This is a genomic window from Streptomyces sp. NPDC001348, assembly GCF_053597535.1.
Map to the genome: position 1 here is coordinate 1 of NZ_JBSFIK010000056.1, position 53,545 is coordinate 53,545.

Sequence of the window (53,545 nt, forward strand, 5' to 3'; positions counted from 1 at the left end):
TAGCTCCTCCCCCACTCTCGGCTTCGCTCGAGCGGGGGGACCCCCATCGAGGGCTCTCCGGCGCCTTGCGATGCACGGCACCAGACCACGCGACCGCACCGGGCGCTCATAGTGCAAGGACCCCTTAGCGAAGCCTGCGCCCGAACCGAGCCCCGGCCACCGGCCGGCGGAGCGGCACAGCCGCTCCGCCGCAGGTCAGGCAGCCTTTCACCGGAGTGTCAGACGTTGAAGCGGAACTCCACCACGTCCCCGTCCTGCATCACATAGTCCTTGCCCTCCATCCGCGCCTTCCCCTTGGCGCGGGCCTCGGCGACGGAGCCGGCTTCGACCAGGTCGCCGAAGGAGATGACCTCGGCCTTGATGAAGCCCTTCTGGAAGTCGGTGTGGATGACGCCGGCGGCCTCGGGGGCGGTGGCGCCCTTCTTGATGGTCCAGGCGCGGGATTCCTTGGGGCCGGCGGTGAGGTAGGTCTGCAGGCCGAGGGTGTTGAAGCCGACGCGGGCGAGGGTGGCGAGGCCGGGCTCGTCCTGGCCGACCGACTGCAGGAGTTCGAGTGCCTCGTCCTCGTCCAGTTCGGCGAGGTCCGCCTCCAGCTTGGCGTTGAGGAAGATCGCCTCGGCGGGGGCGACCAGTGCGCGCTGCTCGTTCTTGAAGTCCTCGTCGACCAGCTCGTCCTCGTCGACGTTGAAGACGTACAGGAACGGCTTGGTGGTGAGCAGGTGCAGGTCGTGCAGGAGCTCGTTGCGCTCGGTGCCCTGGACGATGCCGTGCGCGAAGAGGGTGTCGCCCTTCTCGAGGATCTCCTTGGCCTCCTCGACGGCCTTCACCTTCGGCGCGATGTCCTTCTTGATCCGCGACTCCTTCTGCAGCCGCGGCAGGACCTTCTCGATCGTCTGGAGGTCGGCGAGGATCAGCTCGGTGTTGATCGTCTCGATGTCGTCCTTGGGCGAGACCTTGCCGTCGACGTGGACGACGTTCTCGTCCTTGAAGGCGCGGATGACCTGGCAGATCGCGTCGGACTCGCGGATGTTCGCCAGGAACTTGTTGCCCAGGCCCTCGCCCTCGGAGGCACCGCGCACGATGCCGGCGATGTCGACGAAGTCGACCGTGGCCGGCAGGATCCGCTCCGACTTGAAGATCGAGGCCAGCTCGGCGAGGCGGGGGTCGGGGACACCGACCACGCCGACGTTGGGCTCGATCGTGGCGAACGGGTAGTTGGCCGCCAGCACGTCGTTCTTGGTCAGGGCGTTGAAAAGGGTCGACTTGCCGACATTCGGCAGGCCGACGATTCCGATCGTGAGCGACACGTTGCGACTTCCCGTACGTGAGTGGGCCAGAGGCTGCCAGGGGTGAGGGGCCAGGGGACTGGACCGGCCGATCCACCAGTCTACGGCGTCCCGGCGACCGCCCGACGGCCGAGTCGAACGGCCGGAAAGGCTCGGTCCTACGGCGTGTCAGACGGGCTATTCGGCACATAAACCGACCTAGGTTGGTCCGATGGAGCAACACAGGACGCCACCCGAGCGATACGGACCGCGACGCGGTTCGCCACCGACGGCATTCCCGCCCCAGGCCAGGCGCCGCCCCGCCCAGGAGCGACGGCCAGGGCCCGGGACGGCACGACCGGCGCCGGCGGCGCGGTCGGCGGCCCGTCCGGAACCGGCGGGGCGGCCGCTGCCGAACCCCCGGCTCACCGGGCTCGGCGGGGGGCTGTTCGGGGGCGCGGCCATGTTCCTGCTGGGCTGCCTCGACCAGCTGCTGTTCGGGGCTTCCCTGACGGTGTACGGGGTGCTGTTCCTGCCGGTGTGCGTGGTCACCGCGCTGTGGGTGCGCGGAAGCGACCTGATGACCGCGCCGGTGGTCGCGCCGATCGCCTTCGCCGTGGGGCTGGTGCCGGTGGCGGAGAGCAGCGGGGGCATGGGGGGCCGGGTGATGGGGCTGGTGACTGCGCTGGCCACGCAGGCGGGCTGGTTGTACGGGGGGACGCTCGTCGCCGGGGTGATCGTGCTCGTCCGCAGAGCACGGCTGGTGCGCCGCCGGGCTCTGCGGCGGCGCACCGGCTGAGGGCTCACGGCGACAGCGGGGCGGCCTCCTGCCCGTCCTTCGCCGCCCGCATCGCCGCTCCCACGATCCCCGCGTTGTTCTGCAGCTGAGCGGGCACGATCTCCGCCTCAACGCCCTCGATGAGGGGCAGGAACCTGTCCGCCTTGCGGCTGACACCGCCGCCGATGACGAACAGCTCCGGGGAGAACAGCATCTCGACGTGGGCGAGGTACTTCTGCACCCGGTGCGCCCACTTCTCCCAGGACAGGTCCTCGTCCTCCCGCGCCTTGCTGGAGGCCCGCTTCTCCGCCTCGTGCCCGTGCAGCTCCAGGTGGCCGAGCTCGGTGTTGGGGACGAGGACGCCGTCGACGAAGACGGCGCTGCCGATGCCGGTGCCGAAGGTGAGCAGGACGACCGTGCCGCGGCGGCCACGGCCCGCGCCGAACGCCATCTCGGCGACGCCCGCCGCGTCCGCGTCGTTGACCACGGTCACCGGCAGGCCGCCCAGCCGCTCGCCGAACAACGCGCGCGCGTCCGTGTCGATCCAGCTCTTGTCGACGTTCGCCGCCGTACGCACCGTCGCCCCGCCCGTGACCACTCCCGGGAAGGTAAGGCCGACCGGGCCCGTCCAGCCGAAGTGCTCGACGACCTGTTTGACGCCGTCGGCCACCCCGTCCGGCGTCGCCGGATGCGGGGTGAGCACCTTGTGGCGCTCCTGGGCCAGGTCGCCCCTCTCCAGGTCCACGGGAGCGCCCTTGATCCCGGATCCGCCGATGTCCACACCGAAGATCTGCATGGATCCACGCTACGACGTACGGGGTACGGTCACGGACCGTACCCCGGCCCTACCCCTTGCGCGCCCCGGGCGGACGTGCCGCGGCTCACGCCCCGGACGCCCCGCGGCTCACGCCTCCGGCGTGCCCGAACCGCCCCGCTCCGCCGCCAGGGCGGCCGCCTCCTCGCGCAGGTCGCGGCGAAGTTCCTTGGGCAGGGAGAAGGTGATGGACTCCTCGGCCGCCCTGACGATCTCGACGTCCCCGTAGCCGCGCTCGGCGAGCCACTCGAGGACCTGTTCGACCAGGACCTCGGGGACGGAGGCGCCGGAGGTGACGCCGACCGTGGTCACGCCCTCCAGCCAGGCCTCGTCGATCTCGCTCGCGAAGTCCACGAGGTGGGCGTCGCGGGCGCCGGCGAGCTTGGCGACCTCGACGAGCCGCTTGGAGTTGGAGGAGTTGCGGGAGCCGACCACGATGACCAGCTCGGCCTCGGCGCCCATCTGCTTCACGGCGAGCTGGCGGTTCTGCGTGGCGTAGCAGATGTCGTCGCTCGGCGGGGAGATGAGCTGCGGGAACTTCTCCTTGAGGGCGTCGACCGTCTCCATCGTCTCGTCGACCGAGAGCGTGGTCTGGGAGAGCCAGACGACCTTGGACGGGTCGCGGACCTCGACCTTGGCGACGTCCTCGGGGCCGTCGACCAGCTGGATGTGGTCGGGGGCCTCGCCGGAGGTGCCGATGACCTCCTCGTGGCCCTCGTGTCCGATGAGGAGGATGTCGAAGTCGTCGTTCGCGAACCGGACGGCTTCCTTGTGGACCTTGGTGACCAGGGGGCAGGTGGCGTCGATGGTGGCGAGGCGCCCGCGGGCGGCCTCCTCGTGCACGACCGGGGCGACACCGTGCGCGGAGAACATCACGATGTTGCCGGGGGGCACCTCCTCGGTCCGCTCGACGAAGACGGCGCCCTTCTTCTCCAGGGTCTGCACGACGTACTTGTTGTGGACGATCTCGTGCCGGACGTAGACCGGGGCCCCGTACTGCTCCAGGGCCTTCTCGACGGCGATCACGGCGCGGTCCACACCCGCGCAGTAGCCACGGGGGGCGGCGAGCAGGACACGGCGGCCAGGCGAAGCAGTCATGGCATCCATCGTAAGGCCGCGTCCGGGGGGCGAAGATCGTGCCGCCCTCTGGAGCACCCACGTTGTCGGTACCGGCCGTTACGCTCGGGCGCATGGCTGTGAACACGTCCGCGGACGCCCCGCTCCCCGTCGGCGAGGTCTCGCGGCTCATCGGGAGCTGGATCGACCGGCTCGGGGCGGTGTGGGTCGAGGGGCAGATCACCCAGTTGTCGCGGCGGCCGGGCGCCGGGGTGGTGTTCCTGACGCTGCGCGACCCCTCGTACGACATCTCGGTGAGCGTCACCTGTTACCGGCAGGTGTTCGACGCCGTCGCCGACGTGGTCGGCGAGGGCGCCCGGGTCGTGGTGCTCGCCAAGCCCGAGTGGTACGCCCCGCGCGGGCAGCTGTCGCTGCGGGCCGCCGAGATACGGCCCGTGGGGGTCGGTGAGCTGCTGGCCCGGCTGGAGCAGCTGAAGAAGACCCTGGCCGGCGAGGGGCTGTTCGCGGCGGATCGGAAGAGGCCGCTGCCGTTCCTGCCGCAGCTGATCGGCCTGGTCTGCGGACGCGCGTCCGCGGCGGAGCGGGACGTGCTGGAGAACGCCCGGCACCGCTGGCCCGCGGTCCGCTTCGAGGTGCGCAATGTCGCCGTACAGGGTGTGCACGCCGTCCCGCAGGTCGTGCAGGCGGTGAAGGAGCTCGACGAGCTCGACGCCGTCGACGTGATCATCGTGGCGCGGGGCGGCGGCAGCGTGGAGGATCTGCTGCCGTTCTCCGACGAGCAGCTGGTCCGTGCGGTCGCCGCCTGCCGTACGCCGGTGGTGTCGGCCATCGGGCACGAGCCGGACAACCCGCTGCTGGACCATGTGGCCGACCTGCGGGCGTCGACGCCGACCGATGCCGCCAAGAAGGTCGTACCGGACGTCGGCGAGGAGCTGGAGCGGGTGCGGCAGCTGCGCGACCGGGCACGCCGGTGCGCGACGGCGCTCGTGGAGCGCGAGGAGCGGGGGCTCGCGCACGCCCTCGCGCGGCCCTGCATGGAGGATCCGCACCGGATGGTCGACGAGCGGGCCGACCAGGTGGCGTCCCTCGTCGACCGCGGCCGGCGCACGCTCGGCCATCTCCTGGACCGGGCCGACTCGGAACTTGCGCACACGCACGCGCGCGTGGTGGCACTGTCCCCCGCAGCGACCCTGCGGCGCGGATACGCGGTGCTGCAGAAGGCCGACGGCCATGTGGTGCGGGATCCGGGCGAGGTGACGGCGGACGAGGCGCTGCGCGCACGGGTCGCCGAGGGTGAGTTCTCCGTACGAGTGGACACATAGGGTGGGCGGATGACCAGCAAGGTGGAAGAGTCGCTCGGCTACGAGCAGGCGCGGGACGAGCTGATCGAGGTCGTACGACGGCTCGAGGCGGGCGGTACGACGCTGGAGGAGTCCCTGGCGCTCTGGGAGCGCGGCGAGGAGCTGGCCAAGGTCTGCCGACGGTGGCTGGAGGGGGCCCGGGCCCGGCTGGACGCGGCGCTGGCCGAGGAGGAGGAGCGGGAGAAGGGCGAGTAGGCACAGGCGTGGCCTGTTAAGTGGATCACGCCACCCCGGGATTTGTTGAACTTTGAACTTCTCTGTCGTACGGTCGTGCCGTCAGCCGGTCCGTCACGCCGGATCCGGACGTCATCTGGAGAAAGTTCAACCATGTCCCTCGTGCTTGACCCCGCCGCCCAGGACCTGCTCTTCCGCGAGGCGCGTACCGCGAACACCTTCACCGACGAGCCGGTGACCGACGAGCAGGTGCAGGCGATCTACGACCTGGTCAAGTTCGGCCCGACCGCCTTCAACCAGACCCCGCTGCGCATCACCCTGGTCCGCTCCCCCGAGGCCCGCGAGCGCCTGGTGCAGCACATGATGGAGGGCAACCGGCCCAAGACGGCCACCGCGCCGCTGGTCGCGATCCTGTCCGCGGACAACGAGTTCCACGAGGAGCTGCCGACGCTGTTCCCGGCCTTCCCGCAGGCCAAGGACGCCTTCTTCGGCGAGCGCACGGTGCGTGAGCACTCCGCCGGAATGAACGCCGCCCTGCAGGCCGCGTACTTCATCGTCGGCGTCCGCGCCGCCGGCCTGGCCGCCGGCCCGATGACCGGCTTCGACGCCGAGGGTGTCCGCAAGGAGTTCCTCGACGACGACCACACCCCGCTGATGGTCGTCAACATCGGCAAGCCGGGCGAGAACGCCTCCCACCCGCGCTCGCCGCGCCTGGCCTACGACGAGGTCGTCACCACCGTCTGAGCCCCGCACACACACGACAGGCCCCCGGCACTCGCCGGGGGCCTGTCGTCATGTCGGCGGCTCACGCCATCTTCAGCGCCTCGGCCATCTTCGTCAGCTGCGCGAAGGACGCCGTGCCCGCCACCACCGTCGTGGAACCGGGGGTGTCCTCGAGGACGAGGGCGTCATAGCGTCCGCCGGTGTAGCGCGTCCAGGTGCGCCCGCCGATCCGCTCGGTCGCCTTGGTGGCCCTCGCCCCCTGGCTCGCGGCGTCGATGAAGTCGGCGCGCTTCTGAGTCGACTGCTCCACCGCCACGTATTGACCACCGGGATTCTGGAAACCCAGATGCCAACGGTCGAAATGGTCGCCCTGGAAACGGACGGAGGTCGCCTTCCAGGTGCTGGGCAGACCCTCGGGAGCGGCCACCGGGTAGTCCGCGGCGCGGCGCGCCGTGAGCAGCTCGACCCGGTAGTCGACCCGTTCGAGGTCGGGAGCGTGGTCGTCGTGCGGGACGAAGAGGTAGATGACTCCCGCCGCGAGCCCGACCACGGCCAGGGAGAGGATCATGTCCCGGACCGTCTTCTGCTTGCCTTGCATGCCTGCCACGCCCTCTATCGTCGCAGGTGTCCCGCCCGCTCATCCGTGGGGTCCCCTGCTCATTCTGAGCGTCTGGCGCTAGAGTCGGGGCCAACACCCTCATCCGGCCGTCGTCGTATCAGAAAGGTGCGCTCCGATGACCGAAAACCATCATCTGCCGTCCGAGCTCGATGTTCCCGCCGAGGCTCCCGACCGCAACCTCGCCCTGGAGCTCGTCCGGGTGACCGAGGCCGCGGCGATGGCCGCGGGTCGCTGGGTGGGGCGCGGCGACAAGAACGGCGCCGACGGCGCCGCGGTGCGCGCCATGCGGACCCTCGTCTCCACCGTGTCGATGAACGGTGTCGTCGTCATCGGCGAGGGCGAGAAGGACGAGGCCCCGATGCTCTTCAACGGGGAGCACGTCGGCGACGGCACCGGACCCGAGGTCGACATCGCGGTGGACCCGATCGACGGCACCACGCTCACCGCGAAGGGCATGCCCAACGCGATCGCCGTCCTCGCGGCCGCCGAGCGCGGCGCCATGTTCGACCCGTCCGCCGTGTTCTACATGGACAAGCTGGTCACCGGCCCCGACGCCGCGGACTTCGTCGACATCGACGCGCCCGTCGCCGTGAACATCAAGCGGATCGCCAAGGCCAAGAAGTCCACGCCCGAGGACGTCACCGTCGTCATCCTGGACCGGCCCCGGCACGAGGGCCTGATCAGGGAGGTCCGGGAGGCCGGCGCACGCATCAAGCTCATCTCCGACGGCGATGTGGCCGGCTCCGTCTACGCGCTGCGCGAGGGCACCGGCGTCGACCTGCTGCTCGGTATCGGCGGCACGCCGGAGGGCATCATCTCGGCCTGCGCCGTGAAGTGCCTGGGCGGCACGATCCAGGGCAAGCTGTGGCCCAAGGACGACGAGGAGCGGCAGCGGGCCGTCGACGCCGGGCACGACCTGGACCGGGTCCTCACGACCGACGACCTGGTGTCCGGGGAGAACGTCTTCTTCGTGGCGACCGGTATCACCGACGGTGAACTGCTGCGTGGCGTGCGGTACGGACCGGAGACCGCGCTGACCGAGTCGATCGTGATGCGGTCCCGGTCCGGGACGGTACGCAAGATCGACTCCGAGCACCGGCTGAGCAAGCTGCGGGCCTACAGCGCGATCGACTTCGACAGGGCGAAGTAGGAGCGGACCAGGCCCCGGGGCGGACAGTCCCGGGGCCGTACGCGAACGGGGCGCTCCCGGTGCGGAGGGGCGCCCCGTTCGTGCAGGCGTGAGCGGGCTACCCCGCGGCGGCTATGCGGCTCGCCGCGCGGGCCGCCTTCTTCAGTTCCATGTCGCGGCGGCGGCGCCGGGCGAGGACCACGCGGCGCTCCGCGGCGGTGAGACCGCCCCAGACGCCGTACGGCTCGGGCTGGAGCAGCGCGTGCTCGCGGCACTCGACCATCACCGGGCAGCGCGCGCAGACCCGCTTGGCCGCTTCCTCCCGGGACAGCCGGGCGGCGGTGGGTTCCTTGGAGGGGGCGAAGAACAGGCCTGCCTCGTCGCGCCGGCACACCGCCTCGGTGTGCCAGGGTGCGTCTTGGTCCCTGTCCCGCACTGGCACCCGCTGGGCCGGAACGGCAGCTACCTGCAGGGACGAATGCGGCGGTTGCAGCACGGTCTACTCCTGACGACGGCTTCGCGAGCGAGAGACGATAGAGCAAGCCCTACCCGCTGTGCGCGCGCCTATGCACTGCGTTCCCGGCCCCGGGAGCGCGGCGGCCGGTTCACGACCCTGTGCGCCCGCCGTCGAAGGACCGAATCGTTCCGTTTCCTGCTTTCTTCACGACCGTCAACGGTCCAGGTGTTTGCGCAAACCCTTGTCCACCTTGCGCTGCACGCGGTCGAGGATGTCCGCGACGAGCTTGCCGCGCTTCGGCCGCGCCTCCACGTTGCCCAGCACGGCCCAACCGTCCACGTAGACGACGGGGGCGTCGGACTCGACCGAATCCAGCGTGTCCACCTCGAAGTTGCCGAGCACGCCGCCACCGGTGCCGCGCAGCGACACGTTCTCCGGGACCCGGATCTCGACGTTGCCGAAGACCGACACCGCCTTGATCACGACCTGCTGGTACTCGAAGATCGCCTCGCTGAGGTCGATCTCGACGCTGCCGAAGACGGCGTACGCGTGCAGTCGGCGCCCGGCGCGCCAACGGCCCCGGCGGATGGCGCTGCTGAACACCGCCACCACGTTGGCATCGGCCTCGGCCGGTATCGCACCGGCGGCCGGACGGGGCGGCACCGGCGTGTAGGCCGGGGGCGTCCGGCGGCCGTGGGCCGCCGGCAGGTCCTGTATGAAGACCTCCAGCTCGCCCACCGTCTTGGCGTTCAGCACCCCCTCCACGCGCTCGGCGTGCTCGTCCGCGGTCAGCCGCCCCTCGGCGAGGGCCTCACGCAGGATGTCGGCGATGCGATCACGGTCGGCGTCCGAGGCGCGCAGTTCTGTGACGCGCTGTCCGGCGTCCTGCTGTCGAGCCTGCTTCTGAAGGTCCACGGCAGCAGCGTACCGAAACGCGATAGATCGCGACTAGGGCCTGTCCGGCAATTCCCGCCGTCCGCCCGAAGGGCGGGCCCCGTGGGCGGTTCGGCAACACCCCTCGGGGTGTGGACGACCTCGGCGTGGCGAACTGAGCCCGACCTCACAGGTTCGCCGTCGGAGCCAGGTTCTACGCTGGTGAGCGCCCGCCAACGTCGGCGGGCCGACGTCCGCAGAGTGAGGAATGGGCTGAGATGCCTGAGTTCGCGTACACCGATCTGCTCCCCCAGGGAGAGGACACCACCCCCTACCGGCTGGTGACCTCCGAGGGTGTCTCCACCTTCGAGGCCGACGGGCGGACCTTCCTCAAGGTGGAGCCGGAGGCGCTGCGCAAGCTGGCCGAGGAGGCCATCCACGACATCCAGCACTACCTGCGCCCGGCCCACCTCGCGCAGCTGCGCCGCATCATCGACGACCCCGAGGCGTCCGGCAACGACAAGTTCGTCGCGCTCGACCTGCTGAAGAACGCCAACATCGCGGCGGCGGGCGTACTGCCCATGTGCCAGGACACCGGCACGGCGATCGTCATGGGCAAGCGCGGCCAGAACGTGCTGACCGAGGGCCGCGACGAGGAGGCCCTCAGCCGCGGCGTCTACGACGCCTACACGAAGCTGAACCTGCGCTACTCGCAGATGGCCCCCCTCACGATGTGGGAGGAGAAGAACACCGGATCGAACCTGCCCGCGCAGATCGAGCTGTACGCCACCGACGGCGGCGCGTACAAGTTCCTGTTCATGGCGAAGGGCGGCGGCTCCGCCAACAAGTCCTTCCTGTACCAGGAGACGAAGGCCGTCCTGAACGAGGGCGCCATGATGAAGTTCCTGGAGCAGAAGATCCGTTCGCTGGGTACGGCCGCCTGTCCGCCGTACCACCTGGCGATCGTGGTCGGCGGCACCTCGGCCGAGTACGCGCTGAAGACCGCGAAGTACGCCTCCGCGCACTACCTGGACGAGATCCCGGCCGAGGGCTCCGAGCTCGGGCACGGCTTCCGGGACAAGGACCTGGAGCAGAAGGTCTTCGAGCTGACGCAGAAGATCGGTATCGGCGCGCAGTTCGGCGGCAAGTACTTCTGCCACGACGTGCGTGTGGTGCGGCTGCCGCGGCACGGGGCGTCCTGCCCGGTCGCCATCGCGGTGTCGTGCTCCGCGGACCGGCAGGCGGTCGCGAAGATCACCGCCGAGGGCGTGTTCCTGGAGCAGCTGGAGACGGACCCGGCGCGGTTCCTGCCGGAGACGACGGACGAGCACCTGACCGAATCCGACAGCGGCTCCGCCGCGGGGGCCGGTGACGTCGTCCGGATCGACCTGAACCAGCCGATGGACGACATCCTCGCCGAGCTCACCAAGTACCCGGTGAAGACGCGGCTCTCGCTGACCGGTCCGCTGGTCGTGGCCCGCGACATCGCGCACGCCAAGATCAAGGAGCGGCTGGACGCGGGTGAGGAGATGCCGCAGTACCTGAAGGACCACCCGGTGTACTACGCGGGCCCGGCGAAGACACCGGAGGGCTACGCGTCCGGTTCCTTCGGGCCGACCACGGCCGGCCGCATGGACTCCTACGTCGAGCAGTTCCAGGCGGCGGGGGGCTCCAAGGTGATGCTGGCGAAGGGCAACCGGAGCAAGCAGGTCACCGACGCGTGCGCCGCGCACGGCGGCTTCTACCTCGGCTCCATCGGCGGCCCGGCGGCCCGGCTCGCCCAGGACTGCATCAAGAAGGTGGAGGTCGTCGAGTACGAGGAGCTCGGCATGGAGGCCGTGTGGAAGATCGAGGTCGAGGACTTCCCGGCGTTCGTCGTCGTCGACGACAAGGGCAACGACTTCTTCCAGGACCCGGCGCCCCAGCCGACCTTCACCAGCATCCCCGTCCGGGGGCCGGGCCTCGGCTGACCTGACGACGGCACCTCGGGGAGCCCCTGGCCGACGCCAGGGGCTCCCGTGCGTGAACGGCCCGCCCGGCGGCCCGCACGGGGCCGCTCGGCCGCCCGGAGGAACAGCCACGCGCCCGCCGTCCGGCTGCACCGGGAACATCAGGGCACTCGGGGTTTGCTGTCCCTCAAGGAGGTGCCCCATGACAGACGGCCAGACCGAAGGCCAGCAGTACCGGATCGAACACGACTCCATGGGCGAGGTCCGCGTCCCCGCCGACGCCAAGTGGCGGGCCCAGACCCAGCGCGCGGTCGAGAACTTCCCCGTCTCCGGACAGCGGATCGAAAGGGCGCACATCGAGGCGCTGGCCCGGATCAAGGGGGCCGCGGCGAAGGTGAACGCCGAACTCGGAGTGCTCGACAAGGACCTGGCCGAGGCGATCCAGGAGGCGGCGAAGGAGGTCGCCGAGGGGAAGTGGGACGAGCACTTCCCGGTCGACGTCTTCCAGACCGGGTCGGGGACCTCGTCCAACATGAACACCAACGAGGTCATCGCCACGCTGGCGACGGAGCGGCTGGGCCGGCCCGTGCACCCCAACGACCACGTCAACGCCTCCCAGTCGTCCAACGACGTCTTCCCGTCCTCCATCCACATCGCCGCCACCGCCGCCGTCACCCACGACCTGATCCCGGCCCTGGAGCACCTCGCCGACGCGCTCGGCCGCAAGAGCGAGGAGTTCGCCGACGTCGTGAAGTCCGGGCGCACCCACCTCATGGACGCCACGCCCGTGACCCTCGGTCAGGAGTTCGGCGGGTACGCGGCCCAGCTGCGGTACGGCGTCGAGCGGCTGCACGCCTCCCTGCCGCGTCTGGCCGAGCTGCCGCTGGGCGGTACCGCCGTGGGGACCGGCATCAACACCCCGCAGGGGTTCTCCGCCGCCGTGATCGCGGAGGTCGCCCGGGTCACCGGGCTGCCGCTCACCGAGGCGCGCGACCACTTCGAGGCGCAGGGCGCCCGGGACGGGATCGTGGAGACCAGCGGGCAGCTGAGGACCATCGCGGTGGGGCTGACGAAGATCGCCAACGATCTGCGGTGGATGTCCTCCGGCCCGATGACGGGGCTCTCGGAGATCTCGCTGCCCGACCTCCAGCCCGGTTCCTCCATCATGCCGGGGAAGGTCAATCCGGTCGTTCCGGAGGCGGTGCTGATGGTCGCGGCCCAGGTGATCGGCAACGACGCCACCATCGCCACGGCCGGCGCCGCCGGGAACTTCGAGCTGAACGTCATGCTCCCGGTCATCGCCAAGAACGTGCTGGAGTCGGTCCGGCTGCTGGCGAACGTCACCCGGCTGCTCGCCGACCGGACCGTGGACGGCATCGTCGCCCACCGGGAGCGGGCCCGCGAGTACGCCGAGTCCTCGCCCTCCGTGGTCACCCCGCTCAACAAGTACATCGGGTACGAGGAGGCGGCGAAGGTGGCGAAGAAGGCCCTCGCGGAACGCAAGACGATCCGGCAGGTGATGGAGGAGAGCGAGTACCTGGAACGCGGCGACCTGACCCGGCAACAGCTGGACGAGGCGCTGGATGTCCTGCGCATGACGCACCCGTGACCGGCCGGTAACCATTCGCGCCGCCCGGCCGGAACCCTGACGCGTGACGCGGCGTCGCATGCCTGGGGCACCTAATATCTGTGCATGGCAGACGGTGGAGCGGTGAGACGCGTGGGCCGCGGGGACGCGGGTGGCAACACGGCCGGCAGTACGGCCTTCTGGGCGCCCGGGAGCCAGATCCTGTGGCGGTACCGGGAGAACGCCGGTGACCGCCTCCACATCGTGCGCCCCGTCACCGTCGTCCGGGACGACGAGGAACTGCTCGCCGTGTGGCTGGCGCCGGGCACCGAGTGCGTGCGCCCGGTGCTCGCCGACGGCACGCCCGTACACCTGGAGCCACTGCGGTCGCGCTACACCAAGCCCCGCTCGGTGCAGCGCGACCGGTGGTTCGGGACGGGTGTGCTGAAGCTGGCGCGACCCGGTGAGCCCTGGTCGGTGTGGCTGTTCTGGGAACCCGGCTGGCGGTTCAAGAACTGGTACGTCAATCTCGAGGAACCGCTGGTCCGCTGGGCCGGCGGGGTCGACTCCGAGGACCACTTCCTCGACATCTCGGTGCACCCCGACCGCAGCTGGCACTGGCGGGACGAGGACGAGTTCGCGCAGGCCCAGCGGGACGGTCTGATGGACGCCGGGCTCGCCGAACGGGTGCGGGCGGCGGGGCGCGCCGCGGTGGACGTGATCCGCGCCTGGGGCCCGCCGTTCACGGAAGACTGGCCGCAGTGGCGACCCGATCCGTCCTGGGCGGTACCGTCACTTCCGGAGGACTGGGACCGTACGCCCGCGCACGTGTCCTCATGAGACCCTTGATGCGCCCCCGGTCCACAACCGTAGGATCGTCCTCCACAAGGAGGATCGGACACAACTCCCGGGGCATGTACCGGGCTTGACCTAACGTCACCGAGGGGCGGCAGGACGTGAGCGAGTGGTACGAGGGCAGCACCACCGCGGACCCGAGAAGGTCCGGTGGCACAGCGCCCGCCCCTGACCACGCGGAAATTCCGTTCCTGGGGCACGTATTCCGGGTATCGGGTCTTCTGCGGGACGAACTGCGTGCACGACGCGCGGCCCCGGACGGATGGATTCGACACGCGTGACGGAGCAGCCGACCTCTTACGAACGCCCCCGGGCGGGCGCCGACCCCGCGGAACCCCGCGGGGCGCTCCTGCACACCCCGACGACGCTCGGCCCCACCGCATTACCCGCGCAGGCCCGCGCCGGCGAGACACCCTCCTCGCCCGGCACCACCACGCCTTGCGGTCAGGGGAAGGAGCTCCCAGTCAACGGCCCCGAGCACGCCCAGCCCTCCGCGGCGGAACCGGACGCACACCGCCCGCGGCCCTCGGCCGAGCACATCCCGGTCCAGCCGGTCGCCGAACAGCAGGACGGTGCCGGCGGGCAGGAACGCCGTACCGGGCGGGGACTGCCGCCGGGACGGCCGCTGCCCATGCGGCGGGACGGCGACCGGCTGCGCTTCGTGGGAGCCGCGACCCGGCGGATCGCCCGCGGTCTCGATCTCGACGAGATCGTGATGGGGCTGTGCCGGGCCACCGTGCCGACGTTCTCGGACGCGATCCTCGTCTATCTGCGCGACCCGCTGCCGATCGGTGACGAACGTCCGACCGGGCCCGTACTGCTGCGGCTGCGCCGCACCGACCGGATCCCGGAGGAACGTGACACCGAGGGCGGTTTCCTGCCCGCGCCGGCGCCGGAGAGCGAGCTCCCGGAGTTGTCGTCGGTGACCGCCGAGCTGTGCGAGGTGCGGCCCGGCGGCGCGCTCAACGAGGTGCTGCGGGGGGTGCGTCCGGTGTTCGCCGACTCGCCCGCCGCCCGTGCCGCACTGCCCGAGCTGCTGGGCGAGGGCGGCGAGTCGCTCGTCCCCGACGGCCGGCACGCGATCCTCGCCCCGCTGCGCGGGCGGCGCCGGGTCATCGGTGCCGCGCTCTTCCTGCGCCGCTCGGAGCGGCTGGCGTTCGAGGCCGACGACCTGCTGGTCGCCGCCCAGCTCGCCACGCACAGCGCGCTCGGCATCGACAAGGCGGTGCTCTACGGCCGCGAGGCGTACATCGCCGACGAACTGCAGCGCACCATGCTGCCGGAGACGCTGCCCCGCCCGACCGGTGTCCGGCTGGCCTCGCGCTACCTGCCGGCCGCGGAGACCGCGCGGGTCGGCGGCGACTGGTACGACGCCATCCCGCTGCCGGGCAGCCGGGTCGCCCTCGTCGTCGGCGACGTGATGGGCCACTCCATGACCTCGGCGGCGATCATGGGCCAGCTGCGGACGACCGCGCAGACCCTCGCCGGACTGGATCTGCCCCCGCAGGAGGTGCTGCACCACCTGGACGAGCAGGCGCAGCGCCTGGGCACCGACCGGATGGCGACCTGCCTGTACGCCGTGTACGACCCGGTCTCGCACCGGATCACCATCGCCAACGCCGGCCATCCGCCGCCGGTCCTGCTGCATCTGGGCGGCCGGGCCGAGGTGCTGCGGGTGCCCGCGGGTGCGCCCATCGGCGTCGGCGGCGTCGACTTCGAGGCCGTCGAGCTGGACGCGCCCGCCGGTGCCACGCTGCTGCTCTACACCGACGGGCTGGTGGAGTCCCGCCTGCGTGACGTGTGGAGCGGCATAGAGCAGCTGCGCGAGAAGCTGGCGGCGACCGCCCAGCTGACCGGCCCGGACCATCCGCCGCCGCTCGAGGCCCTGTGCGACGAGGTGCTCGACATGCTCGGCCCGGGCGACCGGGACGACGACATCGCGTTGCTCGCCGCCCGTTTCGACGGGATCGCGCCGAGCGATGTGGCGTACTGGTTCCTGGAGCCGGAGGACGCGGCCCCCGGCCGGGCCCGCCGGCTGGCCCGGCGGGCGCTGGCCCGCTGGGGGCTGGAGGAGCTCAGTGACTCGGTCGAGCTGCTGGTCAGCGAGGTCGTCACCAACGCGGTGCGCTACGCCTCCCGCCCGGTGACGCTCCGGCTGCTGCGCACCGACGTGCTGCGCTGCGAGGTCGGCGACGACGTGCCGCAGTTGCCGCGGCTGCGTCAGGCGCGTGCCACGGACGAGGGCGGACGCGGCCTGTACCTGGTGAACCGGCTGGCCCGGCGCTGGGGTGCGACCCGGTTGAGCACGGGCAAGGTGGTCTGGTTCGAGGTCAACGGAGCGGCGCCGCGGGGCTGATGACGCCGACGCCTCCGCAACGGAACCGACAGCGAAAACAAGTCGCCTGCCGACGGGAGGCAACACCGCCGGGCCGCCGCTTGGCCACATCAACTCCACGACCGGTGTGGCGAGTTGTGTTGCGCATGAGTCGCATGGTGTTGCGGTGCGTCATGGCAAAGTATCGGCCATGGCCGAATCAAACCCTTGCATGGCGTGTCCATGCCTCGCATAAGGTGACCTGGCGCTCAGAGAACCGGAACTGACCACACCGGCCTTCGCGAGCGGGTGATCAGTGAGGGGGGACATCTCTGCACGATGCACACCGCGTTGCCCTGCCCTGATGAACGGGCGGCTTGCGACCGCCCTTGAGGCGACGCAGATCCCAGCGGCAACGGAGCCGCACGCTCCCCTCACCCTCCGCCCGCTCACCCGGTGGACGATTCCCGGGACTTCACGCGCTCCCGCGTCCGGAACGACGGCCGCGAGGCCCCGGACACCCTCCCGCACCACCCCTCCGACACAAAGTCTCCTGCCCGGCCCCGTCAGCGGGCGCGGGCAGGCTCGCCGCGCCTGACTCCCAGGAGCGGGGAACCAACTCAACGAGAAACGGGGAATGTCTCTCTTGAGACCCAGACGAGGAACACTCATACCCCTGGCCGCGGTGGTGACTTCCGCCGCGCTCGCCGGCGCGCTGCTGCAAGCCCTGCCGGCCTCCGCCGCCCCCAGTTCGAACTCCAGTTCAAGCAAGGGCACGCCGGCGCAGCGGGGAGGTGTCAGCGACCCCGGGCGCAAGCTCGGCAAGGGGTGGCGCACCTCCGACGACCGCGCTGTCACCGCCGCGGCCGACAGCGACGGCTTGCACATCCTGGTCGCCGACAGCGCGAAGGCGTACGCCTGGAAGACCGCCGCGGTCCTTTCCGAGCCCGGCATGCCCGCGGACTCCTGGATCGGCAACCAGTGCCTCATGGACCACGACCATGTCGCCGCCGTGTACGCGCCGCGCACGTTCACCAACAAGCCTGATCTGATGCAGGGCGGCGCGTTCGCCGCGATCGTGGACCTCGGCACCGGCAAGGTGACGAAGCTGCCGTTCACCGCGTCGCTGGCGTACTTCGACCCCTCGTGCGATCCGGCCACGCACACCGCCGCGTTCACCGCGTTCCGCGACATGAACGACGCGGCGAGGACCAGGACCCGGGTCGTGACGGTGAACACCGCCGGCAAGACGGTCGTCGACACCGCGGCGAAGGGTGAGCTGACCAGCGCCGTTCCGGTCAAGGACGGCGCGGTCGCCGCCCTCGGCCGCCGTCTGGTCCGCCTCGACCGCTCCGGCAAGGTGAAGAACCTCCTCACCACGGGCGGGGTGGCCTTCGACCTCCACCCGGTGAAGGGCGGAAAGATCGCCTTCGTCGAACGCAACGGCAGCAACAAGGCACGGGCCAGGGTCTGGGGCGGAGACGGCGGGGCGACCACCACGATCGCCACCGGAAAGCTCGGCGACCTCGACCTGAAGCGCGGCGGATCGGCGCGGGTGTTCCTCACCGGTCATCCCGTCGGCAGCCCGCACACCGCGGGCAGCGGGATCACCCGGGTGAACGCCCCGGCCGACACGGACATCTCCAGTCAGGGGCGGCTCGCCGTCGAGCCCGTGCTCACTCCCGGCGTCCGGGCCGGCATCGCGCGGGTCAAGAACGCCGGCAAGGGTTTCACCAGGACCGAGCCGAACGCGCAGGACGATCCGGCACAGGCCCCGGGCACGCTGACGGCGACCACGCCGGTGACGGTCGACTCGATCGCCACCACCACCGGCTCGAAGATCAGCCAGAAGGTCGCCCCCGCCGCGAAGCCCGCCGGGAAGGAGCGCCTGTCGCCCGCGCTCACCGCCGGCAGCGCACCGGGCAAGCACAAGCAGTCGGCGCGGACGGCGGCCATCGTGTCGCACGACCCGACCGATCCCGACCGCTGGTGCTCCGTCTCGCGCAACGACGTCAAGGCACAGGCGCTCCAGCCCACTCCCAACCAGGTCGAGTGGGCCGTGGACATGGCCGTACGCGGTAACCTGCACGCCAGTTACATCCGGCAGGGCGGCTACCGCAACCAGACCGGGATGAGCAGCATCGACCCGCAGGGTCTGTTCCCGCCGCCCACCCTGACCGGCGGCGGCCGTATCCCCGCCAACGTGATGCTCGGCATCATGGCCCAGGAGTCCAACCTGTGGCAGGCCGAGTCCGGTTCCATCCCCGGTCAGATGGGCAGCCCCCTCGCGGCGGTCGACGGCTACTACGGGCACCAGATCGACCCGGGCGCCCCGGAGTCGTACTGGGCCATCAACTGGGACAAGTCCGACTGCGGTTACGGCGTCGGACAGGTCACCGACGGCATGCGCATCGCCGGTCACGAGAAGCCCGGGGAGACGAGCCTGTCGCCGGCCCTGCAGAAGGCCGTCGCCATCGACTACGCGACCAACATCGCCGCCTCGATGAAGATCCTCGCCGACAAGTGGAACGAGGTCCACAAGGCCGGCCAGACGATCACCGTCAACAACGACGATCCCTCCTACGTGGAGAACTGGTTCACCGCGGTCTGGAACTACAACCTCGGCTTCAACCCGCCCTCCGACGCCTCGAAGCACGACGGGCACTGGGGACTCGGCTGGTACAACAACCCGGCCAACCCCATCTACAAGAAGAGCTGGAACCACCCGTTCATGGACACGGACGTGGACGGCACCGAAGCCAACCACGACGCCGCCCACCCGCAGGACTGGCCCTACGAGGAGAAGGTGATGGGCTGGTCCGCCTGGTCCATCGACACCGGATACTCCTACGGCACCGACGGCCGCCAGGACTGGAAGGGCGAGTCCGGCTACTCCTCGGCGGGCTTCCGGCCGGCCTGGTGGAACACCAACGCCGCGCGCAGCCAGGTCTCGCCGCCGCTCAGCACCTTCTGCAACAGCGACAACAACTGCGACCCGGCCACGCCGCCGAACTGCGGTACGGAGACCTGCTACGCGAAGTACTGGTACAACAAGCCCAACGCCACGTGGAAGGCGACCTGCGCCAACCAGTGCGGGCACGAACTGATCAAGTACCAGACGCTGATACCGGAACCGGGGCGTGGCTACCGCCTGAAGAACGGCATGCCCGTCTGTTCCGGTGCGCCGAACGGCGCGCACGTGGTCGCGTCGGTGCCCAACGGCACCGAGACGTGGGGCGACTGCGGACAGGCCACCTCCTCGGGTACTTTCCAGTTCTCCTTCAACGCGGACCCGGCGGGCACCCACTACGAGGCGAAGGCCGACCTGCACCAGATCGGCGGCGGCTACGGCGGCCACTTCTGGTACACCCACACCCGCAACGAGGACCATCTCGGCGGTGACGGGGGCCTGATGGCGATCGACGGCACCTGGACGCTCGGCGAGCAGATGGACCTGGCCCAGGTGTGGGTGCACGTCCCGGACACCGGAGCGCAGGCCAAGAACGCGCACTACGTGGTCCGCGGCGCTCTCGGCGGCCCCTACGACCGGTACGTCGTCCAGAACGACAACAACGGCAAGTGGGTGTCCCTGGGGGCCTACAAGTTCACCTCCACGCCGAGCGTCAGCCTGACGAACTACACGCCCGACGGCTCCGGCGATGACGACATAGCCTTCGGCGCCATCGCCTTCCAGCCCGTCACCGGCACCTACGTCTCGGACTCGATCGAGGCCGACGCGTTCTTCGACGAGGACCAGAACATCGACGTCCGGCCCGAGTCGAGCATGTTCAACACACCGTTGAAGTCGCGGCAGGACCTGTACGACTGGGCGCTCAAGACCTCGCAGAAGATCACCGATCTGCCGACCTGCATCGACGTGGGAGCTCCCACGTGCGTGAAGCCGGAGACCAAGGCCGCGGTCGAGCAGTGGAAGGCCGATGTCAAGGCGGCGGGCACGAGCACCACCGACCACCCCGACGGGCACAGCGTGCCCCAGTGGATGCATTTCGCCAACGCCTACACCAAGCGCCCCACCTCGGACAGCAAACCCTCGTGGTTCGGCACCGACGACGCCGCCTACAAGATGTACAACAAGGCGACCGTGTCGTACATCAAGACCTCGTCGGGGAAGATCATCAACGGCAGTCAGAGCGTCTCCTACGACGACCGCACCGCCGACACGCACATACCGGACTTCGTTCGGAACTTCTTCGCGGCGCTGAAGAAGGACTACGGCACCCAGCCGCCCGACCTGGACTACGTCGCGAAGGACCTCAACGTCCACAACGGCCGACCGGTCACCACCTCGACCAACAGCGACGGCATCCTTCCCGGACGTGCGTACCAGTCGATCGGCGTCAGGCCGGTCGTCACCGACAACAACGACAAGGTCGTCACCGACGACAGCGGCACCTGCGTCGCCGTGATGCACACGGCCGGCGGATCCATCGGCTACCGGCCCGCCCTGGCGGACCAGCATCTCACCGACAGCGTGGCCGACTGGGTCAATCGGGTCTCCGACGACACGGGCTCGTCGGACAACCCCGTTGCCCTCATGTCCCAGGAGATCCGGAACATGTTCTTCAAGCCGGGACTGACCGGTTCGATCTTCAGCCAGGCGCCGCCCATCTGGCAGGAACTGGACTTCAAGTCCTGCGCCGACGGCACCATCAAGAAGGTCAGCGGCGCACCGCTCCTGCGGTCCAGCTACATGCCGAGCCAGTACCTCTACCGCAACGGCAAGGCGATCGACCTGGACGGCGCTTACACCGGCTCGAGTGCACCGATCACCACCGGGGACTTCTACCACTTCAGCGGGCCCGCCTCGCCGCCGAGCACGGACGCCCCCTACTCGAACTGCACCATGACCGGAGGCCACTCCGGGAACCCGTGGGACATCAACGTCTCGGTTCCCTCACCGAACCCCGGGGCGGACCCGGACTCGGCGCACTTCTGCAACGCACCCGACAAGAAACCCGACCCTGAGTACACCCGCTAGATTCGTGGTCGCCCTCGTTCAGGGGGCGACCACGCTCCATGCCCCATAGAAAGGCCCCGCACGATGGCGGCTGGCGCCCTCCTCATCGGCTTCGCCATATTCTTCCTGTCGCCGCTTCTGCCCTGGGCGCTGTTCCCCTTCCAGAGGAAGGCAGGCGCAGCCGCTGCGGCGGTCTGCGCTCTGCTCGCCCTGCTGTGTTGCTTCCTCTGGAACGGAGCTTTCATCGGTTCCGCTGTCCTTGCGCTTTCCTCGTCCGTCGTGCGGATCGTCGTGGAAGCGTCCGGAGCCCTGGAGGAACCGCGGGCCCGCCGCAGGGAACGCAAAGCGAGCGGGTCTTCTCAGCGGGCGTAGGAATGCGCGTGGCAGCCGGTACTGGAGCAACAGCGGGGCCGACACCACCAGAGCAGAAGAGCTGAACCGGACCTGAAGGGCGGGTCCGAGGCAGAGCGAAGGGCGCCCGGTTTCCACCGGGCGCCCTTCCGTGTTCCGCGCGCTACTGGCCGCGCGACGGCCTGAGCGGGTTGACCGGGGCCTCCGGGGCGCCGGACGTCGGCGAGTTCGACGGGCTCGCCGGTGGCGATGACGGCGGAGGCTCGGAGGACGGCGGCGGGCTGCTGCTCGGCGGGGCCGACGGCGTCCCGGACGACGGGGGCGGGGAGGACGCCGGCGCGGAGGACGGCGGCGCGGACGGGCTCCGGGACGGGGGCGGGGAGCTGGTGGGGGCCTTCGTCGGCTCGACCGCCGCGCCCTGGGTGGTGTCCAGTTCGAACTTGGCCTTGTCCGTGACACCGAAGGTGTACGCCGCCCAGATCTCCGCCGGGGGGCCGCCGCCGTTGACGCGGCCGCCGTCGCCCATCGCGCCCTTCAGTGACACATGGTCGTACTTCTTGACCGGCTGACCGTCGCAGCCGGTGCCTCCGGCCTTGAACGCCTCGCCGAACAGGCCGACAGAGGTGACCAGGTCCGGTGTGTAGCCGGTGAACCAGGCGGAGCGGTCACAGTCGGAGGTACCGGTCTTGCCCGCCACCTGCTGGCCGTTGCGCAGCGGGTTGGCCGCCACGGACAACTTGGCCGTACCGTCGTCGACCACGCCGGTCAGTACCGAGGTCACCGTGTCGGCGGCCGTCTGACTGATCACCCGGCTGCCGACCGGGTCGGGCATCTCGATCTCGCTGCCCTTCTTCTCGGCCGACTTGACGATGGAGGGCGTCACCTTCTTGCCATGGTTGTCGAGGGTGGCGTAGATCCCGGCCATCTCCAGGGGGCTGGCGCCCATGGAGCCCAGCGTCTGCGCGTACACCGCCTGCATGCCCTTGGTGTCCATGCCGAGCTTGTTCGCCGTGGACATGACCTCGTCCATGCCCACGTCGACGCCCATCTGCGCGAAGACGGAGTTGACGGACAGGTTCATCGCCTGCTGGACGGTGATCTTGCCGTAGCTGCGGTGGTCCTCGTTGGGCGGGCCGAAGCCGACTTTGGTGCCGTTGTCCACGACCTGGCGGCCACTGGTGCCGTCGTAGACCGTGTCGGCGGTGATCGGTTTGCCGTCCTGCGTCTGCGCGTGCCCCTCCAGCGCGGCGGCCAGGATCACCGGCTTGAACGTGGACGCGGGCTGGTAGTCCCTGCGGGCGGCGTTGTTGTAGAAGTGACTCAGATAGTCCCGGCCACCGTACATCGCGACGATCTTGCCGGTCTTGGGGTCGACGGAGACAGCCCCGGCCTGGACGTCATTGGCGACCTTGTTCTTCTTCGGGTCGAGCTTGCTGATCAGCTGGTCCTTGACGGACTGCTCCAGCGCGGCCTGCTTCTTCCGGTCGATGTTCAGGGTGATGGTCCAGCCCTGCCTCACGACCTTCGCCTCCGCGTCGGACTGGGTGATGCCCTCCTTCTTCATCAGCTGCTGCTCCAGCTGCTTGTTGGCGAGATCGACCAGATAGCCCTTTTCCCCGCCCATCCCGGGGTCTCCCTTGGGGGCCTTCGGGTACGGGAACGTCATCTCCCTGCGCTTGGCGGCGTCCAGCCAGTGTTCCTGGACCATGTTGTTCAGGACGTAATTCCAGCGTGCCTTCACCAGCTTCTTGCCGGTGGGGGTGGCGGCCTGCCAGTCGTACTGGCTCGGCGCCTGGAGCAGTGCCGCGAGGTAGGCGCCCTGCGCGACGCTGAGTTTCTGGGCGTCGACGCGGTAGTAGGCCTGGGCGGCGGCCTGGATGCCGTAGGCGCCGCGGCCGTAGTAGCTGGTGTTGATGTAGCCGGCGAGGATGTCGTCCTTGTGCTCCTCGCGGTCCACCTTCAACGAGATGACCAGTTCCTTGAGCTTGCGCGTGACGGTCTGGTCCTGGTCGAGGTAGTAGTTCTTGACGTACTGCTGGGTGATCGTCGAGCCACCCTGCTTGCCCTTGCCGGACAGGGTGTTGATCAGGCCACGGGCGGTGCCCCGGAGGTCGACGCCGTTGTCGTGGTAGAAGCTCTTGTTCTCCGCGGCCACGAAGGTCAGCTGGACCTTCCTGGGCACCTTCGTCAGGTCCACGGACTCCCGGTTGATCGCGCCGTCACGGGCCAGGATCTTGCCGTCGCTGTACTTGTAGACGTTGCTCTCGCCCTGCGCGAGCTTGTTGGCCGACGCGGGAATGTCGACGGACAGGTAGAGCGCGATGAACCCGGCGATGCCCAGCAGGCACAGTCCGAAGACCGTGCCGAGGATCTTCTTCCAGGTGAACAGCCTGCGTATCCGGCCCTTCGCGGGCTTGGCGCTCGCCGCCCGCCTGCCGCTCGGCGCGGCGTGGGTGTTCGCCGCGGGCTGGGCGTCCGTCGCGGGCTGGGGGGCCGTCGCGGCCTGGGCGTTCGCCGTGGGCTGCGAGCGGCGGCGCTTGGGCGCCGCGCGGCGGCCACCGCGCTGTCGCGCTCGTCTCTCTTCCGCTCGTCCCATGAATCCCTACGCTCGCTTCCGTCTCAGGTCAGCTCTGAAAGCTAACACCGCTCTATATGACAAAGGAGATTCCATCCGCTCTTTTACGGACGTGACAATCAGCACTCCATCCAGCGGCAACCAGCACGCCACCCAAGGGAAGCGACGGTCTACGGGGTCGCAGGGTTGCTCGGAACACCAAATCGTTGGGAAGACCCGGGCCCGTCGCGTAGCAGAACCGTGACAATCGCCCCCTACCTGCACGTCGGCACCGCCCGCCATGGACTGCACACTCCGCGTATACATGCCGCGTATACACCGTGTGTAGAGTGCGGGCATGTCCATCGGTCACACCCTTCTGGGGCTCCTGGAGTCCGGCCCGCGTCACGGCTACGACCTGAAGCGGGCCTTCGACGAGAAGTTCGGTCACGACCGGCCGCTGCACTACGGCCAGGTCTACTCGACGATGTCCCGACTGCTGAAGAACGGCCTCGTCGAGGTCGACGGGATCGAGGCGGGCGACGGGCCCGAGCGCAAGCGCTACGCGATCACGGAGGCCGGCATCACCGACGTGGAGCGGTGGCTGGCGACGCCGGAGCAACCTGAGCCGTACCTCCAGTCGACCCTGTACACCAAGGTCGTACTCGCGCTGCTCACCCACCGCAACGCCGCCGACATCCTCGACACCCAGCGTTCCGAGCACCTGCGCGGCATGCGGATCCTGACCGACCGCAAGCGCCGGGGCGACCTCGCGGACCAACTGATCTGCGACCACGCCCTCTTCCACCTCGAGGCCGACCTGCGCTGGCTGGAGCTGACCGCCGCGCGCCTCGACAAACTCCGTGAGGCGGTAACCCGATGACTCCTCCCCCCGGCTCGCTGCTCGCCGCCGAGAACCTGTGCAAGTCCTACGGTCCGACCGTCGCACTGGACGGCGCCGCGTTCTCCATCCACCCGGGCGAGGTCGTCGCCGTGATGGGTCCCTCGGGATCCGGCAAGTCGACGCTGCTGCACTGCCTCGCCGGGATCGTGCCGCCCGACTCCGGCTCGATTCTCTACGACGGGCGGGAGCTCGCCACGATGAGCGACGCCCAGCGCAGTGCGCTCCGGCGCAGCGAGTTCGGTTTCGTCTTCCAGTTCGGCCAGCTGGTGCCGGAGCTGACCTGCGTGGAGAACGTGGCGCTGCCGCTGCGACTGAACGGCACGCCTCGCAAGCAGGCCGAGCGCACCGCGCTCACCTGGATGGAGCGGCTGGAGGTCGACGACCTCAGGGGCAAGCGTCCCGGCGAGGTCTCCGGCGGGCAGGGGCAGCGGGTCGCGGTGGCACGGGCGCTGGTCACCGATCCCCGGGTGCTGTTCGCCGACGAGCCGACCGGCGCGCTCGACTCGCTCAACGGCGAGCGGGTGATGGAGCTGCTGACGGACGCGGCCCGGTCGGCCAACGCGGCCGTGGTGCTGGTGACGCACGAGGCCCGGGTGGCCGCCTACTCCGACCGCGAGATCGTCGTACGGGACGGCAAGTCGCGGGACATGGAGCGGGCGATATGAGTGTTCGTCAGTGGTCCAGGGATCTGGCCATGGGGGTCCGGTTCGCCGTCTCCGGCGGGCGCGAGGGCTGGGTACGGATGCTGCTGACGGGCATCGGCGTCGGGCTGGGCGTGGCGCTGCTGCTGATGACGACGGCGGTACCGACCGCCCTGGCGGTGCGGCACGACCGTGAGAACGCCAGGCAGGACCACACGTTCGGCCAGAAGACGATCCCCAAGGCGGACGACACCCTCGTCATCGCCGACATCGACTCCCAGTTCCGCGCCGACGAGATCCGCGGGCGCCTGGTGGAGCCCGAAGGGGCGCACGCGCCGCTGCCGCCCGGTGTGGAGAAGTATCCGGCGACCGGCGAGATGGTGGTCTCCCCCGCGCTGAAGTCGCTGCTGGCCTCCGACAGCGGGAAGCTGCTGCGGGAGCGGCTGCCCTACCGGGTCGTCGGCACCATCGCGGAGAGCGGGCTGGTCGGCTCGCACGAGCTCTCCTACTACGCGGGCGCCAAGGGGCTCGCGGCGAAGATCGACCACTCCGAGGTGGCCCGCATCGACCACTACGGCGACTCGCACCAGTCGTCGGAGGGCTCGGACCCGGTGCTGGTCCTGCTGACCCTCGTCGTGTTCGTCGTGCTGCTGATGCCGGTCGCCGTGTTCATCGCCGCGGCCGTACGGTTCGGCGGCGAGCGGCGCGACCGCAGGCTGGCCGCGCTGCGGCTGGTCGGCTCCGACAGCCGGATGACCCGCCGGATCGCGGCGGGCGAGGCCCTCGCGGGTGCGGTGCTCGGTCTGGTCCTCGGCGCCGCCTTCTTCCTGATGGCCCGTCAGGCTGCCGGTTCCGTGGACATCTTCGACATCAGCGTCTTCCCCAGTTACCTCAACCCCTCCCCCCTGCTCGCCGCCCTGGTCGTGGTCGCGGTCCCGGCGGCGGCCGTGGCGGTCACGCTGTTCGCGCTGCGCGGGGTGGTGATCGAGCCGCTGGGCGTGGTCCGTGCGGCACGGCCGGCCCGCCGGCGCCTGTGGTGGCGGCTGCTGCTGCCGCTGGCCGGGCTCGGCATGCTCTATCCGATGATCGGAAAGGGCCACGACAACGGGAACTTCAACAACTACCTGGTCTCCGGTGGCGTCATCCTGCTGCTGGTCGGCGTCACCGCGCTGCTGCCGTGGGTGGTGGAGACGGTCGTCGCCCGACTGGGCTCCGGCGGGGTCGCCTGGCAACTTGCCGTACGGAGACTGCAGTTGAGCAGTGGAACGGCCGCACGCATGGTGAACGGGATCGCCGTCGCGGTGGCCGGGGCGATCGCACTGCAGATGCTGTTCGCCGGCGTGGACAGCGAGTACACCAAGCAGTCGACGAACAACCTGTCACGGGCCCAGATGGAGGCGTTCGTGCCGACCGGGACCCCGCTGACCACGGCCGCCCGGAAGTTCGGCGACACCAAGGGCGTGCGCAAGGCCACCGCCCTGGCCGGCGGCGATCTCGCGACCACGCGCAGGAATCCCGAGAACTCCGTCTCACTGACGGTCGGCGACTGCGACGCGCTGCGCGAGGTGGCCGCGCTGCCGTCCTGCCGGGACGGTGACGTGTTCGTGCTCGAGGGAGGCGAGGACGACGGGAGCACGTCGAAGCTCGCTCGTCCGGGCCGGACGCTGTACTTCGACGCGTCGTACGACGGCGAGCGGGGCAAGGAGATCGCCTGGACCGTGCCCCGGGACATCAAGCGGGCCCGGTCCGTCGTCGACCCCACGAACGTGCGGCGCGGCGGCATCGTGATGACCACCGGCGCGGTACCCGCGGCAGCGGCCGGGACTCTGTACCAGCAGGTCTACCTGTCGCTGGACAGGTCCGTGCCGGACGTGGAGGAGTACGTGCGCAACACCACCGCGCAGCTCTCCCCGCTGGCGGAAGCCATGGTGTGGTCGGCCGGCGAGCGGTCCGCCCGGTTCACGTCCATCCGCACCGGTCTGCTCGTCGGGGCCGTCTGCGTGCTGGCGCTGATCGGAGCGAGCCTGCTGGTGTCCCAGCTGGAGCAGTTGCGCGAGCGCAAGAAGCTGCTCTCCGCCCTGATCGCCTTCGGCACCCGGCGCCGCACGCTGAGCCTCTCCGTGCTGTGGCAGACGGCCGTCCCGGTCGCCCTCGGCCTGCTGCTCGCCTCCGCGGTGGGCCTGACACTGGGCGCGGTACTGCTCCGTATGACGGACGTACCCGTGCGCGTCGACTGGGCGAGCGTCCTGTCGATGACCGGCGCCGGCGCGGCGGTCGTCCTCGCGGTGACCCTGCTCAGCCTGCCGCCGCTGCTGCGGCTGATGCGCCCCGAGGGGCTGCGGACGGAGTGAGGTACGAGGGGACGGGACACGACGGGGCGGGACACGGCGGGGCGTGGCTCTAGCCGCTCTCCCCCAGGACCCGTACGGGCAGCGGCCGCAACGCCTCGCGCAGGGCGGCCGCGAGCTCCTGGTACTCCGCGCCGCGGGCCGCGCCGGCGCGCATGGCGAGGGCTATCCGGCGGCTCGGGGCGGGCTCGGCGAAGTAGCCCGCGAGGAGATGGTTGCTGCGCGTCGCCTCGACCTTGAGGGCGGTGCGCGGGAGCAGGGTGCAGCCGAGTCCGCCGGCGACCAGCTGGACCAGGGTCGACAGGCCCGCCGCCGTGGTGGTGACCGGGGCGTCCTCGCGCCCCGCCTCCCGGCAGATGTCGAGGGCCTGGTCGCGCAGGCAGTGCCCCTCGTCCAGGAGGAGCAGGTTGAGCTCCTTGAGCGCCTCGCGCGGTATGCCCTCCCGGCCGCCGAGCCAGTGGTCGAGGGGGGTGACGAGAACGAAGTCCTCGTCGAACAGCGGCAGTTCGGTGACGCCGGGGACGCCGAGGGGGACGGCGAGGAGCAGCAGGTCGAGCCGGCCGCTGGTCAGACCCCCGATGAGGTTGGCGGTCTGCTCCTCGTGCACCTGGAGGTCGAGGTCCGGGTAGCGGCCGTGGACCAGGTCAATGACGGTGGGCAGCAGATAGGGCGCGACCGTCGGGATGACCCCGAGCCGCAGTACGCCCGTGAACGGCGCCCGTACCGCCTCGGCCTCCTCGAGCAGCGCCCCGACCTCCTCCAGCACCGCCTTCGCCCGTACGGCCAGACGCTCACCGGCGGGTGAGAGCAGCACCTTGCGCGTCGTACGCTCGAGGAGCGTGACCCCGAGGGTCTCCTCGAGGGACGACACCGCACCGGACAGGGCGGGCTGGCTCATGCCGATGGCCGCCGCCGCGTCCCGGAAGTGCAGATGCTCGGCCACGGCGGCGAACGCCCGTAGCTGGGAAAGGCTGGGTCGGCGCCGGTTGCCGCTGCCCATGGTCACTGATAGCCACCTCCGATCAACTCGACCGAGTGTAGCTATTTCCCGAATCAATGCTCCCTGTGCCAACATCGAGATCGTCCAACCCATGGGAAAGCCCCGCAATCCGGGTGTTTTCCTCGCTGCAAGGAGAGCGTGTGCTCACTGTCGGTGACAAGTTCCCCGAGTTCGAACTGACCGCCTGTGTCTCGCTGGAGAAGGGCAAGGAGTTCGAGAAGATCGACCACAAGACCTACGAGGGCAAGTGGAAAGTGATCTTCGCCTGGCCCAAGGACTTCACCTTCGTGTGCCCGACCGAGATCGCCGCGTTCGGCAAGCTGAACGAGGAGTTCGCCGACCGCGACGCCCAGGTCCTCGGCTTCTCCGGCGACTCCGAGTTCGTCCACCACGCCTGGCGCAAGGACCACGACGACCTGCGCGACCTGCCGTTCCCGATGATGGCCGACTCCAAGCACGAGCTGATGCGCGAGCTGGGCATCGAGGACGAGGAGGGCTTCGCCAAGCGCGCGGTCTTCATCGTGGACCAGAACAACGAGATCCAGTTCTCCATGGTGACGGCGGGCTCGGTCGGCCGTAACCCCAAGGAGGTGCTGCGGGTGCTGGACGCGCTGCAGACGGACGAGCTGTGCCCCTGCAACTGGAGCAAGGGCGACGAGACGCTCGACCCGGTCAAGCTGCTGTCCGGGGAGTGATCTGACATGTCGCTCGACTCCCTCAAGTCCCGCATACCGGACTACGCCAAGGACCTGAAGCTCAACCTGGGCTCGGTCATCGGCAACTCCGAGCTGCCGGCCCAGCAGCTGTGGGGCACGGTGCTGGCGACGGCGATCGCCTCCCGTTCCCCGATCGTGCTGCGCGAGCTGGAGCCCGAGGCGAAGGCGAACCTGTCGCCGGAGGCCTACACGGCGGCGAAGTCCGCCGCGGCGGTCATGGCGATGAACAACGTCTTCTACCGCACCCGCCACCTGCTGTCGGACCACGAGTACGGCACCCTGCGTGCGGGCCTGCGGATGAACGTCATCGGCAACCCCGGGGTCGACAAGGTCGACTTCGAGCTCTGGTCGTTCGCGGTCTCCGCCATCAACGGCTGCGGCATGTGCCTCGACTCCCACGAGCAGGTGCTCCGCAAGGCCGGCCTCGACCGCGAGGTCATCCAGGAGGCGTTCAAGATCGCCTCCGTGGTGCAGGCGGTCGGCGTGACGCTGGACGCCGAGGCGGTACTGGCCGAGTCGGCCGAGTAACCCGCCCCAAGCGTGCGACGGCCCCCGCCCCTCGGATGACACTGCCGGCGGATCCGGGGCCGGCCGAGCAAGCGACGACGGGAGCCCTGCCATCCAAGGTCGGGGCTCCCGTCCCGGGTTGCGTCAGTCGGCTGTGTGCGCCAGTGAGATCACGGGTATGCGGCGTCCGGCCCGTTCCTGAAAGCCGTCGAAGTAGGGCGTGCGCTGAAGCTGCCGAGCCCAGAGCCGCTCGCGCTCCGGGCCTTCGACCTCGGTCGCCGTCACGTTGTACGTCTCGGCACTCACCTCGACACGGGCGGCCGGGTTGGCCAGCAGATTGTGGTACCAGCCGGGATGGTTCTGTCTACCGCCGTTGGCGGCGAAGACCACGAGTCGGTCCCCATCTCGTAGGTAGGTCATGGGCATCGTTCGTGGTTGCCCGCTGCGCGCACCGACAGTCGTCAGGAGCAGGAGGGGCACACCCTCGAAGTCGCCCCCGACGACACCGCCGGCGGACCGGAACTCGTCGATGACAAGTTGGTTGCGCTGTAAACGTTCCGACATGAAAACTCGGTCCCTTCTGGGTTCCTCGTTGCTCTCGCCACCCTCCCTCGGCCGTGATCGACGTCCCCTGAGCCGAACCGCCGACCGGCAGCGTGGGCGACTCCCGAAGTCGCGTACACCGGAATCGGCACGAGCATACGACTCACCGTCCCACGTCCGACCGACGTCGCAAGTCGCTTGCACGGCCACAGGGCTGAGCGTGACGTCGGTCTTCATGACCCGTCGTGGTCGCAAGCATCATGTGGTACCCGGAACACCTCGAGTACCCGGAAGCCCGCCACCACGGCGACAAGGGCGAAGTGAACGCGGCCTTCCGCCCGGCCGACACCCCGCCGGACATCTCCTCACCCGGCGCCTCCACCCACTACCTCGCCACCGACGAGTCGACCGGCGGCGAATTCCGCCGGTACAAGGTGGAGCTGGGCGCACGGTCCAGGACTGGTACGAGTTCGCCAGCAGTGTCATCGGGTGGACGGGGGCCGTCGAGCAATCATGTGCCCCGTATGTGACATGAACCACTCATTCCGTCCGAGGTCAGGGACCATGAGTGAACGAGCCTTCGAGCGATGTCCGCTTCGTCCCCTCGAGCGAGGAAGCTCCACACGCGAAGAGTCATAACGGAGTTCGGACCTCCGCTTCGTTTCCGTATTTCTGATCGACACCTGCAAAGACGGTCTGGTTAGCTCCCCCCCGACCGCATCCATGCCGCCGGCCTGCGTTTTCCGGCGGCTGCTCGCATGCATTCCAGGGGGAATCACATGTCCATTCGGGGCCGTATCTCCGCGAGGACCGCGCTTGCCGCGGCCGCAGCCGGCCTGGGCGTCATCGGGGTGACCGCTCCGCAGGTCGCCGCCGCCGACCGGCCGGTGCCCAGCATCTCCGTCAAGGCCGACCAGCACACCAAGGCGATAGCGGCGGCGCAGCCCGCCGCTGCCGCAGCGGGCGCGACCGTCTGCGGCACCGGGTACAACCTCTACCAGGCGGAACAGCTGCCCGACGCGTCCCGCAAGGGAACCCTCTTCGTCTACGTCAAGGGCAGCAACCCCGCGAGCAACGACGCCCCCACGTGCGCCATCCTCGACAACAACACGTCGAGCGCGAAGTGGATGAAGCTCAAGATGTGCTCGAACTACATCGCCGAGGGCTGCGACAGCGACTCGGGCACCTTCTCCGAGTACGCGGGCCCCGTCTACCGCAACCACGGCGGCTGCGGCGAGACCACGGCGCTGATGAAGTCCTCCGCCGGCTCGAGCACCTACATCATCAACGCCGTTCGGGACACCACGAACTGCAACTAGCGGCCACCGCACGAAACGTGAGCCGGGGCTCCACGCGTCGCACGCGTGAAGCCCCGGCTTTGTCGATCGAAGCACCGCTACCCGGCGGTGTGATCGTCCTCCACGGCTGACGGCTCGCTCGGTGGCTCAGCCGCTTCCGCCGAGTACGCGCGCAGATACGACACCACCGTGTTCGTCACCGCCACGAGGGGTACGGCCACCACCGCGCCGCCGATGCCGGCCACCATGCCGCCTGTCGCGACCGTGAGGACGACGGCCAGCGGGTGGACGCGGACCGCGCGGCCGAGGATGAACGGCTGCAGGACGTGGCCCTCGATCTGCTGGACCGCGAGAACGACCGCGAGGGTCATGACGGCCGCGAAGACGCCCTGGGTGACCAGCGCCACCATCACCGCGAGCGCTCCGGAGGCGACGGCGCCGACGAGCGGGATGAACGAGAACAGGAAGATGAAGACGGCCAGTGGGACGGCCATCGGCACGTCGAGGAAGTAGATGCCGATGCCGATGAAGACCGCGTCGATGAGGGCGACCAGGACCGTGCCGCGCACATAGGCGGTCAGGGTGCGCCAGGCGCGCGGGCCGGCGCCGGCCACACCCGGGCGGGCCGCGGCGGGCACCAGCTTCAGGAACCACTCCCAGATGCGCTTGCCGTCGTAGAGGAGGAACAGGGTCGAGAAGAACACCAGCAGGATGCTGGTGAGGCCCTCGATGATGACCTGAACGCCCTCCAGGCCCGCGGACGTTATCTGGTCGGCGTTGGCGCCGATCGCCTCGCGGAGGTTCTTCGCGATCTGGTTGATCTGCTTGTCGGTGACGTGGAACGGGCTCTTCAGCAGCCAGTCACGCAGGTCGTCGATACCGGACTGGATCTGGGTGGAGAGCGTGTCGATGTTCTCGATGACCTGCCAGGTCACGAACCAGCCCATGAGCCCGATGACGACGAACCCGCTGATGGCGGTGAGCGCGGTGGCCGGGCCGCGTGGCACCCCGCGGCGGGTGAGCCGGGCGACCGTCGGCTGCAGCAGCGCGGTCACCAGCAGGGCGATGACGAAGGCGAACACCACCAGCTGGATCGCGCTGATGACCCGCATCAGGACCCAGAGGGTGCCGGCGAGGACCAGCAGCCGCCACCCGGCTTCGGCCGCCACCCGCACCCCCCAGGGCACCGCCTCGGCGGGGTCGGGGCGCGGGCCGGCCGGGGGCGCGGCCCTGCGGGCGGCCGGCGCGGGGGTCGCGTCGGCGACGGGCCTGGAGACGGCGGGTTCCGGCGGGGTGTGCGAGGGATCGGGAGCGTTCTCGCGTTCCACCTCGGCGCGGCGCTCGTTGAGGCGCCCGCTCATCTCGGTGAGACCGACGCCGAGCTTGCCGAGCCACACTGGCACTCGTGACATGAACCGTCCTCTTCCCCCGTGTCCCCGGATACGCCTCACCACTCCCCTCTGGAGTCGTCGCGTCCGACCGTACAGGGCGGCAGCCCCTCACCCTAGGACGGGGAGGGGCTGCGCGAGGTCGAGATGTGGTGCCGGAAGCACCGTAACCGGTGTGGGCCGATCAGTAGTTGCCGTTGGCCTGCCAGTACGACCATGCGTCACACGGGCTGCCGTAACGCACGTTCATGTAGTTGAGGCCCCACTTGATCTGCGTGGCCGGGTTGGTCTGCCAGTCGGCGCCGACGGAGGACATCTTCGAGCCGGGCAGGGCCTGGACGAGACCGTAGGCGCCCGAGGAGGGGTTGACCGCCTTGTAGTTCCAGGTGGACTCGTGGTCCACGATGTTGCTGAAGCACTGGAACTGCCCGGCCGGCACGATCTGCCGCGCCATCGCCTGGACCTGCGCGACGGTGTAGGAGCTCTGCACCGGGAAGCTGGACGCGTCGCGGACGTCGTCGCGGCTGGCCGCGGACTTCGTCTCGGCGCGCTCCTTGGCCGCCTTGGCTTCCTTGGCCGCCTGCTCGGCGGCCGCCTTCTTCTGGATCGCCGTGTGGGCGGCCGCCTTGCGGGCGGCTTCCTCGGCGTCCTTCTTGGCGCTCGCGTCCGCCGCGATGGCCGCGGTGTCCGCCTGCTGCGTCAGGGACGCGGTCTGAACCTGGGCCTGCTGACCCGCGGGGAGGTCGGCGAGAAGCGTGGTGTCGGCGGCCGTCGGCTCGGCGTCGTTGTTCTGCGCGACGCTGCCCGAGGCAACTCCGACGACGCTTCCGACGGCGGTGACCGCGGTGGCGGAGGCCACTGCGAATCCCCGGACCGAAATCCGGCTCACACGGTTTCCTTCCAGCATCGTCCGCTTCGGTGACCCTGGCGGACGCAATCGTGCCCCCTGACACTGGCCTCCCAACTGCGGGGTCACGGGAGGCGCGGGCCCGGTGAGCGACTCCCGCTGGGGGAGCGCCGTGTGATGCTCGGGCGGCATACGACATCGCTATGGAGTTGGTGTGGTTCCGTGTTGCCGTACCGCTGGGGGTACAGGTGTGTCGTATGCGGGGCCTGACAGGAATGAGACTCTGCCGTAACCGGACGCCGGGTGGCAATTCCGAGTTGCGTGTGAAAGCTCACATCCGGTTTGGTCCAGCGGATTTCCAGAAACGGCCACACACGACGGCGCCGCCCGGCTAGGCTCTCGGCCTTTTGCCGGACGGCGCCAACTGACGTGTCAGTCACCCATGTTGGGCACTCGGTCAGATATGGCCCTCTTCGAGCATTTCGGTCACAAGTGCGGCGATCTGGGACCTCTCGGACCGGGTGAGCGTGACATGCGCGAAGAGCGGATGCCCCTTCAGCTTCTCCACGACGGCGACCACGCCGTCGTAACGGCCGACCCGCAAATTGTCCCTTTGCGCTACGTCATGGGTCAGAACGACCCGTGAATTGGCGCCGATTCGGGACAGAACGGTCAGCAGGACATTCCGTTCGAGCGACTGCGCCTCGTCCACGATCACGAACGCGTCGTGCAGCGAACGCCCGCGGATGTGGGTGAGCGGCAGGACCTCCAGCATCCCGCGCGCGGTGACCTCCTCGATGACCTCGCGGCTGGTGACCGCCGAGAGGGTGTCGAAGACCGCCTGGGCCCAGGGGCTCATCTTCTCGGCCTCGGAGCCGGGCAGATAGCCGAGCTCCTGCCCGCCGACCGCGTACAGCGGGCGGAAGACCATCACCTTCTGGTGCTGGCGGCGCTCCAGGACCGCCTCCAGGCCCGCGCACAGCGCCAGCGCCGACTTGCCGGTGCCGGCCCGGCCGCCCATCGAGACGATGCCGACGTCGGGGTCGAGGAGCAGGTCGAGCGCGATCCGCTGCTCGGCGCTGCGGCCCTTGATGCCGAACGCCTCACGGTCTCCGCGCACCAGCCGGACGTTGCCGTCGGCGGTGACCCGGCCGAGCGCCTTGCCGCGCTCCGACTGGATCGTCAGGCCGGTGTGCACCGGGAGTTCGGAGACCTCCGGCACGTACACGTGGCCTTCCTCGAAGAGGATGTCCACCTGCTCGCCGGGCAGTGTCAGTTCGGACATACCGGTCCAGCCGGAGGAGTCCGTGATGGCGAGTTCGGCCCGGTACTCCTCCGCGAGGAGCCCCACGGACGACGCCTTGATCCTCAGGGGCAGGTCCTTCGACACGACGGTGACGTCGTATCCCTCGGCCTGCAGGTTGCGGGCGACCGCGAGGATGCGGGAGTCGTTGTCCCCCAGGCGGTAGCCGGTCGGCAGCACGCTGGGGTCCGAGTGGTTGAGCTCGACACGGACGGTCCCGCCGAGTTCCCCGATCGGGATGGGGGCGTCGAGGCGACCGTGCTTCACCCGGTAGTCGTCGAGCAGGCGCAGGGCCTGCCGGGCGAAGTAGCCGAGTTCGGGATGGTGCCGCTTGGCCTCCAGCTCCGTCACCACGACGATCGGGAGCACGACCTCGTGCTCCTCGAAGCGGGTGAGGGCGTTCGGGTCGGCCAGCAGGACGCTGGTGTCGAGAACATAGGTGCGCCGGTCTGGCTTGTGGCGCTTTGTGCTGGTCACCACGGAAGGACGTACCCCCTCGGATGAGGTCGGGGAGCGACGAGAAGGAGCTGGACCGGTTGGCGGCCTTCGCGCACGGCGGGCCGAGAACCGGCCCTCCGCAGCTGCTTCCGCGCACAGACCGCACGGTCGGGCTGGTGCAAAGGGCCTCCCGGGCGGACGGCCCCGAGCCGTCCGCTGAGATGCGACGCCCGTGGTTCGGGTGTCGACCTGCTTGGCTTATGCCCTCGAACAAGCGGCGCCATGCAAGAGCATGGGACAGCGCGCCGGTGAACTCCTTGTTACACCCGCTCGAAATGGGGTATACGGGCGCCTTTCACACCGGGGGTACGTCCTCGGTGCGGATGCCCGCGGGTCAGCCGCCGTAACGCCGGTGACGTGCGGCGTAGTCGCGCAGGGCGCGCAGGAAGTCGACCTTGCGGAAGGCCGGCCAGAAGACCTCGCAGAAGTAGTACTCCGAATGGGCGGTCTGCCAGAGCATGAATCCGGACAGCCGCTGCTCACCGCTGGTACGGATCACCAGGTCGGGGTCGGGCTGTTCACGGGTGTAGAGGTGGCGGCCGATCATGTCGACGTCGACGGATTCGGCGAGCTCCTCCAGGGAGTGGCCCTTGTCATGGGCGTCGTGGAGCATCGAGCGGACCGCGTCGGCGATCTCCTGCCGGCCGCCGTAGCCGATGGCGACGTTGACCACTATTCCGTCGACGTGCGCGGTGGCCTCCTCGGCCTCCTTCAGCGCCGTCTGCATCTGGGAGGGCAGGATGTCGGGCGTGCCGACGTGGTGCACCCGCCAGCGGCCGTCGGCGGCCAGCGTGCGCACGACGTCCTCGATGATGCCGAGGAGCGGGACGAGCTCCTCCTTGGGCCGGTCGAGGTTGTCCGTCGACAGCAGCCAGAGCGTGACGACCTCGACGTCGGTCTCGGTGCACCAGCCGAGGAATTCCTCGATCTTGTCGGCACCGGCCCGGTGGCCGTGGACGGTGCTGGAGCCGGCGGCCTTCGCCCACCGGCGGTTGCCGTCCATGATGACCCCGATGTGCTTGGGCACCTGAGCGTGGTCCAGGTGCCCCTCCACCCGGCGTGCGTACAGCCTGACCAGCAGACTGCGCAGCTTGTCGCGCAGGTTCACGTGTTCGTCAGCCCCTCCGGTGTGGCGGTCCCCGCGGGCGCAGCCTACCCCTGCGGGGCCTCGGCGGTGGATTCCTGCCCCGGGCCCCACCCCTCGGCAGGCCGCTCGGGGCGCTTTCGTGGGAAGAAAAACGGGCCGGTCCGTGGGGGGGAGACGGACCGGCCCGAGGGGGGGCTTCCACCATAACCCTTCGTAAGGGCGGATGCGTGCATCCGCGCCCCACAACTACTCTCCGAAGTCATCCGGCGACGCGCCGCTGAGCACGGAACGCTTTATCCAAGGGGTTCGAAGGGCCAAAACGCAGCCGATTCAAAGGCAAACGGGCCATTCTCAGATGGATCGAGAGGATTTATGTCCCCTTCAGACCCACTCGGCCACTTGTCCCCCTCGTCCCCCCGACGGGCGACCCGGTCGCGAACGACTGCTTGACGCGCCCACGGGCGGGATCCGAGCACCGCGCAGCCCCCTCCGCTGCGCGGTACCACTCACGCAGCTTTGCTTACGCGAATTACGTTGGTCTGAACTTACTCGAGCGGCCGCGCGGATGCGAGCCGCGGCGGATAACAATGTGGAAACTCACCGCAGAACGAGCAGGACGTGCTCGTCCTCACCGTGCCGCAGCGTGCCCTCGCGCCGGAAGCCGTGCTTCTCCAGGAGGCGTACGGAGGCCGCGTTCCCGGCGAAGGGATCGGCGTACAAGGGCCGCACCCGCTCCTGCCGGAGAAAGAGCGTCAGGGCGCGGCTGCCGACGCCCCTCCCCCAGTACGGCCGCCCGAGCCAGTAGCCGAGGAAGCGGCGGTCGCCATCCCACCAGGACACGACGTGACCGGCCGCTTCGGCGTCCACGGTGACGGTCCGCACGAGGCAGTCCGGGTCCCCGAGGACGCTCTCACGCCAGTGGGTCAGGAACCTCTCCCGCGGCCGGGGCGTGAACCTCGACCGCCGGAGTGCCTCCGGCTCGTGCTCGTACGCCAGGAAGAACTCGAGGTCGGCGTCGGCCACCTCACGCAGGGACACGTCGTCGTATGCCTCGGCCATGGCGACGAGTGTGGCAGGGGCCACTGACAGCCAAGAGGAGCATCAGCGGCCGCCGTGCCGCCGCCCCGTCGGGCCGTCGCGCCGCGCGCTACGGCAGGAGGGGCCGGACCTCCTCGGCGGTGAACCGTACGAAGCCCTCGGGGTCGGGCTCGTCCCCCGTCGGCTGGAGGACCACCGTGTCGGCACCCGCGTCCGCGAGCCGCCGCACGGCCTCGGCGACGGCGGGCGCGTCGCCGGCGACCCCGAGCTCCGGGACGGACTCCAGCCCCTCGGCGACCAGTTCGGCACGAAGGCGGTCGGCGGCGCCGGGCCCGGTCGCCGTGAGCAGATAGACGACCACCTTGGGGGTTCCGGTACGCCCCGCCGCCTCGCGCCCTTCCTCGACGAGCCGGCGCGCCCGGCGTACACCGTCCGGCGGCGTCGCGGCGGTGAGGATCGTGCCGTCGGCGGCCTCACCGGTCAGCCGCAGCGTACGGGGACCGGTGCCGCCGGCGAGGACCTCGACGGCACCGTCCGGCGGCCAGTCGAGGGCGACGCCGTCGAGCTGCACGTACCGGCCGTCGACGCTGACCCGCTGCCCGCCCAGCAGACCGCGCAGCGCCTGGAGATGCTCCCTCAGCAACGTCAGCGGAGACTCCGCCCGGGCCCCGACCTGGCCCATCCAGTCCTGCACGCCGTGGCCGACGCCCACGATCGCCCGCCCCGGGAACATCCGGTGCAGCGCGGCCGCCTCCATCGCGGTGACGGCCACGTTCCGGAGCGGCACCGGCAGCAGCCCGACCCCGACCCGCACCCGCTCCGTCCACGCGAGCGCGGCGGCGGCCGTGGAGATCCCGCCCTCCAGGAAGCAGTCCTCCCACAGCCAGAGCTCCTCCAGTCCCGCGGCGTCCGCGATGCGGGCCACGGACCGGAGTCGCTCCGGGGGGAGTTGGGGACGGAACACCGCGCCGAGAACAGTCATGTGCTTTTCGTAGCCCGTCGGTCGCATGGGCCACAACTCCTTTTGGGTACGGTCCGCGGCATGGGGCGGTGGCGGGACGGACAGGGCAGGCTCACGGTTCTGGGCGACGGCGGCACGGCCGGCATCCCCCTGGAGATCGCCGCCTCCTACCGTGCCCGTACGAGGGGCCTGCTGGGCCGGGACTCCCTCGACGGGGCCATGCTGCTGTCGCCGGCCAGCAGTGTGCACACCTTCCGCATGCGGATGCCCATCGACGTCGCCCACCTCGACCGCCGTCTCAACGTCATCGCCGTCCACACCATGAAACGCGGCCGCCTGGGCCTGCCCCGGCTCCGCGCCCGGCACGTACTGGAGGCGGAGGCGGGGGCGATGGAGGGGTGGGGGGTCCGGGTGGGGGTTCGGGTGGCGGTGGAGGCCGGGGGTGAGGGTGGCTGACCGCCGGGCCGTGAGATCGGCAGACATGGGCCAGGTCCGGAGGGCGAATCCGCAGGTGGGAGAGGCGCGACGACGCCCGTATCTGCCCATCGCCCCACGTCAGTTCCTCAGGTAACCGCGCGCCGTGGTGCGGGGCAGTACCGCCCACATGCGGGTGCCACCGCCCGGTTCGCGGGCTTCGCCGAAGCCCCAGTCGCCCTCACAGGCCCTGACCACACAGGCGAGCACCCGCAGCGCCGCTCGGCGGCGGGTGTCGCAGGCGGTGGCGAGGCGGGGGTTGGTGTGGCGTGGGTGACCGTCGTAGAGGCTCACGCGGAGGGCGGCGTCGCGGTAGCGCAGGGATACGTAGATCGCGGCGGAGGGCGTGAAACGGCAGGCGCACGCGGTCAGTTCGCTCACCACTTGAACGGCGGGGTCCGTGACGTCCCCGAGGCCGTGGACCTGGAGGATCGTCCGGACCGCCGTCCTGGCGATCGCGGGGGTCCGGGGGGTGGCCGGGAGGGTGAGGCTGTAGGCGAGGGTTTCGGGAGCCGGGGGCGTCGGGGGCAGTTCCGCGGACGGCCGGACCGGGCAGGACGTCGAGTTTGCGAGCATGGCGGCGACTTCCTTGTCGTGGTTTTGGGTCTGACGTCTCGCACGGTGGCCTGTCTCCCTGGCGCGGCCCGCCCCTCCCAGGGGAGGAGGTCGCGGGCAGGCTCGCGCGATGCGCTTCCGGGCGGCGCCGGGCCGTGTTCGGCCCGTCACTGAATGTAGGAGTGCGAGAGTCACGTTGTCCATTCATTCGGGGATAATTACCCCCCGAAGGGTTGGACCATTGACCCTGCGGACCGGCAGACTGAGGTGACCGCAAGGCAGGCGAAGGGGTGGCATGGCGACGAGAAGCGCACCGACGGAGCGACAGAAGCGGCTGGGCGCCGAGTTGCGGAGGATGCGGCTCGCGGCGGGAGCCACTACGGAGTACGCCGCCGGACTGCTCGGCATCGACCGAACCCGGCTGTCCAACATGGAGTCGGGGATCCGCCCCTTCTCAGCGGAGCGCGTGCGCACCCTCGCCTGCAACTACGCATGCGGCGACGAGAAGTACGTCGAAGCACTGGCCGCGATGGCGGACGAGAAGGAACGGGGCTGGTGGGAGGAGTACCGAGGCACCCTGCCCGCCGGCTTGTTGGACATCGCGGAGTTGGAGTGGCACGCCGCGCGAGTGCGAACGGCTCAGGTGATGCATGTGCCCGGGCTGCTCCAGACCGAGGATTACGCCCGTGCCGTCTTCGCCGCCGTACTCCCCGCCCTGACCCGGCTGGAAGTGGAACTGCGGGTGGACCACCGCATGAAGCGGCAGCGAGTGTTCGAGCGGGCCGAGCCGCTTTCCTACGTGGCATACGTCCATGAGGCCGCACTGCGCATGCCGTACGGCGGCGCCGAGGCAACCCGGCGCCAACTGGAGCATCTGGCCGCCCAGTCGGAACAAAAGACCATCGACGTGCGCGTGATCCCCACCAGCGTGGGTGACTTCCCCGGCGCGGGCCACGCCCTGCTCTATGCCGACGGAATCGTCCCCCAACTGGACACGGTGCAGTTGGATTCCGCGCACGGTCCGGAATTCACCGGCGCCGAGGCACAGCTCACCAAGTACCGTGCCCACTTGGATTGGATGGACGACGCGGCGCTGTCACCGGGAGCGTCCCGCGACCTCGTCCGGACTGTCGCCCGAGAACTCTGAGGGAGCCACCATGACCGACGTCAACTGGGAAGACCCCTTCTGCGGCGAGGGAAACAACTGCTTCCGCATAGGCACCGACGCCCAGGGCAACGCCTACATCGCCGTCGCCGGGCAGGAGGAGCACTACCTCACCGACACCCGCGAAGCGCTCCGCACCCTCATCCAGGAGATCAAGGCCGGGAAGGCCGACCACCTGCTGTAGACCCTCGGCTCAGGAGCGCGGGAAGGTGACCTCCACCCGGCGGTTCTTCTTGCGGCCCTCCTCGGTGGAGTTGTCCGCGATCGGGTACTGCTCGCCGTAGCCCCTTACCTCGAAGGTGATGTTCGCGTCGTTCAGGTCCTGGTCGAGGACGCCCTGCACGGCGTTGGCGCGCTGCCTGGACAGGACGTCGCCGTGAGCCGAGGAGCCCAGGTTGTCCGTGAAGCCGAACACCCTGACCTGGGTGGCGTTCTGCTTCTTGATCTCGTCCGCGATGGCCGCGATGCGGGCCTTGGCGTCGCCGCTCAGCTTGGCGCTGTCCTTGCCGAACAGCACCTCCGCCTGCAGGGCGAACTTCACGTCCGCGTTGGTGTCCTCACGGCGTTCGTCCCCGCTCTGGTCCTCGACGACCGACTTGATGTCCAGCACCTTCGGATCCGCGAGGGTGGCACCCTCGGGGAGCTTGAGGTCCGGGTCGGTGGGGTCGATCTTCACCGGGGCGGAGGCGGAGGGTTCGGTGCCCGGGGGGACGCTGGGCGTGGTGTCGTCGGCACGGGCCGTCGTGGGGGCGAGCAGGACGAAGGCGGCCGTGGTCACGACGAGGGGGAGGCGGTGGCGGCTTGTGGTCACGGGGGGCTCACCCGGAGATCTGGATCGTGCCGCTGGAGAAGGTGGGTAGTTGGAGGGTTACTTCGGAGGTGCCTGCGGGTGGGGACGGGAATTGCATGAAGACGGGCAGAGACTGGCCTGCTTCCAATGTGCCCAGCCCCGTCGTCGTCAGCGGTCGCCCCTCCGTGTCGCGCAGCACGTAGTAGCGCTTCTTGCCCTTGGAGTCCACGAGGGTTGCACCGCCAAGAGTCAGCCCGTGTTTAACAATCTCGGTCTCGTCTCCACTCATCTGAGGAGGCACGACCACCGATTTGGCACCGTCGTTCTTCAGGGTCCCGTTCACAGTGACGAAGCCGCCAGAATCTCGCTCAACAGTTGTAACTTGGAGACGCAGCCCATTCGTCCCGTTGAGCTCGGCCATCGGCGTCTCCGACTGTCCCTCTTGAGCACTCGGATTCGACCCACCGCCCTTGGGTGCGGAATGCGATTTTTCTGGCTTCGTGTCGGCGTCGCCGCCGCTGCCGCCGCAGCCGGTCACGCTGACGGCCAGACCTGCCGCAACGGTCAGCGCGACCATTCCCCTGCGAGCCTTCGCAGTGAACCGAATGCTCATCGCTCCGCTTCCCTCTTCACTCGTCGTTCGTTGTGGAGTCGGCCAGATGGACGTCGAACAGGTCCTCGGGGCCTGGCAGATTCGTCAGGTCGTGCGGGTTCGGGTCCCATGTTTTTCCGCCACAGGTGAGTGGCGGCAACGTGTCTTTCCCGGCGTCTGCACCGGGAGGGTCGAACGTGCATAGGGCCTTGATGACTGCTGTGGCGGACGCCGTTCCATATATGCCCTCCGTGCCAGGAACCACCGATTTGCCGACAGGCTTGTCGGTTTTGACGGAGACCGTATAGCTCAGCGCCCCATGATTTCTGCAAACCTGCACATGGGCGTAGTTCTCTTCGGCGAGCTGATTGGCGCGCCCGCATGAGGGATTTACCCCTACGGTGCCATCGAAGATGTGCTGCCACTCGGCCGGGTCGAGTACCTCTTGCACCCACAGAGCCGCAAGCTGGCCCCGCGCGTCCTGAGCAAGCGCGAGAGCCGCCGCGTCCGCAGCCGTCTGGGCACCATTCCGGTTCACCGCCGCTTGCCCCACCGCGAGGTAGGCCAACGCGAGAAAGAGCAGGCCTGCCACCACCGTGATGTAGATGGGGAAGGCCTGCCCTGCGTCGTTATGCCTGCACCGGAGCATCAGGTGATTTGGTTGATCTTCGCAAGGATCTTCGCCAAGATCGACTGGCCAATGCTGGTCCCCGTAACCGCCAGCACAATCGCCACCACCACGGCAATGATCCCCAGATACTCGACCGCCGTCTGCCCCCTGTCGCCCGCCCGGCGCCGCAGCGCCTCGGCGGTCGTGTTCTTCCAGCCGTTGACGCGAACCTTGGTCGCCACGGCCGTCTTCAGCATCAGGTCGCTCATGGTGTTCCCTTCCGGGTTCGCTATCGACCCGGGCACCGTAAGGCCCCACGTCCCGTCCGTCACAGGGCCCCTGGGCCCAATCGCGGGGCATCTCACGCCACCCCCAGCCACTTGGCGGCCGCCTGGGAGCGGCTGGTGCTCTGCAGCTTGGCGAAGATGCGGTTGATGTGGTTCTTGACGGTCTTCTCGCTGATGAAGCACGCGGCGGCGATCTGCTGGTTGTTCATGCCCGTCGCGATGAGGTCCATGATCTCCGCCTCCCTCGTGCTCAGCCGGAACTGCGACCGCGTCGACTGTCCCACATATGATTGCAGTTGCGAAAGACCCGAGCGGGTGATTTGCCTTGGGACAGCAGGAAGTTGCACCGATGCATGTGCAGCTGCGTGGGATCGAGGCAATCGCGCCGCGGCCAGCGCCGACGCCGCGCCGGGCGTGAAGCGCGGCCGGCCCGCCCGGATGTCCCGTACCGCCGTGACCAGCTCCTCCACGGTGAACTCGCCGTGGACCAGATAGCCGGCCGCCCCCAGCCGCACCGCCTCCCGCACCGTCTCCGACTCGTGGCTGTACGTCAGCATCATGACCGGGGCCAGCGGTACCAGGTCCGGGAGGGCGGTGAGGCCGTCCACCTTGGGCATGCGGACGTCGAGGAGGATCACGTCGGGGCGGTGGAGACGGGCCGCGGCGCAGGCCTCACGGCCGTCGGCGGCCTCGGCGACCACCGTGGTGTCCTCCCGGCCGGAGAGGAGGGCGCTCAGGCCCGCCCGGACCACCGGGTTGTCGTCGGCCACCACGATGCGCAACGGTGGGTTCGGGTTCGGCGGCATCGGGTGCCTCCTCTCATGCGTCCTGGGACGGTACGGGGGTCAGGGCCGCCAGCGGGAGTTCCAGGCGGACCTCCGTGCCCCGGGGATGCTCACCCCGGCCGATACGGATGCGGGCGCCCACCGACTCAGCCCGTTCCACCATGCCCACCATGCCGAAGTGGCCCGTGCGGCGAAGCTGGTCGAGGCTGGTGCCGGGCGGCAGACCGGTGCCGTCGTCGTAGACGGTCAGGCTCAGTAAGTCGCCGTCGACCGCCGCTTCGACGAGCAGGTGGGTGGGAGAACCGTGGCGGTGGGCGTTCTCCATGGCCTCGGATACGACCGTGAGGAGCTGGCGGGCCACCGCCGGGGGGAGCGGCGGGAGTTCGAGGCCGGACGGGGCCCGGTACGTCGCCGGGATGCCCGTACGGGTCGCGAAGTCCTCCGTATACGCGCTCAGTTCCGCCAGTACGTCCGTGCCGTCGACGGGGTCGCCCTCCCGGCGGAGATCCATGAGGAGTTCCCTCGCCTCGGCCGCCGCCCTGCGCGCCGATCGGGCCACCAGTTCCGCCTGCGCACGCAGCACGGCGGGGTCCCTGCGGTCCCCGGACGCCGAGGCCGCCAGGCCGTCCGCGGCCAGGGCCACGCCGTAGAGGGTCTTGGTCACCGAGTCGTGCATCTCGCGGGCCAGCCGGGCCCGTTCGGCGTTCACCGCCTCCGTCACGGCCAGGCGGGCCTGCACCTCCGTGAGGGCCTGGGTGGCCGTGCCGAAGCGGAGCATCAGGTTGCGCAGTGTCGAGCCCACGGCGCCCGTGATGACGCACAGTCCGGGCAGGAGCAGCGACTCGGCCAGCTCCGCTTCCTGATGTCCCCTCAGCGTGGCGTGGACCAGGAGCAGGATCAGGGACTGGAGGGAGGCGAAGCACGCCGCTCCCCGCCAGCTGTAGACCAGGCCCGCGAGGAGAGGGGTGCAGACGCTGACGTACGCGAGTGTCGTGTCCGGGCCGGCCGAGATCAGGAGCAGGGAGCCGAAGAGGGTGTCCGCCGCCAGCAGGCTGGGGTGGCGCAGCAGGAGGGGGCCGAAGCGTTCCCAGTCCCTGAACAGGACGTAGGACACCATGAAGGTGACGACCACCGCCGCGCCCACCAGGCGGACGCCGATACCGGGGGCGGCGTTGACCAGGGCCGCGGGGGCGGCCAGGGCGATCATGGCCAGGCGGAAGCCGAAGACCTGGCGGCACATGGCCTGCAGGGCGCGGAGCTGGAGCTTCTCGGAGGCGGGTGGCTCCGGTCGGACTTCGTCGCCGTCGGCGGCCCGCCACCGCCGGACCGGTCCCACCCGCCATCTCGTCGTCGCCATCGCCATCACCCCACCCCCTCTACTTCCCGGTGATCGAGCCGAAGTCCACTCCGGAGCCCAGGATCAGCCCGGAGGCGAGGAGGAGCATGGTGGCCGGGACCATGAACGTGGTGATCATGAGGGTGGCCCGGGGTACCGCGCGGGCGGCCTTGCGGCGGGCGTTCTGGGCGTCGGTGCGGCGCATGTCCTTGGCCAGGGCGACCAGGGTGTCGACGATGGGCGCGCCCAGTTCCTCGCCCTGCTGGAGCGCCGTGACGAACATCGCCACCTGCTCCGAGTCGTTGCGGCGGCGCAGTTCCCTGAAAGCCTCGCGGCGGCTCATGCCGAGGTCCATCTGGCGCAGGGTGATGCGCAGTTCGTCGGCCCAGGGCCCCTCGTACCGGGAGGCCACGCGGTCCAGGGCCTGGCGGAAGCCGAGGCCCGCGCTGACCACCACCGCGAGCACGTCGAGGAAGTCCGGGAGGGTCCGCTCGATGACGTCCTTGCGGATGCGGATCGCCGACCAGATGCCGACCTCCGTCCAGAACGCGCCGAAGGCCAGCAGGAGCAGTGCCACGAACCACTGGCCGCGCAGGAGGAAGACCAGGAAACCCACTCCGCCGAGCGCCCCGTACACCGCGCGGCGGGCCGCGTAGCGGTCGATGGTCAGGCCGCCGGGGTTGCCCGCGAGGTCGATCCTGCGGCGGTACTTGGCGACCAGCCTGGGGCCCATCAGACGCAGCACGGCGGGCGCGTAGCGCATGCCCATGCGGTCGACGACGGAGTTCGCGGCGCCGGTGCGGGTCGCGCCGACCTCCAGGGCCAGCGCGAGGTCGTCGGGCAGTTTGGCGTCCGCCCGGTACATGCGGATGCCCATGAAGGCGCCCAGGACGCCGATGCCCATGGCGAGCGCGAGGAGCAGGGCCATGCCGTCGGTCATCTCCTCGGATCCTCAGACGTCGATTCGGCTCATGCGGCGGATCAGGACGAAGCCGATCGCGTACAGGGCGAACGCGATGAGTACACAGGCCTGGCCGACCGGTGAGCCTGTCATCCGCTCCAGTGCTCCGTGCTTGACGCCGTTCATGAGGAACAGGGCGCCGATACCGAGGACGGGGACGGCGTACGAGGTCATGGTCACCTGGGAGAGCTGGGTGCGGACCTCCCGCCGGGTCTCCTTGCGTTCCTCGAGGGTCTCGGTGAGGTTGCGCAGGGCGCTGACCACCTGTCCGCCCGCCCTGTTGGACAGGACCAGGGTGGTGACCAGGACGACGAGTTCGCGGGAGGGGAGACGGTCGGCGAGTTCGCCGAGGGCGTCGTCCATGGAGTGACCGATCGCCAGCTGGTCGGCCACCTTGGCGAGCTCCTCGCCCGCCGGCGCCTCCAGCTCCTCCGCGGCCATGCCGATGGCGGTGCGCAGGGCCAGGCCGGCCTGTGTGGCGTTGGCCAGGATGCGCGCCAGCTCGGGGAGTTGGTTGATGAAGCGCTCGATGCGTTTCTGGCGCTGCCAGTTGAGGAACTGCCACGCCGCCCAGACGCCCAGCAGTCCGGCGAGCGGGCCGAAGAAGGGCGCCAGCGTGGCCTGGCCGATCAGCCAGAGGGCGGCCACCGTGGCGAGCAGGTACGCGAAGAACTCGCCCGGGGTGACGTCCAGACCGGTCGCCGCCAGCCGCAGTTCGAGCTTTCTACCAAGTCCGGTGCCGCGCAGCCGGCGGTCCAGGTTGCGGAAGCGGCGCCGACGGCCGGTGCCGGAGACCTGGCCGGTGTACGTCAGCCGGTCGACCAGTTCCGCCCGCTGGGCCCGGCCGGACGCGTAGGCGTGCAGGCCGAGCACCGCCAGTACGCAGGTCAGAAGGGTGATACCGGTGGTGAGGCTGACGAGGGTGTGGAGATCCATGGGGGTGGCCTACCTGGCTTCTCGGGTGGTCAGCTGGTCCAGCGTGTGGGCGACGCCGAAGGCCTGGGGTATCGGCTGGCTCGCCATGTAGAGACGGTCGGCGGTGCGCCGCGGCAGCGGGAAGTACTGGAAGGCGCCGTACACCCGGCCGTCGTGGGTCATGGGCTGGGCGTCGAAGCGGGCCACGGTGGCCAGCCGGTACGGTTCGCCGCCGTGGCTGTCCAGCAGGGCGATCTCGGTGATGCGGCGGGCACCGTCGGCGAACCGGGTCAGCTGGACGATGACGTCGACGGCGCTGTTGATCTGGTCGTGCAGCGCCACGAACGGGACCTCGACGTCGGACATCGAGGCGAGGGTCTGCAGACGGGTGAGGGCGTCCTCGGCGCTGTTGGCGTGCACGGTGGCGAGGGAGCCGTCGTGGCCCGTCGACATCGCCTGCAGCATGTCCAGGGACTCGCCGCCGCGGACCTCGCCGACCACGATCCGGTCGGGGCGCATGCGGAGGGAGTTGCGGACCAGGTCGCGGATGGTGACCTGGCCCTTGCCCTCGACGTTCGGCGGGCGCGACTCCAGGCGCACCACGTGCGACTGCTGGAGCTGGAGTTCGGCCGAGTCCTCGATGGTGATGATGCGCTCGTGCGCGGGGATCAGCCCGGAGAGGGCGTTGAGCAGGGTGGTCTTGCCCGTGCCGGTGGCGCCGGAGACGATGATGTTGAACTTCGCCTGCACCAGGCCCGCCAGCAGGAGCACCATGTGCTCGTCCAGCGAGCCCAGGCCGATCAGCTCCTGGAGGGTGAAGGAGCGCGGGAAGCGCCGGATGGTGAGGGTGGGGCCGGTCAGGGAGAGCGGCGGGATGATGACGTTCACGCGCTCGCCGGAGGGGAGACGGGCGTCGACCATCGGGTTCGACTCGTCGACGCGCCGGTTGACCGTCGAGACGATCCGCTCGATCGTCTGCATCAGCTGGTCCTGCGAGACGAAGCGGATCGGCAGCTGCTCGACCCGGCCGCCGCGCTCCACGAAGATCGCGTCCGGGCCGTTCACCATGATCTCGGTGATGGAGGCGTCCTCGAGGAGGGGTTCGAGGATGCCGAGGCCCAGTGCCTCGTCGACCACCCGCCGGATCAGCTGGCCGCGCTCCACCGTCGACAGCACCGGGCCCTCACGGCTGATGATGTGCCCGAGCACCCGCTCCAGCCGCGCCCTGCGCTCGGCGGCGGCCAGCGAACTCATCTCCGCGAGGTCGATCTCCTCCAGCAGCTTGGCCCGGTAGGAGGCGACCAGATGGCCGTCCTCGCCCCGGCTGCCGTGCTCCTCGGGGGTGTTGATGCGGGCGCGGAGACTCATGGTGCGGGGGCTCCTTGGGGTTGGTGGTCGAGGGGCATGGTGGCGGTCTTGTGGGCGTCGCCGAAGTCCCAGAGGATCTTGGGGATGTGTACGCGGGCGATCACCTTGACGGAGTCGCCCTGCGGCGTTTCCTCGCACTGCACGTCGAGCCCACCACTGACCGCTTCCCTGCACGCCTGCTGAGACGAACCCAGCTGCAGTGAGGCGGCACGAGCCCCCGCCCGGGCCGCCGTCCCCGCCTGCTCGGCGGCGTACGCGACCACCCCGATCTGTAAGCCGGCCATGCCGACGATGAGCAGGATCGGGACGAACCCGAGGTACTCGATGGCGACCTGGCCCCGGTCGCGGCAACGTTCACGGCGGTACGGCATGTCAGTTCTTCACCTCCTCCACGGTGGCGGCGTGCCCGTGCACCTTGACGGGGAAGTCGATGGATCCCGGAAAGAGGACCGGCACCTGCAGATAGACGTCCGCGGTCACATAGCCGGTCCCCTCGCAGTGCGGCACTGTGGCACCTGCTCTCCAAGCTTCCGAAAGATGCCGCAACGCCGCCTGCTCACAGACGGCGTGGCGCTCCCCCGGAGGCACCGCCGTCCCCGCCCGCACCCCCTCGTCCGCAGCATTCCCGGCAAGCGTGTAGGCGTACCCCGTGAGCACGCACTGCCACATCAGCACCAGCGTCAGCACGATCAGCGGGGTCATACCGAGGAGCTCGATGCTCACCTGCCCCCGGTCGTCCGTCTTGCGTCTCACCCGCCCGCCTCCCTCCGCCGCCGGAATCCCCCCGCCCCCCGGTCACCCCGTGCCCGGCCGTGTCGGCCCCCGTCGGCCGCCTTGACCAGCCCGAGTTCACCCGCGAGCGCCCACAGGGCTTGCTTCACGGTGCTCTTGGCGTCGATCTCGTGGACCCGCCCCGCGTCCACGGCGGCCTGGAGCTCCTTGAAGTTGGCCGGGACGGCCGTGCGGGCCACCGCGGTGCCGGTGATGCGCTGGACGAGGGGCGGCTGGATCTCCGTACCGCGCGAGTGGCGGTTGACGACGGCCGTGGTCTCCTCGGCCTTGCGGATCTGCAGCCGGTCCCACATCCGTACCGTCCGCTTGGCGGCGCGGACGGCGACCACGTCCGGGGTGGTCACCAGCAGCGCGGTGTCGGCCATCTCCACGGCGGCCGCGCCGGCGCCGCTGAGCTGGGCGCCGCAGTCGACCACGACGACCTCGTAGCGGGAGCGCAGGGCGCTGACGAGCTGGCGGGCGGCGCGGTCGGTGACCTCCTCGCCGCGTTCGCCCTCGCCGGGGGCGAGCAGCAGGGCGAGCCCCGTCTCGTGGCGGAAGACGGCGTCGGCGAGGACGCGCGGGGAGATGTCGTTGATGGCGGCCAGGTCGACGACCGAGCGGCGGAACTGGACGTCGAGGTAGGAGGCGATGTCGCCGGTCTGGAGGTCCAGGTCGACGAGTGCGGTGCTCCTGCCGGAGGCCTGTGCGGCGAGGGCGAGCTGGATGGCCGTGAGGGTGGCCCCGACGCCTCCCTTGGCGCCGCTGACGGTGACGACGGTGCCGCCGGCGCCGCTGGTCACGTCGGCGCCGTGGCCGAGGTGGCGTCGTACTCCGGTGGACCACTGGGCGACGGCCTGGACGCGCATCGCCAGTTCCTCGTAGCCGAGGGGGAGGGTGACCAGGCCGCGGGCGCCGGAGTCCATCGCGGCGGCGAACAGGTGGGGGCCGGCGTCGGAGGTGACGAGGACGACGCCGACGGCCGGGAAGCGCAGGGCGACTTCGCGGACCAGCTCCAGGGCGGGGACGGGGCCGATGCGTTCGTGTACGACGACGACCTCGGGCAGTTCGTCGACGGACTCGGCGGCGAGCCGGGCCAGGGTGTCGACGAGCTGGGTGGAGTCGGTGACCGGCGGCAGCGGTTCGGCGTCCGGGAGCTGGCTGAGCAGGGTGGTGAGGGACCGGACCGCGTCCGCGTCACCGACCGCCGGGAGGATCCTGGTGGGCATGCGGGGCGCCTCTCACTTGTCCGTCGCGAGTTCGTACGTGCGGTCCTTGTCCGGGACGCTGGTCTGGCTGCCGGGGGCCACCAGGGCGAGCCGGACCCGCTGGGCGAACGACTCGGCGTACGTGATGCGCTGGGCGTCGACGGTGGACAGCGCGAAGGTGATCGGGACGGCGTCGGTGGGCTGTTGCTGGTTCTTGTTGTCGGGCTCCAGGGCGGTGATCTGGCCGACGTCGAGGACCCGGGCGTTGGTGACGATGATCTTCGACTGGTCGGGGTCGCCCTCCTTCTTGCCCTGAAAGGTGGCGTAGACGTTGACCCGGGAGCCCGGTGTGATCTTGCCGGCGACTCCGGTGGCCGCGTCGATCATGATCGCGACCTCCTGCTGACCGGCCTGGAGCGCGGGCTGGTCGACGACCATGTCTGTCTGCAGCAGCGAGCCCTTCTCCAGGGTGGTCACGGCGATCTTGCCCTCGATCTGGCGGAGGCTGGTGACGGCGTTGGAGGACAGCCACCGCTTGGGCATCTTGATCTGCTCGAACTGGCCCGGGTCCAGCGGGGCGTAGGGCGCCACCTTGGACCGCACCCGGTACGCGGTGACCTCGGGACCGACCTTGGACTGCACGTCGTGGACGACGGAGAGCACGCCGGCGAACGCGCCGAGGGCGCACAGGACCGACAGGATCAGGAGTATCACGCCGCGGCGCTGACGGGAGTTCATGAACCGTGCTACCTCGTTGGGGGAATCGGTCGAGCGGGGTCGGGACTGAGCGATGGCAGTGCGGCGTGCGATGTGTGGCGCTTCGTCAGGCGGGCGTGCGCTGTTCGAGAGCACGGGGGGCAGGTGGTTCCTGAACGGGCGGGCCGGCCGAGCAGAAGACGCAGCGGTCGCCGATGACGTCGATGCCGCACCAGTGGCAGCTGCTCCGCCGTACCGAGGTGACCAGTTGGTAGAGCACGGACAGGTCGGCGAGATGGCTGCAGAACTCGATCACCTTGCCGGTCCCCCACCAGGCCGGGGACTCGGCGGGCAGCGTGGCTTCCCGCAGTCCCTGCACTCCCCACGACTTGGCCAGCGCTTCCCCGACCCACTCGGACTGCAGCTGCCCCTTGGCGACCAGCATCCAGGTGCCGAACTCCGGTCCGGTCAGGGTGGCGTCCGGACCGACCCGCACCAACTGCGGCTCGGGGTGGGCGACCACCGCGAACTGACTCCCGGGCACCCAGGACCTGGCGTGCGCCTTGAGGTCGACCGGTACGCGGTCCAGCTTGGCGACGGAGCCGAGGACGGCCCCGGCGTGGATGTAGTGGGTGAGCAGCCGGCCGGCGGAGGCCAGCACGCCCGGACTGAGGTCGCAGGAGGCGAGCTGGCGCAACTGACGGGCGAGAACGGCGATCCCGAGGGGTGGCAGTTCGGGGCGGAACAGGGCGATGCGGTCGCTCTCCATGAGGGAGCGGAGGGTGTGCAGCCGCCGGGCCACCCCTTCGGGGGCGGCCCGTGAGGACACCACGATGACGTGCCCGTGCTGCTCGACGAGCGCCTGGAGTTCGGCCAGGGCGTCCTCGAGCGGCCGCTGGTCCAGATCCCGCAACACCACCGCGGGCACGGTCCGCTCGTCCTGCGGCGGCAGCGCCATGTCGGCGCTGGTCACGGCAATGGCAGTTGGCACGCGCAGCTCCCCGCTCTTCACACCCGTCGGCCCGGGCTGTGTTACTGCCCTGCTTGGGACGACTTCACTGCGTGACTACGTGAGCACTGTAACCACGGCCAGGTGAGCGGAGAACAGCGTTTGGATAGCTGGACAGTAACTGTCCTTGCGCAACTCACGCCAAAACGGGGCAGGTCAAGCATCGGGCCGACTGCGGTCGGGTTCTCAGACCTACTGAAGGGTCGGCCTCTACCGAGGAGCAGCACCCGAGCCCGTCGCTGCGGGGCGCCGTCGCCCGCCCCTTAGCGGCCGTATCCGAACGGCGTGGCATGTACTTCCTTGCAGTCGGCAAAAGGCCGATGTGATGATCCGAGCCATGTCCGAACACGGGGGCGACATCGACTCGTCAGCACGAATACCCAGATCCCGGCTGTACGACTACGTGGACCTGGCCCGCGCCGACCAGCCAGAGGCGACCGGATCGGAGACATCCGAGGGCACCACTTCGGCCGACCCCGCGGCGCCATCAACCGATGCCGCGGACGCCGTCGCGCGCAGGCGCCGCGAGTTCGCCGTCCTGCTGGGCGAGTTCCGGCGCACGGCCGTACTCGTTCCCCTCGACACGGAGAACGGCGCCCCTCTGACCGCGGACTTCGGCGGCATCCGCTGGATCTACGCCTTCTCCGACGAGCATGCCCTCGCGCGTTTCGCGCTCGCGCGGGGCGAGGGCGAACGGGAGTGGGCGTACCAGCGGTGGCTCGGAGCACGTCTGTTGGACGCCGCCGTGCCGGCCGTGGGCGTGCCGTGCGGGGTGGCCCTCGACGTGGGCAGTGAGGGCGACGGCGCACTGTTCCCGCCGGTGCGGGGGATCGTGCCTGACCGGGCGGCGGTCGACGTCGATGCGGAAACGGGGGACGGGGCATGAGCGGTGGCGGCAAGGATCTGGCGACGGACGGGCTCGGTCTGATCGCCAAGGGTCTGACCGAGGCGCTGGGTGAGCTGAAGGAGCTGGGCATGGTCGGGGAGGCCGGGGCGGGGCGTGGTTTCGGTGACATCGCCCTGTCCGGGCTGGAGTTGGGCCATGAGGGGTTGACGGGGGAGTTCGCGTCGTTCTGCGAGCGCTGGGAGTGGGGTGTGCGTTCGCT

General features: G+C 69.9%; 51 protein-coding genes and 1 pseudogene. 22 read left to right on the forward strand and 30 right to left on the reverse strand.

Annotated features, from left to right (window positions below):
- Nucleotides 1-218 precede the first annotated feature (218 nt).
- Nucleotides 219-1,307, reverse strand: a complete 1,089-nt coding sequence (gene ychF, locus ACWC21_RS37365) for a redox-regulated ATPase YchF (RefSeq protein ID WP_450888694.1) — start codon at nucleotides 1,305-1,307, stop codon at nucleotides 219-221.
- Between the two features lie 190 nt (nucleotides 1,308-1,497).
- Between ychF and ACWC21_RS37370 the strand changes: the two genes are divergently transcribed.
- Nucleotides 1,498-2,064 carry a DUF6542 domain-containing protein gene (locus ACWC21_RS37370; RefSeq protein ID WP_450888696.1) on the forward strand — a complete coding sequence of 189 codons (567 nt, stop codon included), beginning with the start codon at nucleotides 1,498-1,500 and terminating at the stop codon, nucleotides 2,062-2,064.
- Between the two features lie 4 nt (nucleotides 2,065-2,068).
- On the opposite strand, the gene ppgK is transcribed toward ACWC21_RS37370, so the two are convergent.
- Entirely contained in the window at nucleotides 2,069-2,839 is a 771-nt protein-coding gene (gene ppgK, locus ACWC21_RS37375) for a polyphosphate--glucose phosphotransferase (protein ID WP_450888697.1), read from the reverse strand.
- 108 nt (nucleotides 2,840-2,947) lie between these two features.
- Complete coding sequence (locus tag ACWC21_RS37380) at nucleotides 2,948-3,964, reverse strand: 4-hydroxy-3-methylbut-2-enyl diphosphate reductase (protein WP_450888699.1); 1,017 nt, start codon at nucleotides 3,962-3,964, stop codon at nucleotides 2,948-2,950.
- Nucleotides 3,965-4,047: 83 nt separating this feature from the next.
- On the opposite strand from ACWC21_RS37380, the gene xseA reads away from it, so the two are divergent.
- The 3 genes from xseA to ACWC21_RS37395 all read left to right on the forward strand — a co-directional run bounded on the left by xseA (nucleotide 4,048) and on the right by ACWC21_RS37395 (nucleotide 6,213).
- On the forward strand, nucleotides 4,048-5,256 hold the full coding sequence (xseA, locus tag ACWC21_RS37385) for an exodeoxyribonuclease VII large subunit (RefSeq protein WP_450888701.1): 1,209 nt from the start codon (nucleotides 4,048-4,050) through the stop codon (nucleotides 5,254-5,256).
- Nucleotides 5,257-5,265: 9 nt separating this feature from the next.
- Nucleotides 5,266-5,490: an exodeoxyribonuclease VII small subunit gene (locus ACWC21_RS37390; protein WP_450888703.1), complete on the forward strand. Its 225-nt coding sequence runs from the start codon at nucleotides 5,266-5,268 to the stop codon at nucleotides 5,488-5,490.
- 132 nt (nucleotides 5,491-5,622) lie between these two features.
- The gene (locus ACWC21_RS37395) at nucleotides 5,623-6,213 is read left to right on the forward strand and encodes a malonic semialdehyde reductase (protein WP_450888704.1); all 591 of its coding nucleotides are present in this window, start codon (nucleotides 5,623-5,625) and stop codon (nucleotides 6,211-6,213) included.
- A 61-nt stretch (nucleotides 6,214-6,274) separates the two neighbouring features.
- Here ACWC21_RS37395 and ACWC21_RS37400 read toward each other — a convergent pair whose 3' ends face one another.
- Nucleotides 6,275-6,799 (reverse strand): DUF4245 domain-containing protein, encoded by a 525-nt coding sequence (locus ACWC21_RS37400; protein WP_450888706.1) that lies wholly within the window; start codon nucleotides 6,797-6,799, stop codon nucleotides 6,275-6,277.
- Nucleotides 6,800-6,926: 127 nt separating this feature from the next.
- Here ACWC21_RS37400 and glpX point away from each other — a divergent pair, with 127 nt between their 5' ends.
- On the forward strand, nucleotides 6,927-7,961 hold the full coding sequence (gene glpX, locus ACWC21_RS37405) for a class II fructose-bisphosphatase (protein ID WP_450888708.1): 1,035 nt from the start codon (nucleotides 6,927-6,929) through the stop codon (nucleotides 7,959-7,961).
- 97 nt (nucleotides 7,962-8,058) lie between these two features.
- Here the strand turns inward: glpX and ACWC21_RS37410 are convergent, their stop codons facing one another.
- Both ACWC21_RS37410 and ACWC21_RS37415 read right to left on the reverse strand, forming a co-directional pair.
- The gene (locus ACWC21_RS37410; protein WP_388792152.1) at nucleotides 8,059-8,436 is read right to left on the reverse strand and encodes a WhiB family transcriptional regulator; all 378 of its coding nucleotides are present in this window, start codon (nucleotides 8,434-8,436) and stop codon (nucleotides 8,059-8,061) included.
- Nucleotides 8,437-8,610: 174 nt separating this feature from the next.
- Nucleotides 8,611-9,312, reverse strand: coding sequence for a DUF1707 SHOCT-like domain-containing protein (locus ACWC21_RS37415; RefSeq protein ID WP_450888710.1), 702 nt, complete (start codon nucleotides 9,310-9,312; stop codon nucleotides 8,611-8,613).
- Nucleotides 9,313-9,548: 236 nt separating this feature from the next.
- On the opposite strand from ACWC21_RS37415, the gene ACWC21_RS37420 reads away from it, so the two are divergent.
- The 5 genes from ACWC21_RS37420 (at nucleotide 9,549) to ACWC21_RS37440 (ending at nucleotide 20,954) form a co-directional block, all read left to right on the forward strand.
- Nucleotides 9,549-11,240: a fumarate hydratase gene (locus ACWC21_RS37420; RefSeq protein WP_450888712.1), complete on the forward strand. Its 1,692-nt coding sequence runs from the start codon at nucleotides 9,549-9,551 to the stop codon at nucleotides 11,238-11,240.
- A 181-nt stretch (nucleotides 11,241-11,421) separates the two neighbouring features.
- Entirely contained in the window at nucleotides 11,422-12,828 is a 1,407-nt protein-coding gene (locus ACWC21_RS37425; RefSeq protein ID WP_450888714.1) for a class II fumarate hydratase, read from the forward strand.
- Nucleotides 12,829-12,912: 84 nt separating this feature from the next.
- Nucleotides 12,913-13,626, forward strand: coding sequence for a cytidylyl-2-hydroxypropylphosphonate hydrolase (gene fomD / locus ACWC21_RS37430; protein WP_450888716.1), 714 nt, complete (start codon nucleotides 12,913-12,915; stop codon nucleotides 13,624-13,626).
- 277 nt (nucleotides 13,627-13,903) lie between these two features.
- Nucleotides 13,904-15,997 (forward strand): SpoIIE family protein phosphatase, encoded by a 2,094-nt coding sequence (locus ACWC21_RS37435; protein WP_450888718.1) that lies wholly within the window; start codon nucleotides 13,904-13,906, stop codon nucleotides 15,995-15,997.
- 595 nt (nucleotides 15,998-16,592) lie between these two features.
- A complete protein-coding gene (locus ACWC21_RS37440; RefSeq protein ID WP_450888719.1) occupies nucleotides 16,593-20,954 on the forward strand; it encodes an SGNH/GDSL hydrolase family protein in 4,362 nt (1,453 codons plus the stop codon).
- 493 nt (nucleotides 20,955-21,447) lie between these two features.
- Here the strand turns inward: ACWC21_RS37440 and ACWC21_RS37445 are convergent, their stop codons facing one another.
- Nucleotides 21,448-23,880, reverse strand: a complete 2,433-nt coding sequence (locus ACWC21_RS37445) for a transglycosylase domain-containing protein (RefSeq protein ID WP_450888721.1) — start codon at nucleotides 23,878-23,880, stop codon at nucleotides 21,448-21,450.
- A gap of 316 nt (nucleotides 23,881-24,196) precedes the next feature.
- Between ACWC21_RS37445 and ACWC21_RS37450 the strand changes: the two genes are divergently transcribed.
- From ACWC21_RS37450 to ACWC21_RS37460, 3 genes are read left to right on the forward strand one after another with little or no spacing between them, the layout of a single operon-like run.
- The gene (locus ACWC21_RS37450; RefSeq protein WP_450888722.1) at nucleotides 24,197-24,721 is read left to right on the forward strand and encodes a PadR family transcriptional regulator; all 525 of its coding nucleotides are present in this window, start codon (nucleotides 24,197-24,199) and stop codon (nucleotides 24,719-24,721) included.
- Nucleotides 24,718-25,407, forward strand: a complete 690-nt coding sequence (locus ACWC21_RS37455) for an ABC transporter ATP-binding protein (protein ID WP_450888724.1) — start codon at nucleotides 24,718-24,720, stop codon at nucleotides 25,405-25,407. The genes ACWC21_RS37450 and ACWC21_RS37455 overlap by 4 nt, the downstream gene beginning before the upstream one ends.
- A complete protein-coding gene (locus ACWC21_RS37460; protein ID WP_450888726.1) occupies nucleotides 25,404-27,734 on the forward strand; it encodes an ABC transporter permease in 2,331 nt (776 codons plus the stop codon). The genes ACWC21_RS37455 and ACWC21_RS37460 overlap by 4 nt, the downstream gene beginning before the upstream one ends.
- 49 nt (nucleotides 27,735-27,783) lie before the next feature.
- Here the strand turns inward: ACWC21_RS37460 and ACWC21_RS37465 are convergent, their stop codons facing one another.
- A complete protein-coding gene (locus tag ACWC21_RS37465; RefSeq protein WP_450888771.1) occupies nucleotides 27,784-28,731 on the reverse strand; it encodes a LysR substrate-binding domain-containing protein in 948 nt (315 codons plus the stop codon).
- A gap of 140 nt (nucleotides 28,732-28,871) precedes the next feature.
- On the opposite strand from ACWC21_RS37465, the gene ACWC21_RS37470 reads away from it, so the two are divergent.
- Both ACWC21_RS37470 and ACWC21_RS37475 read left to right on the forward strand, forming a co-directional pair.
- Entirely contained in the window at nucleotides 28,872-29,426 is a 555-nt protein-coding gene (locus ACWC21_RS37470) for a peroxiredoxin (RefSeq protein WP_389157238.1), read from the forward strand.
- 6 nt (nucleotides 29,427-29,432) lie between these two features.
- Nucleotides 29,433-29,975, forward strand: coding sequence for an alkyl hydroperoxide reductase (locus tag ACWC21_RS37475; protein WP_450888728.1), 543 nt, complete (start codon nucleotides 29,433-29,435; stop codon nucleotides 29,973-29,975).
- A gap of 123 nt (nucleotides 29,976-30,098) precedes the next feature.
- On the opposite strand, the gene ACWC21_RS37480 is transcribed toward ACWC21_RS37475, so the two are convergent.
- Nucleotides 30,099-30,518 carry a nitroreductase family deazaflavin-dependent oxidoreductase gene (locus tag ACWC21_RS37480; RefSeq protein WP_450888730.1) on the reverse strand — a complete coding sequence of 140 codons (420 nt, stop codon included), beginning with the start codon at nucleotides 30,516-30,518 and terminating at the stop codon, nucleotides 30,099-30,101.
- Nucleotides 30,519-30,742: 224 nt separating this feature from the next.
- Between ACWC21_RS37480 and ACWC21_RS37485 the strand changes: the two genes are divergently transcribed.
- Together ACWC21_RS37485 and ACWC21_RS37490 are read left to right on the forward strand one after the other, a co-directional pair.
- A complete protein-coding gene (locus ACWC21_RS37485) occupies nucleotides 30,743-31,027 on the forward strand; it encodes a hypothetical protein (protein ID WP_450888732.1) in 285 nt (94 codons plus the stop codon).
- A gap of 249 nt (nucleotides 31,028-31,276) precedes the next feature.
- Nucleotides 31,277-31,816 carry a hypothetical protein gene (locus tag ACWC21_RS37490; protein ID WP_450888734.1) on the forward strand — a complete coding sequence of 180 codons (540 nt, stop codon included), beginning with the start codon at nucleotides 31,277-31,279 and terminating at the stop codon, nucleotides 31,814-31,816.
- Nucleotides 31,817-31,893: 77 nt separating this feature from the next.
- Here ACWC21_RS37490 and ACWC21_RS37495 read toward each other — a convergent pair whose 3' ends face one another.
- The 6 genes from ACWC21_RS37495 to ACWC21_RS37520 form a co-directional block, all read right to left on the reverse strand.
- Nucleotides 31,894-33,207: an AI-2E family transporter gene (locus tag ACWC21_RS37495; protein WP_450888735.1), complete on the reverse strand. Its 1,314-nt coding sequence runs from the start codon at nucleotides 33,205-33,207 to the stop codon at nucleotides 31,894-31,896.
- 160 nt (nucleotides 33,208-33,367) lie between these two features.
- Nucleotides 33,368-34,072 (reverse strand): aggregation-promoting factor C-terminal-like domain-containing protein, encoded by a 705-nt coding sequence (locus ACWC21_RS37500; protein ID WP_450888737.1) that lies wholly within the window; start codon nucleotides 34,070-34,072, stop codon nucleotides 33,368-33,370.
- A gap of 415 nt (nucleotides 34,073-34,487) precedes the next feature.
- Entirely contained in the window at nucleotides 34,488-35,813 is a 1,326-nt protein-coding gene (locus tag ACWC21_RS37505; RefSeq protein WP_450888739.1) for a PhoH family protein, read from the reverse strand.
- A 352-nt stretch (nucleotides 35,814-36,165) separates the two neighbouring features.
- Nucleotides 36,166-36,939, reverse strand: coding sequence for an isoprenyl transferase (locus ACWC21_RS37510; protein ID WP_450888740.1), 774 nt, complete (start codon nucleotides 36,937-36,939; stop codon nucleotides 36,166-36,168).
- A gap of 576 nt (nucleotides 36,940-37,515) precedes the next feature.
- Complete coding sequence (locus ACWC21_RS37515; protein ID WP_450888742.1) at nucleotides 37,516-37,977, reverse strand: GNAT family N-acetyltransferase; 462 nt, start codon at nucleotides 37,975-37,977, stop codon at nucleotides 37,516-37,518.
- A gap of 88 nt (nucleotides 37,978-38,065) precedes the next feature.
- Nucleotides 38,066-38,938 carry an LLM class flavin-dependent oxidoreductase gene (locus tag ACWC21_RS37520; RefSeq protein WP_450888743.1) on the reverse strand — a complete coding sequence of 291 codons (873 nt, stop codon included), beginning with the start codon at nucleotides 38,936-38,938 and terminating at the stop codon, nucleotides 38,066-38,068.
- A gap of 60 nt (nucleotides 38,939-38,998) precedes the next feature.
- On the opposite strand from ACWC21_RS37520, the gene ACWC21_RS37525 reads away from it, so the two are divergent.
- On the forward strand, nucleotides 38,999-39,373 hold the full coding sequence (locus ACWC21_RS37525) for a DUF192 domain-containing protein (RefSeq protein ID WP_450888745.1): 375 nt from the start codon (nucleotides 38,999-39,001) through the stop codon (nucleotides 39,371-39,373).
- 99 nt (nucleotides 39,374-39,472) lie between these two features.
- Here ACWC21_RS37525 and ACWC21_RS37530 read toward each other — a convergent pair whose 3' ends face one another.
- Complete coding sequence (locus ACWC21_RS37530) at nucleotides 39,473-39,967, reverse strand: ATP-binding protein (protein ID WP_450888747.1); 495 nt, start codon at nucleotides 39,965-39,967, stop codon at nucleotides 39,473-39,475.
- Nucleotides 39,968-40,241: 274 nt separating this feature from the next.
- Here ACWC21_RS37530 and ACWC21_RS37535 point away from each other — a divergent pair, with 274 nt between their 5' ends.
- Nucleotides 40,242-41,093, forward strand: coding sequence for a helix-turn-helix domain-containing protein (locus tag ACWC21_RS37535; protein WP_450888749.1), 852 nt, complete (start codon nucleotides 40,242-40,244; stop codon nucleotides 41,091-41,093).
- Nucleotides 41,094-41,103: 10 nt separating this feature from the next.
- Nucleotides 41,104-41,295 carry a hypothetical protein gene (locus ACWC21_RS37540; protein WP_450888750.1) on the forward strand — a complete coding sequence of 64 codons (192 nt, stop codon included), beginning with the start codon at nucleotides 41,104-41,106 and terminating at the stop codon, nucleotides 41,293-41,295.
- A gap of 9 nt (nucleotides 41,296-41,304) precedes the next feature.
- On the opposite strand, the gene ACWC21_RS37545 is transcribed toward ACWC21_RS37540, so the two are convergent.
- The 14 genes from ACWC21_RS37545 to ACWC21_RS37610 form a co-directional block, all read right to left on the reverse strand.
- Nucleotides 41,305-41,922: an OmpA family protein gene (locus ACWC21_RS37545; protein ID WP_450888751.1), complete on the reverse strand. Its 618-nt coding sequence runs from the start codon at nucleotides 41,920-41,922 to the stop codon at nucleotides 41,305-41,307.
- 7 nt (nucleotides 41,923-41,929) lie between these two features.
- Complete coding sequence (locus ACWC21_RS37550) at nucleotides 41,930-42,514, reverse strand: hypothetical protein (RefSeq protein ID WP_450888753.1); 585 nt, start codon at nucleotides 42,512-42,514, stop codon at nucleotides 41,930-41,932.
- A 16-nt stretch (nucleotides 42,515-42,530) separates the two neighbouring features.
- Nucleotides 42,531-43,142, reverse strand: coding sequence for a pilus assembly protein TadG-related protein (locus tag ACWC21_RS37555; protein WP_450888754.1), 612 nt, complete (start codon nucleotides 43,140-43,142; stop codon nucleotides 42,531-42,533).
- Nucleotides 43,142-43,372 carry a hypothetical protein gene (locus ACWC21_RS37560; RefSeq protein ID WP_450888755.1) on the reverse strand — a complete coding sequence of 77 codons (231 nt, stop codon included), beginning with the start codon at nucleotides 43,370-43,372 and terminating at the stop codon, nucleotides 43,142-43,144. The genes ACWC21_RS37555 and ACWC21_RS37560 overlap by 1 nt, the downstream gene beginning before the upstream one ends.
- 92 nt (nucleotides 43,373-43,464) lie before the next feature.
- Nucleotides 43,465-44,196 carry a response regulator gene (locus tag ACWC21_RS37565; RefSeq protein ID WP_450888756.1) on the reverse strand — a complete coding sequence of 244 codons (732 nt, stop codon included), beginning with the start codon at nucleotides 44,194-44,196 and terminating at the stop codon, nucleotides 43,465-43,467.
- A gap of 13 nt (nucleotides 44,197-44,209) precedes the next feature.
- Nucleotides 44,210-45,532, reverse strand: a complete 1,323-nt coding sequence (locus ACWC21_RS37570; RefSeq protein WP_450888757.1) for a sensor histidine kinase — start codon at nucleotides 45,530-45,532, stop codon at nucleotides 44,210-44,212.
- 19 nt (nucleotides 45,533-45,551) lie between these two features.
- On the reverse strand, nucleotides 45,552-46,439 hold the full coding sequence (locus ACWC21_RS37575; RefSeq protein ID WP_450888773.1) for a DUF5936 domain-containing protein: 888 nt from the start codon (nucleotides 46,437-46,439) through the stop codon (nucleotides 45,552-45,554).
- Nucleotides 46,440-46,463: 24 nt separating this feature from the next.
- Nucleotides 46,464-47,408: a type II secretion system F family protein gene (locus ACWC21_RS37580; RefSeq protein ID WP_450888759.1), complete on the reverse strand. Its 945-nt coding sequence runs from the start codon at nucleotides 47,406-47,408 to the stop codon at nucleotides 46,464-46,466.
- A gap of 9 nt (nucleotides 47,409-47,417) precedes the next feature.
- Nucleotides 47,418-48,755 (reverse strand): CpaF family protein, encoded by a 1,338-nt coding sequence (locus tag ACWC21_RS37585; protein WP_450888761.1) that lies wholly within the window; start codon nucleotides 48,753-48,755, stop codon nucleotides 47,418-47,420.
- Entirely contained in the window at nucleotides 48,752-49,126 is a 375-nt protein-coding gene (locus ACWC21_RS37590) for a TadE/TadG family type IV pilus assembly protein (protein WP_450888762.1), read from the reverse strand. Before ACWC21_RS37590 ends, ACWC21_RS37585 begins: the two co-directional genes overlap by 4 nt.
- A gap of 1 nt (nucleotide 49,127) precedes the next feature.
- Nucleotides 49,128-49,508, reverse strand: a complete 381-nt coding sequence (locus ACWC21_RS37595; protein ID WP_450888763.1) for a TadE family protein — start codon at nucleotides 49,506-49,508, stop codon at nucleotides 49,128-49,130.
- Nucleotides 49,505-50,755 (reverse strand): AAA family ATPase, encoded by a 1,251-nt coding sequence (locus ACWC21_RS37600; RefSeq protein ID WP_450888764.1) that lies wholly within the window; start codon nucleotides 50,753-50,755, stop codon nucleotides 49,505-49,507. Before ACWC21_RS37600 ends, ACWC21_RS37595 begins: the two co-directional genes overlap by 4 nt.
- A 12-nt stretch (nucleotides 50,756-50,767) precedes the next feature.
- Nucleotides 50,768-51,472 (reverse strand): Flp pilus assembly protein CpaB, encoded by a 705-nt coding sequence (cpaB, locus tag ACWC21_RS37605; RefSeq protein WP_450888765.1) that lies wholly within the window; start codon nucleotides 51,470-51,472, stop codon nucleotides 50,768-50,770.
- Between the two features lie 85 nt (nucleotides 51,473-51,557).
- On the reverse strand, nucleotides 51,558-52,421 hold the full coding sequence (locus ACWC21_RS37610; protein ID WP_450888767.1) for a hypothetical protein: 864 nt from the start codon (nucleotides 52,419-52,421) through the stop codon (nucleotides 51,558-51,560).
- Nucleotides 52,422-52,776: 355 nt separating this feature from the next.
- Between ACWC21_RS37610 and ACWC21_RS37615 the strand changes: the two genes are divergently transcribed.
- Nucleotides 52,777-53,325, forward strand: a complete 549-nt coding sequence (locus ACWC21_RS37615; RefSeq protein ID WP_450888769.1) for a hypothetical protein — start codon at nucleotides 52,777-52,779, stop codon at nucleotides 53,323-53,325.
- Nucleotides 53,322-53,545 (forward strand): annotated as a pseudogene (locus tag ACWC21_RS37620) (hypothetical protein); the annotation flags it as partial. The gene ACWC21_RS37615 and the pseudogene ACWC21_RS37620, both read left to right, overlap by 4 nt.

Excerpts from the sequence above, each read along its gene's own strand:
- ACWC21_RS37370 (WP_450888696.1), top strand. The coding sequence starts at position 1,498 with ATGGAGCAACACAGGACGCCACCCGAGCGATACGGACCGCGACGCGGT.
- ppgK (WP_450888697.1), bottom strand. The coding sequence starts at position 2,839 with ATGCAGATCTTCGGTGTGGACATCGGCGGATCCGGGATCAAGGGCGCT.
- ACWC21_RS37380 (WP_450888699.1), bottom strand. The coding sequence starts at position 3,964 with ATGGATGCCATGACTGCTTCGCCTGGCCGCCGTGTCCTGCTCGCCGCC.
- xseA (WP_450888701.1), top strand. The coding sequence starts at position 4,048 with ATGGCTGTGAACACGTCCGCGGACGCCCCGCTCCCCGTCGGCGAGGTC.
- ACWC21_RS37390 (WP_450888703.1), top strand. The coding sequence starts at position 5,266 with ATGACCAGCAAGGTGGAAGAGTCGCTCGGCTACGAGCAGGCGCGGGAC.
- ACWC21_RS37395 (WP_450888704.1), top strand. The coding sequence starts at position 5,623 with ATGTCCCTCGTGCTTGACCCCGCCGCCCAGGACCTGCTCTTCCGCGAG.
- glpX (WP_450888708.1), top strand. The coding sequence starts at position 6,927 with ATGACCGAAAACCATCATCTGCCGTCCGAGCTCGATGTTCCCGCCGAG.
- ACWC21_RS37420 (WP_450888712.1), top strand. The coding sequence starts at position 9,549 with ATGCCTGAGTTCGCGTACACCGATCTGCTCCCCCAGGGAGAGGACACC.
- ACWC21_RS37425 (WP_450888714.1), top strand. The coding sequence starts at position 11,422 with ATGACAGACGGCCAGACCGAAGGCCAGCAGTACCGGATCGAACACGAC.
- fomD (WP_450888716.1), top strand. The coding sequence starts at position 12,913 with ATGGCAGACGGTGGAGCGGTGAGACGCGTGGGCCGCGGGGACGCGGGT.
- ACWC21_RS37435 (WP_450888718.1), top strand. The coding sequence starts at position 13,904 with ATGGATTCGACACGCGTGACGGAGCAGCCGACCTCTTACGAACGCCCC.
- ACWC21_RS37440 (WP_450888719.1), top strand. The coding sequence starts at position 16,593 with ATGTCTCTCTTGAGACCCAGACGAGGAACACTCATACCCCTGGCCGCG.
- ACWC21_RS37445 (WP_450888721.1), bottom strand. The coding sequence starts at position 23,880 with ATGGGACGAGCGGAAGAGAGACGAGCGCGACAGCGCGGTGGCCGCCGC.
- ACWC21_RS37450 (WP_450888722.1), top strand. The coding sequence starts at position 24,197 with ATGTCCATCGGTCACACCCTTCTGGGGCTCCTGGAGTCCGGCCCGCGT.
- ACWC21_RS37455 (WP_450888724.1), top strand. The coding sequence starts at position 24,718 with ATGACTCCTCCCCCCGGCTCGCTGCTCGCCGCCGAGAACCTGTGCAAG.
- ACWC21_RS37460 (WP_450888726.1), top strand. The coding sequence starts at position 25,404 with ATGAGTGTTCGTCAGTGGTCCAGGGATCTGGCCATGGGGGTCCGGTTC.
- ACWC21_RS37465 (WP_450888771.1), bottom strand. The coding sequence starts at position 28,731 with ATGGGCAGCGGCAACCGGCGCCGACCCAGCCTTTCCCAGCTACGGGCG.
- ACWC21_RS37475 (WP_450888728.1), top strand. The coding sequence starts at position 29,433 with ATGTCGCTCGACTCCCTCAAGTCCCGCATACCGGACTACGCCAAGGAC.
- ACWC21_RS37480 (WP_450888730.1), bottom strand. The coding sequence starts at position 30,518 with ATGTCGGAACGTTTACAGCGCAACCAACTTGTCATCGACGAGTTCCGG.
- ACWC21_RS37490 (WP_450888734.1), top strand. The coding sequence starts at position 31,277 with ATGTCCATTCGGGGCCGTATCTCCGCGAGGACCGCGCTTGCCGCGGCC.
- ACWC21_RS37495 (WP_450888735.1), bottom strand. The coding sequence starts at position 33,207 with ATGTCACGAGTGCCAGTGTGGCTCGGCAAGCTCGGCGTCGGTCTCACC.
- ACWC21_RS37515 (WP_450888742.1), bottom strand. The coding sequence starts at position 37,977 with ATGGCCGAGGCATACGACGACGTGTCCCTGCGTGAGGTGGCCGACGCC.
- ACWC21_RS37520 (WP_450888743.1), bottom strand. The coding sequence starts at position 38,938 with ATGACTGTTCTCGGCGCGGTGTTCCGTCCCCAACTCCCCCCGGAGCGA.
- ACWC21_RS37525 (WP_450888745.1), top strand. The coding sequence starts at position 38,999 with ATGGGGCGGTGGCGGGACGGACAGGGCAGGCTCACGGTTCTGGGCGAC.
- ACWC21_RS37530 (WP_450888747.1), bottom strand. The coding sequence starts at position 39,967 with ATGCTCGCAAACTCGACGTCCTGCCCGGTCCGGCCGTCCGCGGAACTG.
- ACWC21_RS37535 (WP_450888749.1), top strand. The coding sequence starts at position 40,242 with ATGGCGACGAGAAGCGCACCGACGGAGCGACAGAAGCGGCTGGGCGCC.
- ACWC21_RS37540 (WP_450888750.1), top strand. The coding sequence starts at position 41,104 with ATGACCGACGTCAACTGGGAAGACCCCTTCTGCGGCGAGGGAAACAAC.
- ACWC21_RS37550 (WP_450888753.1), bottom strand. The coding sequence starts at position 42,514 with ATGAGCATTCGGTTCACTGCGAAGGCTCGCAGGGGAATGGTCGCGCTG.
- ACWC21_RS37555 (WP_450888754.1), bottom strand. The coding sequence starts at position 43,142 with ATGCTCCGGTGCAGGCATAACGACGCAGGGCAGGCCTTCCCCATCTAC.
- ACWC21_RS37560 (WP_450888755.1), bottom strand. The coding sequence starts at position 43,372 with ATGAGCGACCTGATGCTGAAGACGGCCGTGGCGACCAAGGTTCGCGTC.
- ACWC21_RS37565 (WP_450888756.1), bottom strand. The coding sequence starts at position 44,196 with ATGCCGCCGAACCCGAACCCACCGTTGCGCATCGTGGTGGCCGACGAC.
- ACWC21_RS37570 (WP_450888757.1), bottom strand. The coding sequence starts at position 45,532 with ATGGCGACGACGAGATGGCGGGTGGGACCGGTCCGGCGGTGGCGGGCC.
- ACWC21_RS37575 (WP_450888773.1), bottom strand. The coding sequence starts at position 46,439 with ATGGCCCTGCTCCTCGCGCTCGCCATGGGCATCGGCGTCCTGGGCGCC.
- ACWC21_RS37580 (WP_450888759.1), bottom strand. The coding sequence starts at position 47,408 with ATGGATCTCCACACCCTCGTCAGCCTCACCACCGGTATCACCCTTCTG.
- ACWC21_RS37585 (WP_450888761.1), bottom strand. The coding sequence starts at position 48,755 with ATGAGTCTCCGCGCCCGCATCAACACCCCCGAGGAGCACGGCAGCCGG.
- ACWC21_RS37590 (WP_450888762.1), bottom strand. The coding sequence starts at position 49,126 with ATGCCGTACCGCCGTGAACGTTGCCGCGACCGGGGCCAGGTCGCCATC.
- ACWC21_RS37600 (WP_450888764.1), bottom strand. The coding sequence starts at position 50,755 with ATGCCCACCAGGATCCTCCCGGCGGTCGGTGACGCGGACGCGGTCCGG.
- cpaB (WP_450888765.1), bottom strand. The coding sequence starts at position 51,472 with ATGAACTCCCGTCAGCGCCGCGGCGTGATACTCCTGATCCTGTCGGTC.
- ACWC21_RS37615 (WP_450888769.1), top strand. The coding sequence starts at position 52,777 with ATGTCCGAACACGGGGGCGACATCGACTCGTCAGCACGAATACCCAGA.